General features: G+C 68.1%; 58 protein-coding genes (1 of these 58 cut by a window edge). 27 read left to right on the forward strand and 31 right to left on the reverse strand.

Annotated features, from left to right (window positions below):
- Window positions 1-423 precede the first annotated feature (423 nt).
- Both ABIB54_RS14675 and ABIB54_RS14680 read right to left on the reverse strand, forming a co-directional pair.
- Window positions 424-900, reverse strand: a complete 477-nt coding sequence (locus tag ABIB54_RS14675; protein ID WP_354576262.1) for a hypothetical protein — start codon at window positions 898-900, stop codon at window positions 424-426.
- Window positions 901-1032: 132 nt separating this feature from the next.
- Entirely contained in the window at window positions 1033-2574 is a 1542-nt protein-coding gene (locus ABIB54_RS14680; RefSeq protein WP_354576263.1) for an amino acid permease, read from the reverse strand.
- Window positions 2575-2766: 192 nt separating this feature from the next.
- Here ABIB54_RS14680 and ABIB54_RS14685 point away from each other — a divergent pair, with 192 nt between their 5' ends.
- The 5 genes from ABIB54_RS14685 to ABIB54_RS14705 all read left to right on the forward strand — a co-directional run bounded on the left by ABIB54_RS14685 (window position 2767) and on the right by ABIB54_RS14705 (window position 7978).
- Window positions 2767-4134: a glutamine synthetase family protein gene (locus ABIB54_RS14685; RefSeq protein WP_354576264.1), complete on the forward strand. Its 1368-nt coding sequence runs from the start codon at window positions 2767-2769 to the stop codon at window positions 4132-4134.
- 151 nt (window positions 4135-4285) lie between these two features.
- Complete coding sequence (locus tag ABIB54_RS14690) at window positions 4286-5005, forward strand: gamma-glutamyl-gamma-aminobutyrate hydrolase family protein (protein WP_502917140.1); 720 nt, start codon at window positions 4286-4288, stop codon at window positions 5003-5005.
- Window positions 5002-6363 (forward strand): aldehyde dehydrogenase family protein, encoded by a 1362-nt coding sequence (locus tag ABIB54_RS14695; protein WP_354576265.1) that lies wholly within the window; start codon window positions 5002-5004, stop codon window positions 6361-6363. Before ABIB54_RS14690 ends, ABIB54_RS14695 begins: the two co-directional genes overlap by 4 nt.
- A 68-nt stretch (window positions 6364-6431) precedes the next feature.
- A complete protein-coding gene (locus ABIB54_RS14700) occupies window positions 6432-7220 on the forward strand; it encodes a 3-oxoacyl-ACP reductase (RefSeq protein ID WP_354576266.1) in 789 nt (262 codons plus the stop codon).
- A 2-nt stretch (window positions 7221-7222) separates the two neighbouring features.
- Complete coding sequence (locus ABIB54_RS14705) at window positions 7223-7978, forward strand: FadR/GntR family transcriptional regulator (RefSeq protein ID WP_354576267.1); 756 nt, start codon at window positions 7223-7225, stop codon at window positions 7976-7978.
- Window positions 7979-8025: 47 nt separating this feature from the next.
- On the opposite strand, the gene ABIB54_RS14710 is transcribed toward ABIB54_RS14705, so the two are convergent.
- Complete coding sequence (locus ABIB54_RS14710) at window positions 8026-8655, reverse strand: hypothetical protein (protein ID WP_354576268.1); 630 nt, start codon at window positions 8653-8655, stop codon at window positions 8026-8028.
- A gap of 2 nt (window positions 8656-8657) precedes the next feature.
- A complete protein-coding gene (locus ABIB54_RS14715) occupies window positions 8658-8849 on the reverse strand; it encodes a hypothetical protein (RefSeq protein WP_354576269.1) in 192 nt (63 codons plus the stop codon).
- A 107-nt stretch (window positions 8850-8956) separates the two neighbouring features.
- Between ABIB54_RS14715 and ABIB54_RS14720 the strand changes: the two genes are divergently transcribed.
- Window positions 8957-10114 (forward strand): SLC13 family permease, encoded by a 1158-nt coding sequence (locus ABIB54_RS14720; protein ID WP_354576270.1) that lies wholly within the window; start codon window positions 8957-8959, stop codon window positions 10112-10114.
- 154 nt (window positions 10115-10268) lie between these two features.
- Here ABIB54_RS14720 and ABIB54_RS14725 read toward each other — a convergent pair whose 3' ends face one another.
- Window positions 10269-11237 (reverse strand): magnesium transporter CorA family protein, encoded by a 969-nt coding sequence (locus ABIB54_RS14725; protein ID WP_354576271.1) that lies wholly within the window; start codon window positions 11235-11237, stop codon window positions 10269-10271.
- A 44-nt stretch (window positions 11238-11281) separates the two neighbouring features.
- On the opposite strand from ABIB54_RS14725, the gene ABIB54_RS14730 reads away from it, so the two are divergent.
- The 7 genes from ABIB54_RS14730 to ABIB54_RS14760 all read left to right on the forward strand — a co-directional run bounded on the left by ABIB54_RS14730 (window position 11282) and on the right by ABIB54_RS14760 (window position 19816).
- Window positions 11282-12772: an alpha,alpha-trehalose-phosphate synthase (UDP-forming) gene (locus ABIB54_RS14730; protein WP_354576272.1), complete on the forward strand. Its 1491-nt coding sequence runs from the start codon at window positions 11282-11284 to the stop codon at window positions 12770-12772.
- Window positions 12772-13587, forward strand: a complete 816-nt coding sequence (gene otsB, locus ABIB54_RS14735; protein ID WP_354576273.1) for a trehalose-phosphatase — start codon at window positions 12772-12774, stop codon at window positions 13585-13587. The genes ABIB54_RS14730 and otsB overlap by 1 nt, the downstream gene beginning before the upstream one ends.
- A gap of 171 nt (window positions 13588-13758) precedes the next feature.
- Window positions 13759-15456, forward strand: a complete 1698-nt coding sequence (ilvD, locus tag ABIB54_RS14740; RefSeq protein WP_354576274.1) for a dihydroxy-acid dehydratase — start codon at window positions 13759-13761, stop codon at window positions 15454-15456.
- A 61-nt stretch (window positions 15457-15517) separates the two neighbouring features.
- A complete protein-coding gene (locus ABIB54_RS14745) occupies window positions 15518-17317 on the forward strand; it encodes an acetolactate synthase large subunit (RefSeq protein WP_502917138.1) in 1800 nt (599 codons plus the stop codon).
- A 4-nt stretch (window positions 17318-17321) separates the two neighbouring features.
- A complete protein-coding gene (gene ilvN, locus ABIB54_RS14750) occupies window positions 17322-17828 on the forward strand; it encodes an acetolactate synthase small subunit (protein ID WP_255461241.1) in 507 nt (168 codons plus the stop codon).
- A 165-nt stretch (window positions 17829-17993) separates the two neighbouring features.
- On the forward strand, window positions 17994-19019 hold the full coding sequence (ilvC, locus tag ABIB54_RS14755; protein ID WP_185202617.1) for a ketol-acid reductoisomerase: 1026 nt from the start codon (window positions 17994-17996) through the stop codon (window positions 19017-19019).
- Window positions 19020-19201: 182 nt separating this feature from the next.
- Entirely contained in the window at window positions 19202-19816 is a 615-nt protein-coding gene (locus ABIB54_RS14760; RefSeq protein ID WP_354576276.1) for a DUF998 domain-containing protein, read from the forward strand.
- Here the strand turns inward: ABIB54_RS14760 and ABIB54_RS14765 are convergent.
- Genes ABIB54_RS14765 through ABIB54_RS14780 form a run of 4 tightly spaced genes read right to left on the reverse strand, consistent with a single transcriptional unit; the run spans window position 19813 to window position 22236 of the window.
- Window positions 19813-20070, reverse strand: coding sequence for a DUF6510 family protein (locus ABIB54_RS14765; RefSeq protein ID WP_354576277.1), 258 nt, complete (start codon window positions 20068-20070; stop codon window positions 19813-19815). The two genes, ABIB54_RS14760 and ABIB54_RS14765, sit on opposite strands and share 4 nt — an antisense overlap.
- Complete coding sequence (locus ABIB54_RS14770; RefSeq protein WP_354576278.1) at window positions 20070-20822, reverse strand: ferredoxin reductase; 753 nt, start codon at window positions 20820-20822, stop codon at window positions 20070-20072. Before ABIB54_RS14770 ends, ABIB54_RS14765 begins: the two co-directional genes overlap by 1 nt.
- Before the next feature lie 10 nt (window positions 20823-20832).
- A complete protein-coding gene (locus ABIB54_RS14775) occupies window positions 20833-21426 on the reverse strand; it encodes a sulfite oxidase-like oxidoreductase (RefSeq protein ID WP_354576279.1) in 594 nt (197 codons plus the stop codon).
- A 36-nt stretch (window positions 21427-21462) separates the two neighbouring features.
- Entirely contained in the window at window positions 21463-22236 is a 774-nt protein-coding gene (locus tag ABIB54_RS14780; RefSeq protein WP_354576280.1) for a hypothetical protein, read from the reverse strand.
- 165 nt (window positions 22237-22401) lie between these two features.
- Here ABIB54_RS14780 and moaA point away from each other — a divergent pair, with 165 nt between their 5' ends.
- A complete protein-coding gene (moaA, locus tag ABIB54_RS14785; RefSeq protein WP_354576281.1) occupies window positions 22402-23484 on the forward strand; it encodes a GTP 3',8-cyclase MoaA in 1083 nt (360 codons plus the stop codon).
- The gene (locus ABIB54_RS14790) at window positions 23477-23728 is read left to right on the forward strand and encodes a MoaD/ThiS family protein (RefSeq protein ID WP_354576282.1); all 252 of its coding nucleotides are present in this window, start codon (window positions 23477-23479) and stop codon (window positions 23726-23728) included. The genes moaA and ABIB54_RS14790 overlap by 8 nt, the downstream gene beginning before the upstream one ends.
- An 18-nt stretch (window positions 23729-23746) precedes the next feature.
- On the opposite strand, the gene ABIB54_RS14795 is transcribed toward ABIB54_RS14790, so the two are convergent.
- The 9 genes from ABIB54_RS14795 to ABIB54_RS14835 all read right to left on the reverse strand — a co-directional run bounded on the left by ABIB54_RS14795 (window position 23747) and on the right by ABIB54_RS14835 (window position 32566).
- Window positions 23747-24286 carry a hypothetical protein gene (locus tag ABIB54_RS14795; RefSeq protein WP_354576283.1) on the reverse strand — a complete coding sequence of 180 codons (540 nt, stop codon included), beginning with the start codon at window positions 24284-24286 and terminating at the stop codon, window positions 23747-23749.
- A 71-nt stretch (window positions 24287-24357) separates the two neighbouring features.
- Window positions 24358-25875: an alkaline phosphatase gene (locus tag ABIB54_RS14800; RefSeq protein ID WP_354576284.1), complete on the reverse strand. Its 1518-nt coding sequence runs from the start codon at window positions 25873-25875 to the stop codon at window positions 24358-24360.
- Between the two features lie 121 nt (window positions 25876-25996).
- Window positions 25997-26533: a hypothetical protein gene (locus tag ABIB54_RS14805; RefSeq protein ID WP_354576285.1), complete on the reverse strand. Its 537-nt coding sequence runs from the start codon at window positions 26531-26533 to the stop codon at window positions 25997-25999.
- 32 nt (window positions 26534-26565) lie between these two features.
- Entirely contained in the window at window positions 26566-28056 is a 1491-nt protein-coding gene (locus tag ABIB54_RS14810; protein ID WP_354576286.1) for an alkaline phosphatase family protein, read from the reverse strand.
- 121 nt (window positions 28057-28177) lie between these two features.
- Window positions 28178-28594, reverse strand: a complete 417-nt coding sequence (locus ABIB54_RS14815) for a molybdenum cofactor biosynthesis protein MoaE (protein WP_354576287.1) — start codon at window positions 28592-28594, stop codon at window positions 28178-28180.
- Entirely contained in the window at window positions 28587-29555 is a 969-nt protein-coding gene (gene moaCB, locus ABIB54_RS14820; RefSeq protein ID WP_354576288.1) for a bifunctional molybdenum cofactor biosynthesis protein MoaC/MoaB, read from the reverse strand. The genes ABIB54_RS14815 and moaCB overlap by 8 nt, the downstream gene beginning before the upstream one ends.
- Entirely contained in the window at window positions 29552-30742 is a 1191-nt protein-coding gene (locus ABIB54_RS14825; RefSeq protein ID WP_354576289.1) for a molybdopterin molybdotransferase MoeA, read from the reverse strand. Before ABIB54_RS14825 ends, moaCB begins: the two co-directional genes overlap by 4 nt.
- Window positions 30742-31818, reverse strand: a complete 1077-nt coding sequence (locus ABIB54_RS14830; RefSeq protein WP_354576290.1) for a ThiF family adenylyltransferase — start codon at window positions 31816-31818, stop codon at window positions 30742-30744. Before ABIB54_RS14830 ends, ABIB54_RS14825 begins: the two co-directional genes overlap by 1 nt.
- A gap of 139 nt (window positions 31819-31957) precedes the next feature.
- On the reverse strand, window positions 31958-32566 hold the full coding sequence (locus ABIB54_RS14835; RefSeq protein ID WP_354576291.1) for a GNAT family N-acetyltransferase: 609 nt from the start codon (window positions 32564-32566) through the stop codon (window positions 31958-31960).
- Window positions 32567-32621: 55 nt separating this feature from the next.
- On the opposite strand from ABIB54_RS14835, the gene ABIB54_RS14840 reads away from it, so the two are divergent.
- From ABIB54_RS14840 to ABIB54_RS14865, 6 genes are all read left to right on the forward strand, one after another.
- Window positions 32622-33026, forward strand: coding sequence for a TOBE domain-containing protein (locus tag ABIB54_RS14840; protein ID WP_185202635.1), 405 nt, complete (start codon window positions 32622-32624; stop codon window positions 33024-33026).
- The gene (modA, locus tag ABIB54_RS14845; RefSeq protein WP_502917139.1) at window positions 33023-33790 is read left to right on the forward strand and encodes a molybdate ABC transporter substrate-binding protein; all 768 of its coding nucleotides are present in this window, start codon (window positions 33023-33025) and stop codon (window positions 33788-33790) included. Before ABIB54_RS14840 ends, modA begins: the two co-directional genes overlap by 4 nt.
- A 2-nt stretch (window positions 33791-33792) precedes the next feature.
- A complete protein-coding gene (locus ABIB54_RS14850; protein WP_354576292.1) occupies window positions 33793-34599 on the forward strand; it encodes an ABC transporter permease in 807 nt (268 codons plus the stop codon).
- Window positions 34596-35627, forward strand: coding sequence for a sulfate/molybdate ABC transporter ATP-binding protein (locus ABIB54_RS14855; protein ID WP_354576293.1), 1032 nt, complete (start codon window positions 34596-34598; stop codon window positions 35625-35627). The genes ABIB54_RS14850 and ABIB54_RS14855 overlap by 4 nt, the downstream gene beginning before the upstream one ends.
- 120 nt (window positions 35628-35747) lie before the next feature.
- Window positions 35748-36815 carry an acetamidase/formamidase family protein gene (locus ABIB54_RS14860; protein ID WP_354576294.1) on the forward strand — a complete coding sequence of 356 codons (1068 nt, stop codon included), beginning with the start codon at window positions 35748-35750 and terminating at the stop codon, window positions 36813-36815.
- Window positions 36808-38358, forward strand: coding sequence for an AtzH-like domain-containing protein (locus ABIB54_RS14865; protein WP_354576295.1), 1551 nt, complete (start codon window positions 36808-36810; stop codon window positions 38356-38358). The genes ABIB54_RS14860 and ABIB54_RS14865 overlap by 8 nt, the downstream gene beginning before the upstream one ends.
- A 1165-nt stretch (window positions 38359-39523) precedes the next feature.
- On the opposite strand, the gene ABIB54_RS14870 is transcribed toward ABIB54_RS14865, so the two are convergent.
- Window positions 39524-40288 (reverse strand): SGNH/GDSL hydrolase family protein, encoded by a 765-nt coding sequence (locus tag ABIB54_RS14870; RefSeq protein ID WP_354576296.1) that lies wholly within the window; start codon window positions 40286-40288, stop codon window positions 39524-39526.
- A gap of 98 nt (window positions 40289-40386) precedes the next feature.
- On the opposite strand from ABIB54_RS14870, the gene ABIB54_RS14875 reads away from it, so the two are divergent.
- Window positions 40387-41604 (forward strand): pyridoxal-phosphate-dependent aminotransferase family protein, encoded by a 1218-nt coding sequence (locus ABIB54_RS14875; protein ID WP_354576297.1) that lies wholly within the window; start codon window positions 40387-40389, stop codon window positions 41602-41604.
- Window positions 41601-42833 (forward strand): allantoate amidohydrolase, encoded by a 1233-nt coding sequence (locus tag ABIB54_RS14880; RefSeq protein WP_354576298.1) that lies wholly within the window; start codon window positions 41601-41603, stop codon window positions 42831-42833. Before ABIB54_RS14875 ends, ABIB54_RS14880 begins: the two co-directional genes overlap by 4 nt.
- 28 nt (window positions 42834-42861) lie before the next feature.
- Here the strand turns inward: ABIB54_RS14880 and ABIB54_RS14885 are convergent, their stop codons facing one another.
- Window positions 42862-43410, reverse strand: a complete 549-nt coding sequence (locus ABIB54_RS14885) for a nucleotidyltransferase family protein (protein ID WP_354576299.1) — start codon at window positions 43408-43410, stop codon at window positions 42862-42864.
- 16 nt (window positions 43411-43426) lie between these two features.
- Between ABIB54_RS14885 and uraD the strand changes: the two genes are divergently transcribed.
- Together uraD and uraH are read left to right on the forward strand one after the other, a co-directional pair.
- Entirely contained in the window at window positions 43427-43930 is a 504-nt protein-coding gene (uraD, locus tag ABIB54_RS14890; RefSeq protein WP_354576300.1) for a 2-oxo-4-hydroxy-4-carboxy-5-ureidoimidazoline decarboxylase, read from the forward strand.
- On the forward strand, window positions 43927-44244 hold the full coding sequence (gene uraH / locus ABIB54_RS14895; RefSeq protein WP_354576301.1) for a hydroxyisourate hydrolase: 318 nt from the start codon (window positions 43927-43929) through the stop codon (window positions 44242-44244). Before uraD ends, uraH begins: the two co-directional genes overlap by 4 nt.
- 201 nt (window positions 44245-44445) lie before the next feature.
- Here uraH and ABIB54_RS14900 read toward each other — a convergent pair whose 3' ends face one another.
- The 3 genes from ABIB54_RS14900 to allB form a co-directional block, all read right to left on the reverse strand.
- The gene (locus tag ABIB54_RS14900; protein WP_354576302.1) at window positions 44446-44928 is read right to left on the reverse strand and encodes a nucleoside deaminase; all 483 of its coding nucleotides are present in this window, start codon (window positions 44926-44928) and stop codon (window positions 44446-44448) included.
- On the reverse strand, window positions 44925-45818 hold the full coding sequence (pucL, locus tag ABIB54_RS14905; protein WP_354576303.1) for a factor-independent urate hydroxylase: 894 nt from the start codon (window positions 45816-45818) through the stop codon (window positions 44925-44927). Before pucL ends, ABIB54_RS14900 begins: the two co-directional genes overlap by 4 nt.
- Before the next feature lie 65 nt (window positions 45819-45883).
- On the reverse strand, window positions 45884-47221 hold the full coding sequence (gene allB, locus ABIB54_RS14910) for an allantoinase AllB (protein WP_354576304.1): 1338 nt from the start codon (window positions 47219-47221) through the stop codon (window positions 45884-45886).
- Window positions 47222-47351: 130 nt separating this feature from the next.
- On the opposite strand from allB, the gene ABIB54_RS14915 reads away from it, so the two are divergent.
- The gene (locus tag ABIB54_RS14915; protein ID WP_354576305.1) at window positions 47352-48404 is read left to right on the forward strand and encodes a methylenetetrahydrofolate reductase C-terminal domain-containing protein; all 1053 of its coding nucleotides are present in this window, start codon (window positions 47352-47354) and stop codon (window positions 48402-48404) included.
- Window positions 48401-49000 carry a class I SAM-dependent methyltransferase gene (locus ABIB54_RS14920; RefSeq protein ID WP_354576306.1) on the forward strand — a complete coding sequence of 200 codons (600 nt, stop codon included), beginning with the start codon at window positions 48401-48403 and terminating at the stop codon, window positions 48998-49000. The genes ABIB54_RS14915 and ABIB54_RS14920 overlap by 4 nt, the downstream gene beginning before the upstream one ends.
- Window position 49001: 1 nt before the next feature.
- Here the strand turns inward: ABIB54_RS14920 and ABIB54_RS14925 are convergent, their stop codons facing one another.
- From ABIB54_RS14925 to ABIB54_RS14960, 8 genes are all read right to left on the reverse strand, one after another.
- A complete protein-coding gene (locus ABIB54_RS14925) occupies window positions 49002-49394 on the reverse strand; it encodes a PPOX class F420-dependent oxidoreductase (protein ID WP_354576307.1) in 393 nt (130 codons plus the stop codon).
- Window positions 49395-49539: 145 nt separating this feature from the next.
- Complete coding sequence (locus tag ABIB54_RS14930) at window positions 49540-50127, reverse strand: pyridoxine/pyridoxamine 5'-phosphate oxidase (protein WP_354576308.1); 588 nt, start codon at window positions 50125-50127, stop codon at window positions 49540-49542.
- The gene (locus tag ABIB54_RS14935) at window positions 50124-50906 is read right to left on the reverse strand and encodes a creatininase family protein (RefSeq protein ID WP_354576309.1); all 783 of its coding nucleotides are present in this window, start codon (window positions 50904-50906) and stop codon (window positions 50124-50126) included. The genes ABIB54_RS14930 and ABIB54_RS14935 overlap by 4 nt, the downstream gene beginning before the upstream one ends.
- Complete coding sequence (locus ABIB54_RS14940) at window positions 50903-52222, reverse strand: FAD-binding oxidoreductase (RefSeq protein ID WP_354576310.1); 1320 nt, start codon at window positions 52220-52222, stop codon at window positions 50903-50905. Before ABIB54_RS14940 ends, ABIB54_RS14935 begins: the two co-directional genes overlap by 4 nt.
- 56 nt (window positions 52223-52278) lie before the next feature.
- Window positions 52279-53067, reverse strand: coding sequence for an SDR family NAD(P)-dependent oxidoreductase (locus ABIB54_RS14945; protein WP_354576311.1), 789 nt, complete (start codon window positions 53065-53067; stop codon window positions 52279-52281).
- Between the two features lie 7 nt (window positions 53068-53074).
- Window positions 53075-54250, reverse strand: coding sequence for an ABC transporter substrate-binding protein (locus tag ABIB54_RS14950; protein ID WP_354576312.1), 1176 nt, complete (start codon window positions 54248-54250; stop codon window positions 53075-53077).
- A 73-nt stretch (window positions 54251-54323) separates the two neighbouring features.
- Window positions 54324-55196, reverse strand: a complete 873-nt coding sequence (locus tag ABIB54_RS14955; RefSeq protein WP_354576313.1) for an ABC transporter permease — start codon at window positions 55194-55196, stop codon at window positions 54324-54326.
- A protein-coding gene (locus ABIB54_RS14960; RefSeq protein ID WP_354576314.1) for an ABC transporter ATP-binding protein crosses the window boundary here: on the reverse strand, window positions 55196-55717 show its 3' portion. The gene runs 258 nt beyond the window's last position; 522 of the gene's 780 nt are visible here — the last part of the coding sequence; its start codon lies beyond the right edge, outside the window — the gene reads right to left on this strand; the stop codon is at window positions 55196-55198. Before ABIB54_RS14960 ends, ABIB54_RS14955 begins: the two co-directional genes overlap by 1 nt.

The raw sequence follows: 55717 nt of genomic DNA on the forward strand, positions 1-55717 counted from the left end.
GGAATGAGTGTGGTAACCCACTTCGATACCGGAGGTCTTCGCTATCTCAGCTCACGCCACGCTGATCACAACGTCCTCGGGAACTACAGCTAGCGAGCGTTAACCACCCGTTCTGGGGTATTCCCCACTAGAGACAAGCTCGGCAGTGCGGCGGTACAGTTGAGCCAGATGCAGGGGGCAACACACACTCTGGGTCTCCTGAATATCGTGTGTCGAGCGCGGGGGCGCTTTTGGCACGAAGATTCAGGTTTGCCTCGGTTCGGGAATCGAGTCTAAACCCCGATCGCCGCCGCTCCTCGGAGCGGCGGCGATCAGTGTTTAACGGGGCAACGACTCGTGATTCCTGAGCGGCGGATGCCTCACGCCGAGATCGACTGACGCCCTGTGGTTAAAGCGCGGGTCCGCACTCGCCGAACCGACCGCTCAGGCGGCCTTGCGCGGCTTGAACATGCGGTGTTCGTCGTGCTGCTCTTCGACGAGAACGACGTCGGCTTCCGCCGGCGCGGGAGCGGTGGACCAGTCGAGGGCTTCGACGGTGATCTCTTGCTCGGCAGTGATCTGTTCGTCGACGGGGATCTGTTCGTCGACGGGGATCTCTTCGTCGACGGCGATCTGGACGTCGTCTTCGACGCGATCGAGGTCGGCCTCGCTCGAGGTCTCGGCGAGGTCTCCCGCGGCGCGGGGCGCGGCGATCTGGTCGGCGATGTCACGGGCGATGTATTCGGAGATCGTCTCGCCGAAGAGCGAGTCGGTGTCGGTGCTGGCGCGGAACTGCAGTGTCCACATGCCACCCGCCCCGACGGCCTTGAGCAATCGCTCGCGCACCAGTTCGAAGACGAGTTCTTCGAGCTCTGCCGACTCCTCGGGCGAGATCGTACGACTGTGCGTGCGTGATTCCATCACGACTCACCCTTCAAGTTCAGGTTGATAGTTTGCTCAGTATGCGCCCGACCCCTCGAACAGGGCAGATGACACGCCGACACGGAAAAGGCTCCGGATGCGACATCCGGAGCCTTTTCCGAGCGGTGCAGGTTACTTGGTGAACATCTCGTCTTCCATCGCGTCGTAGCCCTCGGTCTGGGGGTCGCCGTGGAGGCCGCCGCTGAGGGCGTATTCCTCCTCTGGTGAGAGCACGAGGCGGTTGCGCCCGACGAGGGCGAAGATGGCGAGTCCGACGACGAAGATGATGACGAAGGTGATCACCGCGAGATTGAACGTGGGGTTCGCCACGATGCCGATGAACGCCGCCACGGCGATGACGCCGGCGACGACGGCGCCGACGATGCCGGTCGGGCTCTTGTAGGGGCGCTTCGCCGAGGGGAACCTGCGGCGGAGCACGATGAACGAGATCATCTGCATCACGTAGGAGATGACCGCGCCGAACACGGCGATGAACAGGATGATTCCGGTGGCGGCACCCGCAGCATTCGGGTTGACAGCCGGGATGACCAGCGCAACGACGACGAGGATCACGAAGCCGATCACTCCTCCGACGAGAAGTGCCACCCAGGGAGTCTGGTGCTTCTTGCCGGTGAGGGAGAGGAACTTCGGGTAGTAGCCGGCCCGGGAGAGCGAGTACATGTTGCGGCCGTAGGCGAACATGATGCCCTGCAGCGACGCGAGCAGCCCGATGAGTGCGAAGAGTGCGAGCAGAGCGGCCACGCTGTCGGGCAGGAACGCCCGGAAGCCGGCGAGAAGCGGTTCGTCGCCGTCTCCCGGCGACACGGTGAGGGCCTTCGAGCCCGTCACCGCGGGGTTCAGGAACAGGATGAGAAGACCGAAGAAGGCCAGGGTGATGATGCCCCAGACTCCCGCGCGCGGGATGTCCTTCGCCGGATTCTTCGCCTCTTCCGCGGCCAGAGGCAACTCTTCGATGCCGAGAAAGAACCAGATGGCGAAGGGCAGGGAGAACAGGATGCCGATGCCGCCGAAGGGCAGGAAACTGGAATTGCCCGATGTGGGGGCGATGTCGAACAGTCGGGAGAAGTCGACCGCGCCATTCGCGATGGACAACACCGCGAAGAGCAGGATCACGGCCATCGAGATGATCGCGACGATCAGGGCGAATCGGAATCCGACCGAGGCTCCCAGCGAGTTCAGGCCGATGAAGACTGCGTAGAGGATGATCCACAGCAGCCAGGCCGGCACCTCCGCGCCGGTGAGGTCGGTGATGATCTGCCCGGCGTAGGCGGCCGAGAACAGCACGACCACGGCCGTGGTGACGACGTATTCGATGGACTCGGAGATCCCGGTGACGAATCCTCCCCACGGACCGAGGGCGGCCCGGGCGAACGAATACGCCCCGCCGGTGTGCGGCATCGCCGCGGACATCTCCCCGATGGAGAAGATCATGGTGAAGTACATGATCACGATGACGATGGTGGCGATGAGCAGGCCGCCCCAGCCCGTGGTCGCGAGGCCGACGTTCCATCCGGAGAAGTCGCCCGAGATGACGGCGGCGATTCCGATGCCCCAGAGGCCCCAGAATCCGGCCGTGCGCTTGAGGCTTCGTTTCTCGAAGTAGCCGTCCTCGGCTTTCGTGTAGGTGACGCCGGAGACCGTGTTCTTTGACATGTATTCCTCCAGGAGGGGATCGTCGGGAGCCGGGCGCGATGTGCCACCGCGTCACGCTTACCGGAGAGCATGGCGTTTATTGGTACTTCGTGTCTACCTTTGGACGTAAACAGTGCATTACACGCTCTAGGATCGGGGTCGTGCCACCGTGATGCAATGGTTGGCAAACGCTCGAGAAGACGAGGAACCCCCATGGCCGCTCGCACGGGAATGCTCAGCACAGAACAGCTCAACGAGCTCATCGATGACGGCGCAATCGACACCGTGATCGTGGCGTTCACCGACATGCAGGGGCGACTCGTGGGCAAACGGGCGTCCGCCCGCCTGTTCAAGGAGGAGATCAGCCGCCACGGCGCGGAGTGCTGCAACTACCTGCTGGCGGTGGATGTCGAGATGAACACCGTGGACGGGTACCGCATCTCCTCGTGGGAGAAGGGCTACGGCGACATGGCGATGATCCCCGACCTGTCGACGCTCCGACTCGTGCCGTGGCTTCCGGGAACAGCCCTCGTGATGGCCGACCTCACCTGGCTCGACGAGCGACCGGTCGACCCGGCTCCCCGCGAGATCCTGAAGAAGCAGATCGCCCGGCTCTCCGAGAAGGGCCTCGTGCCCTACGTCGGCACGGAACTCGAGTTCATCGTCTTCGACAACAGTTACCGGGATGCGTGGGGCAAGGGCTACGTCGGTCTCACCCCGGCGAGCGATTACAACATCGACTACGCGTTACTCGCCTCGACGCGCATGGAGCCGTTGCTGCGGGACATCCGCGTCTCCATGGAGGGAGCGGGGCTCTACTGCGAGGGCGTGAAGGGTGAGTGCAACCTCGGGCAGCAGGAGATCGCCTTCCGCTATGAAGACGCGCTCACGACCTGCGACAACCATTCGATCTACAAGAACGGCGCGAAAGAGATCGCCGACAAGCACGGCAAGGCTCTCACCTTCATGGCCAAGTTCAACGAGAGGGAGGGCAACTCCTGCCACATCCACATCTCGTTCCGTGGCGCCGACGGGAGTGCGGTCTTCGCCGATGACGCCGACACTCTCGGCATGTCGAAGATGTTCCGCCACTTCCTCGCGGGGCAGCTGAAGACCATGCGAGAGATGACGCTGTTCTTCGCGCCGAACATCAACTCCTACAAGCGTTATGTGGACGGAAGCTTCGCCCCGACGGCCGTCGCCTGGGGGCTCGACAACCGCACCTGCTCGCTTCGCGTCGTCGGGCACGGCCTCGGGATGCGCGTGGAGAACCGGGTGCCCGGCGGAGATGTGAACCAGTACCTGGCCACGGCGGCGCTGATCGCCGGCGGGCTGTACGGAATCGAACACGAGCTGGAGCTCGAGCCGATGTTCGAGGGCAATGCCTACGGCAGCGATGCCCCGCGCGTGCCGACGACGCTGCGGGAGGCGGCGGAACTCTTCGGCGAATCCGAGATCGCCCGTGAAGCCTTCGGGGCGGATGTCGTGGAGCACTACCTCAACAACGCGCGCATCGAGGTCCAGGCCTTCGATGCCGCCATTACGGACTGGGAGCGGGTGCGCGGCTTTGAGCGTTTCTGAGAATACGGCGGGTCTCGACCCTTCGACACGGTCGCGGAGCGACCTACTCAGGGGAGCCACGGGTGCTGGGCGCCCTACTCGACCAACAGATACTTCTGCTGGTCGAGTAGCGAGTACCAGCGAGCGTGTCGAGACCTCGGCCGGCCCGATCATCGGGCTCACCACCTACCTCGAGCAGGCGCAGACAGGGGTGTGGGACGTGCAGGCCGCCTTCCTGCCGAAGGTCTACTTCGAGGCGATCACCCGCGCGGGGGGGATCGCGGTGCTCCTGCCACCGCAGCCCGTCTCCGAGGAGATCGCCAATCGGGTGCTCGATGGCCTCGACGGCCTGCTGATCACCGGCGGTAAAGACGTCGACCCGGCGCGGTACGGCCAGGAACCGCATCCCACCACGGATACCCCGCGCACCGACCGGGACGCCTGGGAGGATGCGCTCCTCACCGCGGCGATCTCGCGCGAACTGCCATTCCTCGGCATCTGCCGTGGCGCCCAGGTGCTCAACATCGCGCGCGGCGGAACCCTGCACCAGCACCTCCCCGAGATCATCGGCACCGACAAGTACCAGCTCGGCGGCGGCACCTTCAGCCGGGTTGACGTTGAGGCGGATGCGGACAGCTCGGTCGGCCGACTCGTCGGCACCGATCCGCTCGAGGTGGCGGTCTACCACCACCAGGCGATCGACCGCGTTGGAGAGGGACTTCGAGTGACCGCGCGCACCGACGACGGCGTGATCCAGGCGGTGGAGCTCGAGGGCGTGCCATTCGGGGTGGCCGTGCAGTGGCATCCGGAGCAGACCGGCGATGACCTCCGGCTCTTCGCCGGCCTCGTGGATGCCGCCCGGGACTACCATCGCGCGGAGGCGGCCCGATGACGGGGATCACCCTCATCAACCCGGCAACCGAGGTATCGCTGCAGACCGTCGAGCACAGCAGCCTCGAGCAGGTGGATGACGCGGTCGCCGCTGCGACATCCGCCCAGCGCGCCTGGGCGGCACTCCCGCCTGCCGAGCGGGCCGCGGCCCTTCGCCGATTCGCGCGGGCCGTCGACGCCGACCTGGAGAATCTCGCCGGGCTGGAAGTGGCGAACTCCGGGCATCCCATCTCGCAGGCGCGCTGGGAGGCCGGGCATGTTCGCGACGTGCTCGACTACTACGCCGCCGCCCCGGAGCGGATGATCGGCAAGACCATCCCCGTGGCCGGTGGCATCGACGCGACCTTCCTCGAGCCGCTCGGCGTCGTCGGGGTGATCGTGCCGTGGAACTTCCCCATGACGATCGCGGCCTGGGGCTTCGCTCCCGCGCTCGCCGCCGGCAACGCGGTGCTGCTCAAGCCCGCGGAGTGGACGCCGCTCACCGCGATCCGCCTCGGTGCGCTGGCCCTCGAGGCCGGCCTGCCGCCCGGGCTGTTCCAGGTGCTGCCGGGCAAGGGCTCCGTGATCGGGGAGCGGTTCGTGACCCATCCGGATGTGCGCAAAGTGGTGTTCACCGGCTCGACCGCCGTCGGCAAGGGTGTGATGGCCGGCTGCGCCGACCAGGTGAAGGCGGTGACCCTCGAGCTCGGTGGCAAGTCGGCGAACGTGGTCTTCGCCGACTCCGACCTGGAGAAGGCCGCGGCGACCGCCCCCTACGCGGTGTTCGAGAACGCCGGCCAGGACTGCTGCGCGCGCAGCCGCATTCTGGTGCAGCGCAGCGTCTACGACCGCTTTCTCGAGCTGTTGGAGCCCGCGGTGAAGGGCGTGCGGGTGGGATCACCGCTCGCAGAGGACACCGAGATGGGTCCGCTGGTCTCCGCGGCTCACCTGGCCAAGGTGCGGTCGTACGTCCCCGATGACTCGCAGGTCGCCTTCCGCGGAAGCGCTCCGGAGGGGGCGGGCTACTGGTTCGCTCCCACGGTGCTGCTGCCCGACTCACGCACCGACCGGGTGGTGGTGGACGAGATCTTCGGTCCGGTTGTCAGTGTGCTGCCATTCGACGACGAGGCAGACGCCATCGCCCTGGCCAACGACAGCATCTACGGCCTGAGCGGCTCGATCTGGACGAGGGACGTCGGCCGCGCCATCCGCGTCTCCCGCGCGATCGACAGCGGCAACCTCTCGGTCAACTCGCACTCCTCTGTGCGGTACTCGACTCCCTTCGGCGGTTTCAAGCAGAGCGGTCTCGGGCGCGAGCTCGGACCGGATGCCGCCACCGCGTTCACCGAGACCAAGAACGTCTTTATCAGCACCGATTGACCGATCCGCGGGTCTCCATGCGGCCGCGCGCGGCCCACTCGACCAGCACCAGTTAGGAGAACCATCACATGGCAGTAGCGAAGATCGACCTCACGCAGCGGCTCGCGGGAAAGGTCGCTGTCGTCACCGGGGGAGCGAGCGGCATCGGTCTCGCCACGGCCCGGCGGTTCGCGGCGGAGGGAGCGGCCGTCGTGATCGCCGACTTCAACCCGGCGGCGGGCGGGGCGGCGGCCATGGAGGTGGAGGGGCTCTTCGTGCAGGTCGACGTGAGTGACGAGGCCCAGGTGAACGCCCTCTTCGCGACCGTCAACGAGACCTACGGATCGGTGGACATCGTTTTCAACAACGCCGGCATCTCTCCGCCGGACGACGACTCGATCGAGACCACCGAGCTGCCTGCCTGGCAGCACGTGCAGGATGTCAACCTCAAGTCGGTCTACCTGTGCTGCCGCGCGGCGCTCCGCTACATGGTGGCCCAGCAGTCCGGTTCGATCATCAACACGGCCTCGTTCGTGGCGGTGCTCGGATCGGCGACCAGCCAGATCTCCTACACGGCGTCCAAAGGCGGCGTACTCGCGATGAGCCGCGAACTCGGCGTGCAGTTCGCGCGCCAGGGCATCCGGGTGAACGCCCTGTGCCCCGGTCCGGTCAACACTCCTTTGCTGCAGGAGCTTTTCGCCAAGGATGAGGAACGCGCCCAGCGTCGTCTCGTGCACATTCCCAAGGGACGCTTTGCGGAGCCGGAAGAGCTCGCCGCGGCGGTCGCGTTCCTCGCGAGCGATGATTCCTCCTTCATCACCGGCTCGACGTTCCTCGTCGATGGAGGCATCAGCGCCGCCTACGTGACACCCCTGTAATCGTGAGCGACGGGGGAGGGCTGTTGCGGGCGGATGTCGCCGGCGATGCCCTCTTCCGACCCGTTCGCGCGGGCAACGCCTTCGAGGAGACGGTGAGCCGCCTGCTGCAGGCCATCCGCCTCGGGATCGTGCCGCCGGGGGAGGCGCTGCCTTCCGAGCGTGATCTCGCCACCCGATTCTCGGTGAGCCGTGACACCGTCCGCGATGCCATCCGCTCGCTGTCCGATGCGGGATTCCTCGTCTCGCGTCGTGGTCGCTACGGCGGCACCTTCGTCGTGGACGCGCCGCCGCCGCGCGTCGCGGTCTCGGGAATCGACGGCTTTGCGACATCCGCCCCTCCCACAGCCGAGGAGATCGAGGACGTGCTCGCGCTGCGCGACATCCTCGAGGTCGGAGCGGCGCGATCCGCTGCGACCCGCAGTCTCACAGCCGGCGACCGCGAACTGCTCTGGACCCGACTGCGCGAGACGGCGGCGGCGACCATCGCCGACTATCGGCGGCTCGACTCCCGCCTGCACCTCACCATCGGGGAGCTCGTGGGAGCGCCATCCCTTGTGCCGCTGCTGGCGGAGAACCGGATGCTGGTGAACGGACTGCTCGACGATATCCCGCTGCTGCAGCCCAACATCGAACACTCGAACCAGCAGCACGAGGCGATCGTCATCGCCATTCTCACCGGGGATGCCGAACGGGCGGCATCCGCCATGCAGGAACACCTCGAGGGCTCTGCCGCGCTGCTGCGCGCGTTCCTCGCCTGAAGCCGGGTTCGTGGCGTGCGGTACCGTGGCGCTGGACGCGCTTGGAGCTAGACGGTCGGCGGTGTCTTCGGGGTGCGCGGCTTGGTCGGTGCCTTGACGACAGGTGCCTTGACGACCGGTGGCTTGACGACCGGTGCCTTGACGACCGGTGGCTTAGCAGGGGCGACCCTCGCTTCCCGAGTATCCGGAGCGGGGGGAGTCGCCGACACCGGGGGAGTCGCCGGGGTGATGGTGCGGGTGGGAGTCGGAGGGGCGGCCTTCGGCACCACGGGCGCGACCTTGGTCGTGGCCGTCTTCTGCGGGGATGCCACGGTCGGGGATGCCACGGTCGGGGATGCGGTCGGGGACGTCACCGTCGGGGATGCCGTCGTGGACGCGGCGGATGGTGCCGCAGACTTCGGGGCGGCAGGCGAGGTCGATGAGGGGGCGGGAGCGGCGGGGGCGCTGGGGGCCGCGGGAGTCGGAAGCGGCGCGGCCGGAGGCTTCGGCGGCTCGTTCTTCGCGACGTACAACTGCGCTGCCCGGGTTGCCACGAGGAGGAAGCGCACGAGGAGGAAGACGAGTCCGACGACGATCGCGAGGGCGAGCAGCGAGAAGAAGGCCCAGACCACCAATCCGAGGAACCCGAGGGCCCCCGCACCCATGTCGTACATTCCCGGAATCAGTGGGTTGTGCATGGTTACTCCTCTAGCTCGTCGACCTTGCGCGACTGCTCCAATACCGTGTCCACCGCCACGACGACGGTGATGACCCAGCTGATCCACATGAGGGCGAGTCGCCAGTCGCGCGGACCTTTTCTTGTCGTCTGGAGGGTACCCCACCCGCCGAGGACGGCGCTGACGAAGGTGCCACTGAAGATGTATTTGCGCAACGGATGCCTTTCAAGTCGATATTTCCACGGTACTCCGCTGTGAGAAGGGCGCACAGCCCGGGATAGTGTTGAGCGCCGGAACGGCGCCGAGCAATAGAGGATGTGACGTGCGAACTGCGATTCTCGGGGCCGCCCTCCTCCTCCTCGGGTTCGTGGCCATCGCCACCGGCATCCTCCCCGCCGCCGACGCGCTGGCGATCGGGGAGCGTGTCTGGCCGATCCTGCTGTTCGTGGTCGCGATCACCGTGGTCACCGAGCTCGCGGCCGAAGCCGGACTGTTCCGCCTCGTCGCAGAGCAGACCGCCCGCTGGGGTCGCGGCCGGGCGTGGCTGCTCTGGCTGCTGGTGCTCGCCCTCGCGGTGGTCGGCACGATCTTCCTCTCACTCGACACCACGGCCGTGCTCCTGACGCCGGTCGTCGTGATCCTGGCCCGCCATGCCGGGCTGTCCCCGCTGCCTTTTGCCCTCACGACGGTCTGGATGGCGAACACGGCGTCGCTGCTGCTCCCGGTCTCGAATCTCACCAACCTGCTCGCCGAACACGAGCTCGCAGGCATCGGTCCCCTCAAGTTCGCGGCCCTCACCGCTGTGCCAGCGCTCATCTCCGTGGTGGTGCCCGCGCTCATCCTGTTCCTCGTCTTCCGGCGGGACCTCCTGGTGCGCTATCGCACCGAGCCGGCCGAGGGGCTCGACGATCGCGTGCTGCTGATCGCGAGCGGTGTGGTCGTGGCACTGCTCATCCCCTCCCTCGTCTCGGGGCTGGAGGTCTGGATCCCCACGGTCATCGCTGCCACGGTTCTCGGGGCGTTCTTTCTCGTGAGGCGCCGTTCGGTGCTGCGGTTCGGACTGCTTCCGTGGCAACTCGTGCTGCTGGCCTCCGGCCTCTTCCTCGTGGTGGAAGCCGCCCACTCGCTCGGTCTCGGAATGCTGCTCGCCACCGTTTCGGGCACCGGCAACGACCCGCTGAGCTTGCTGCGGCTGGCGGGGGTCGCGACCCTCGGCGCCAACACCATTGACAACCTGCCGGCGTATCTGGCTCTCGAGCCCGTGGCCGGCGACCCCGTTCGGCTCGTCGCGCTGCTGATCGGCGTGAACGTCGGTTCGTTGATCACCCCCTGGGCGTCGCTGGCCACACTCCTCTGGCATGAACGGCTGAAGGCACTGGACGTCGAGATCTCGTGGGGTCGCTACGCCCTGCTCGGGCTCATCGCGGCGCCGATCACGGTGACTCTCGCGACGCTCGGGCTCGCTCTCTCGCAGGGCTGATTTCTCCGGTGTCGCCGCGCTCTCAACGGTTTCGGCACTGGTGGCGCCTGTGCAGCGGAAGGCCCACTCATCGCCGGAAACGGCCGGGGCGAGGCCTTCGTGCCCGTGCGGTCGATCGCCGCTGTCGTCGGGCTCTTCCGTTCGCCCCGCAGCGTCAGAGCCAGTCGCGCTTCTTGAACTGCAGGTAGAGCCCGAGGGACGCCGCGACGATCAGCCCGATCGAGAGCCAGACACCCCAGGTCGTGCCGAACCCGGCGAACTTGAGATTCTGGCCGAAGAATCCGGTGATCGCCGTCGGCACGGCGATGATGGCCGCCCAACTCGTCACCTTCTTCATGATCAGGTTCATGCGGTTGCTCTGGATGCTGAGATTCGTTTCGAGAATGGTCGAGATCAGATCGCGAAGCGACTCCGTCCACTCGGTAGCGCGCAGCACGTGGTCGTAGACATCCTGGAAGTACGGGGTCATCTCCGTGTCGAAGGCCTCGAGATCGCGGCGGAGCACTGTGTTCACGACTTCACGCATCGGCAGGACCACCCGCCGCAAGAGCACGAGAGACTTGCGGAACTCGAAGGATCGCCGCTGCACCTCCTTGTCGCGGGGGCGGTCGTCGAACAGGGCATCCTCGAGCTCGTCCGACGCCGTGTCGAGCTGTTGCACAGTCTCGAAGTGACCGTCGACGATTTCGTCGAGAAGCCCCCAGAGTAGGTAGGCGACGCCGTGTTTCGCGAGGTCCTTGTCGCTGTCCCACCGCTGGACGACCTTCGACATGTCGAAATCCGGGCCATGGACGGTGACCAGCGCGTGCGGCGTGATGAAGGCCTTGATCTCATGGGTCTCGAGCTCCCCGGTCACGGTGTCGAGAGAGACGGCGTAGGCGGCGAGAAACAGGTGGGTGTCATAGCGGTCGAGCTTCGGCCGCTGGGAGGAATGCACGGCATCCTCGACCGCCAGCGGATGCAGCCCCAGCTCCTCGGTGATGGTCGCGAGGTCCGACTCACCGGGGGAGAGGAAGTCCGCCCAGACCGTGCAGCCCTCCTCGAGGATGTGGTCGGAGATGTCTTCGACCGGGAACCCTTCGGTCTTCAGTACGCCGTGGTTGTAGAGCCGGGTAGTTGCCATCGGGCAATGCTAGTTCCGTGCTGTGCAGTAACCTTGGTGGCACAGTGACTTCAACGACAAGCGGCACCTACGACTTCATCGTCGTGTCCAATCGCCTCCCTGTCGACCGCGTTGTCGGTGCCGATGGCTCCGCCAGCTGGACCCGGTCTCCCGGCGGCCTCGTTACCGCCCTCGAGCCGGTCATGAAGCAGAACGAGGGTGCCTGGATCGGCTGGGGTGGCCAGCCGGACCTCGAACTCGACCCCTTCGACAGCGACGGAATCCGCATCATCCCCGTGGCCCTCACCGCGCTCGAGATCGAGCAGTACTACGAGGGCTTCTCCAACGACACGCTCTGGCCGCTGTATCACGACGTGATCGCCCCGCCCAGCTACCACCGCGAGTGGTGGGACAGCTACGTCGAGGTCAACCAGCGATTCGCGGATGCCGCGGCCGTGGCAGCAGCACCCGGCGCGGTGGTCTGGATTCAGGACTACCAACTCCAGCTCGTGCCGAAACTGCTGCGCGGGATCCGCCCGGACCTCACCATCGGGTTCTTCAACCACATCCCCTTCCCGCCCTACGGCATCTACTCCCAGCTGCCGTGGCGCACCCAGATCATCGAGGGACTCCTCGGAGCCGACGTGATCGGATTCCAGCGGGTCGCGGATGCGAGCAACTTCCAGCGGGCGGTGCGTCGCCTCAAGGGCTATGCCACCAAGGGCTACCAGGTCGAGGTGCCCATCGTCGATGCGTCTCCGGGTGTTCGCGTCTACGGAGAGATCAAACGCCAGGGAAGCTTCCGAACCGTTGTCGCCCGCGCGTTCCCCATCTCGATCGACAGTGCCAGCTTCGAAGAACTCGCCCGCACTCCTGAGGTGCAGGAGCGAGCGAAGCAGATCCGCGCAGAGCTCGGCAATCCGAGAACGGTGATGCTCGGGGTCGATCGCCTCGACTACACCAAGGGCATCACCCACCGGTTGAAGGCCTACGGCGAACTGCTCGCCGAGGGCAAGCTGAGCTCCGAGGACGTCACGCTCGTGCAGGTCGCCAACCCCAGTCGCGAGCGGGTGCAGGCCTACATGGCGCTGCGCGATGACATCGAGCTCACGGTCGGCCGCATCAACGGCGACTACGGCACGATCGCCCACGTGCCGATCAGCTACCAGCACCACGGCTTCCCCCGGGATGAGATGGTGGCGCTGTACCTCGCCGCCGACGTGATGCTCGTCACGGCACTGAGGGACGGCATGAACCTCGTGGCCAAGGAATATGTGGCCTGCCGCTTCGACGACGGTGGTGTGCTCATCCTCAGCGAATTCGCCGGGGCATCCGACGAGCTGAAACGGGCGCTCCTCGTCAACCCGCACGACATCGACGGCGTGAAGGAGGCGATCCTGCAGGCCATCGCGATGCCGAAGAGTGAACGATCCGCGCGCATGCGATCGCTTCGCAAGCGGGTGCTCGAGCACGACGTCTCCCGCTGGTCGCGCGACTTCCTGGATGTGCTCGAGAGCCGGGCGCACCACGGATCCGAGGGGCACAGACTTTCCTGATGGTCGACGTAGACACCCCTCCCAACTTCTCTCGACTGCCCGAGCCGTTCATCGGAGCGCTGCGGGAACTCGCGCGCACCCGACGGCTGCTCGTGGCGCTCGACTTCGACGGCACTCTCGCGCCGGAGGTGGATGCGCCGGAGCATGCCCGTGCGCTGCCCGAGGCGCGCGCCGCCGTGCTTCGCCTCAACGACATGCCCAACACGCGGGTGGCACTGGTCTCCGGTCGCGCCCTCGACAGCCTCATCGAGGTGTCGGACCTGCCGGACAGCGTGCTGCTCGTCGGGTCCCACGGCATCGAGCTCCGACTCGACAACCCCGGTGACAGCGTCACCCTCAACACGACGGAGTTCGAGCGCATCGACGTTCTCGGCGAGGTGCTCAACGAGGTGGCCAATTCCTTCGACGAGGTCTGGCTGGAGGAGAAGCCGGCAGGATTCGCTCTCCACACCCGGCTCGCGTCAGAGCGCAACAGCCGGATCGCGCACCTGGTCGCTCGCAGCGAGACCGCCGCCGAGCTCGATGACCTCACCATCCGCAGCGGCAAGAATGTGCTCGAGTTCTCGGTGCGGTCCACCACCAAGGGCGAGGCCGTCGAGCATCTGCGCACCTACACGAAGGCCACGGCGGTCTTCTATGCGGGCGACGACGTGACGGACGAGGATGCCTTCGCGGCTCTCGGTGCGGATGACGTTGGCCTCAAGAGCGGGCACGGTTCGACTCTCGCGAACTTCCGGGTCGCCGGCCCCATCGATGTGGCCCGCGCGATCAACCTGCTCGCCGACCTCCGCGAGGGTGACGTACACGAGCAGTAGCTCTGTCGCATCCGCTGAGTCTCCGCTCCCTCCTTCCTCCCAAAATGCAGGAGATTCGCCATCGATCGGCCCCTGTTGCGGCGGAACAGCCCCACTGGTGGCGGATCTCCTGCGTTTTGGGTCACACGGGCGGCGATCGTGCATGCGTGAGGGCGTTCTAGACTCTGTTACATGCCCGAAACAGTCGACTGGAAGCCCCGTTCACGCACCGTAACCGACGGTATCGAAGCCATGACCTCCCGCGGCATGCTGCGCGCGGTCGGCATGGGCGACTCCGACTGGGAAAAGCCGCAAGTCGGCATCGCGAGTTCGTGGAACGAGATCACCCCCTGCAACCTCAGCCTGGACCGCCTGGCGCAGGCCGCAAAGGAGGGCGTGCACTCCGGCGGCGGCTACCCACTGCAGTTCGGCACCATCTCCGTGTCCGACGGCATCAGCATGGGGCACGAGGGCATGCACTTCTCGCTGGTGAGCCGCGAGGTGATCGCCGATTCCGTCGAGGTCGTCATGCAGGCCGAGCGACTCGACGGCTCCGTTCTGCTCGCCGGCTGCGACAAGTCCCTTCCCGGCATGCTCATGGCTGCCGCCCGCCTCGACCTCTCCTCCGTGTTCCTCTACGCCGGTTCGATCGCTCCCGGATGGGTGCGTCTCAGCGACGGCACCGAGAAGGAGGTCACCATCATCGACTCCTTCGAGGCGGTCGGAGGCGTCAAGGCCGGCACGATGAGCGACGAGGATGCCTACGCCATCGAATGCGCGATCGCTCCGGGCGAGGGTGCCTGCGGCGGCATGTACACGGCCAACACCATGGCGAGCGTCGCAGAGGCGCTCGGGATGGCGCTGCCGGGCTCGACGAGTCCGGCCGCGGCCGACCGGCGCCGCGACTACTTCGCCCACAAGAGTGGCGAGGCTGTCGTCAACCTGTTGCGCCTCGGAATCACCACCCGGGACATCCTCACCAAGGATGCCTTCGAGAATGCGATCGCCGTGGCGATGGCCCTCGGCGGATCCACCAACGTCGTGCTCCACCTCCTCGCCATCGCGTGGGAAGCGGATGTCGACCTCTCGCTCGACGACTTCAACCGCATCGGCGACACCATTCCCCACCTCGCCGACATGAAGCCCTTCGGCCAGTTCGTGATGAACGACCTGGATCGTCGCGGAGGCATCCCCGTTCTGATGAAGGCACTGCTGAATGCCGGACTGCTGCACGGCGACGCGCTCACCGTCACCGGCAAGACCCTGGCCGAGAATCTCGCCGAGCTGAACATCCCGCCGCTGGACGGCATGGTGCTGCGCACCCTGGACAACCCGATCCATGCGACCGGAGGACTCACCATCCTTCGCGGATCCCTCGCACCGGAGGGCGCCGTCGTCAAGACCGCCGGGTTCGACGCCAAGGTCTTCGAGGGCCCCGCGCGGGTCTTCGAGCGCGAGCGCGCGGCAATGGACGCCCTCACCGAGGGCAGGATCGGAAAGGGCGACATCGTCGTCATCCGCTATGAGGGACCCAAGGGCGGACCGGGGATGCGCGAGATGCTCGCCATCACCGCCGCCATCAAGGGAGCCGGGCTCGGCAAGGATGTACTACTCTTGACGGACGGACGATTCTCAGGCGGCACAACCGGACTGTGTATCGGCCACATAGCACCCGAAGCGGTGGACGCAGGTCCCATCGCCTTCGTGCGCGATGGTGATCTAATACGGGTCGATATCGCCGCTCGTTCTCTCGATCTACTTGTCGATGAGGCCGAGCTAGCTGCTCGCCGCTCTGGCTGGGCTCCGCTTCCCCCGCGCTATACCCGTGGCGTTCTCGCAAAGTACTCGAAGCTCGTGCACTCCGCCGCAGAGGGCGCGATCACGGGCTAACCCGGGGTCGGGACGTCTCGCCCCCCACCATTCGCACTCTATGTCTCGCAAGGAATATTCCATGTCCACGGAAACCGCTCCCGTGCCAGCAGCACCGACCAAGAAGGCCACCGAGCCCGAGATCCTCACCGGCTCGGGCGCGATCCTGCGCTCGCTCGAGAACCTCGGCGTCACCGACGTCTTCGGGCTTCCCGGCGGGGCCATCATGCCGTTCTACGACGAGCTGATGTCGTCGACGGGAATCCGCCACATCCTGGTGCGCCACGAGCAGGGTGCTGGCCACGCTGCCGAGGGCTACGCGTCATCCACCGGCCGACTCGGGGTCTGCATCGCGACCTCCGGCCCCGGTGCCACCAACCTCGTGACCGCGATCGCGGATGCCTACATGGATTCCGTTCCGCTGCTCGCGATCACCGGCCAGGTGTTCTCGACCCTGATGGGAAGCGACGCATTCCAGGAGGTCGACATCTCCGGGATCACGATGCCGATCACCAAGCACTCCTTCCTGGTCACCCGGCCGGAAGACGTGCCGGCGACCATCGCCGCGGCGTACCACATCGCCACGACCGGCCGCCCCGGACCGGTGCTGGTGGATGTCACGAAGGACTGCCAGCAGAACAGCGCGCCGTTCATCTGGCCGCCGAAGGTCGACCTGCCCGGGTACCGACCGGTGCTCAAGGCCCACGGCAAGCAGATCCTCGCGGCGGCCCAGATGCTCGCCGAGGCCAAGCGTCCGGTCTTCTACGTCGGTGGCGGTGTAATCCGCGCCAAGGCATCCGTCGAACTGCTGGAGCTCGCCGAGCTGGTGGGAGCACCGGTCGTCACCACTCTCATGGCGCGCGGCGCGTTCCCGGACTCCAACCGGCTGAACCTCGGCATGCCCGGGATGCACGGCACGGTGCCCGCGGTTCTCGCCATCCAGGAATCCGACCTGCTCATATCCCTCGGAGCCCGCTTCGACGACCGGGTCACCGGCAAGCCCAGCGAATTCGCGCCGGACGCGAAGGTCGTCCACGTCGACATCGACCCGGCCGAGATCTCCAAGATCAGGCTCGCCGATGTGCCGATCGTCGGCGATGCCAAGGAGGTCATCGCCGACCTCACGACCGCCTTCCGCGATGCGGTGGCGACCACGCCATCCGACCTCACGGCCTGGTGGGAGCGTCTCGACCTGCTCCGCGCCCGCTACCCCCTCGGCTACGACGAGCCGGAAGACGGATTGCTCTCCCCCCAGTACGTGATCGAGCGCATCGGCCAGATCACCGGGCCGGAGGCGATCTACGCCTCAGGCGTCGGCCAGCACCAGATGTGGGCGGCGCAGTTCATCAAGTACGAGCGCCCCAACGCCTGGCTCAACTCCGGCGGTGCTGGCACCATGGGCTACGGGGTTCCCGCGGCCATGGGTGCGAAGGTCGCCGAGCCGGAGCGCACGGTCTGGGCGATCGACGGGGACGGATGCTTCCAGATGACCAACCAGGAGCTCGCCACCTGCACGATCAACAAGATCCCGATCAAGGTCGCGATCATCAACAACTCCTCCCTCGGCATGGTGCGACAGTGGCAGACGCTGTTCTACGACGGCCGCCACTCCTTCACCGACCTCAACACGGGTCACGACACGGTGATGATTCCGGACTTCGTGAAGATGGCCGACGCGTACGGCGCTCTCGGCATCCGCGTGCGCAACAAGGAAGACGTGGATGCGGCGATCAAGCTGGCGAACGAGACGAACGACCGTCCGGTGGTGATCGACTTCATCGTGAGTCCGCACTCGATGGTCTGGCCGATGGTGCCCCAGGGCGTCGGCAACTCGAACGTGCAATACGCGAAAGACCACGCGCCGTCGTGGGACGAGGAGTAGGCCCGTGACGCACGTACTCTCGCTTCTCGTCGAGGACAAACCCGGACTGCTCACGCGCGTCGCCGGTCTGTTCGCGCGCCGTGGGTTCAACATCGAGAGCCTCGCTGTCGGTGCGAGCGAGATCCCCGGACTCTCCCGCATCACCGTCGTCGTGGATGTCGAGGAGCTGCCGCTCGAGCAGGTGACGAAGCAGCTCAACAAGCTCATCAACGTGATCAAGATCGTCGAGCTGGATCCGCTTCAGACCGTCGAGCGCGAGCACATGCTGATCAAAGTGCGGGTGGACAACACCACGCGCAGCCAGATCCTCGAGGCGGCAACGCTGTTCCGTGCGCGGATCGTGGATGTCGCGACCGACGCCCTGGTGATCGAGGTCACCGGCGATACGGCGAAGGTGGATGCGCTGCTCAAGGTGCTCGAGCCCTACGGAATCAAGGAGATCGCCCAGTCGGGCCTTCTCGCGATCGGGCGCGGGTCCAAGAGCATCACCGAACGAGTCTTCAAGAGCTAGGCGGTGGTCGAGCGGCGCGCTCTGCCGCGCGGAGCGAGACCTCGAATAACAGAACACAGAACCTCGAAACCGCAGGTTTCGATACGGCCATTGCGGCCTACTCGACCAGCAGAAATGCGGCCCTGGCGGGCGCACTCAACCAGCAGAAACGGAAAAGGAAACCAAGTGACCGAGATCTTCTATGACAAAGACGCCGACCTCAGCCTCATCCAGGGCAAGAAGGTGGCCGTCATCGGCTACGGCTCGCAGGGCCACGCGCACGCGCAGAACCTCCGCGATTCCGGCGTCGAGGTAGTCGTCGGCCTCAAGCCCGATTCGAAGTCCGTCGTCAAGGCGCAGGAGGCCGGATTCACCGTGCTGCCGTCCGCAGAGGCCGCAGAGTGGGCCGACGTGATCGTCATCCTCGCGCCAGACCAGCACCAGCGCGGACTCTATGCCGCCGACATCCAGCCGCACCTCGTGCCCGGCAACGCGATCCTCTTCGGCCACGGCTTCAACATCCGCTTCGGCTACATCACCGCGCCTGAGGGCGTCGACGTGATCATGGTCGCCCCGAAGGGACCCGGTCACACCGTGCGTCGCGAGTTCGAGGCCGGCCGTGGCGTTCCCGTCATCGTCGCCGTCGAGCAGGATGCCTCAGGCCAGGCCTGGCAGCTGGCCTGGTCCTACGCCAAGGCGATCGGCGGACTCCGCGCCGGCGGCATCAAGACCACCTTCACCGAAGAGACCGAGACCGACCTGTTCGGTGAGCAGGCCGTGCTCTGCGGTGGCGTCTCGCAGCTCGTGCAGTACGGATTCGAGACCCTCACCGAGGCCGGCTACCAGCCGCAGATCGCCTACTTCGAGGTGCTTCACGAGCTGAAGCTCATCGTCGACCTCATGTGGGAGGGCGGCATCGCGAAGCAGCGTTGGAGCGTCTCCGACACCGCCGAGTACGGCGACTACGTCTCCGGCCCGCGCGTCATCGACCCGCACGTGAAGGAGAACATGCAGGCCGTTCTCGCCGACATCCAGTCCGGTGCCTTCGCGGAGCGTTTCATCGCCGACCAGGATGCCGGAGCGCCCGAGTTCCTCGAGCTGCGCGCCAAGGGTGCTGCTCACCCGATCGAGGCCACCGGCAAGGAGCTTCGCGCTCTCTTCGCCTGGAAGCAGGTCGACGAGGACTACACCGACGGCTCCGCCGCCCGCTAGTCGTTCCCCGCGAAAGGGCCCCGGTTGTTGTCGAACCGGGGCCTCTTCGCTGTCCCCGTCACCATCACTCCCTCGTGCGTAACTCCTGCAATTTGCGGCGGGGCCGGCGGGTGCGCCCGGATTTCCGGGGGGCCAGGGCCGGCGCGGCAAAATCTGCAGGAGTTATGCACGAGGCTGGGGGGATGACTCCGCCGCTGGCAACCCGGGTGCGCCGGGCATTCGCCACCGCGGCGATGGTCCTCGTGCTGTTCTACGTGACGGTAGACGCGGTGTTGCAGTTGCTGCCGCCCCACTACTCGGTGCTGACCGATGCTGAGAGTGACCTCGCCGTCGGTCAGTTCGGCTGGGCCATGAACCTCAACTTCCTGGCCCGGGCGGTGATGAGCGGATGCCTCGTCATAGCGATTTCAGTCACGGCTCCGCCCTCGCCGCGGCGGAGAGCCGGCTCGGCCCTCCTGGCGCTGGCGGGGCTCTGCTCGGCGGCCCTCGTGTTCTTCCCCACTGACGTCAACCGTCCCGGCGAATTCGGCATGACCCCGCGCACGAGCCTCGGGGTCGTGCACGTGGTCTTCGCGACATCCGGATTCCTCGCCGTGCTGGTGGCCATGGCGCTGCTCACCTGGTGGTTCGGGCGCACGCGCAGCATCATGGTCTTCTTCGTGGTCGCGTTGGTCGGGCTGGTGTCACTCGGCCTGAGCCTCGCGCTGTTGCCGCAGATCGTCGGCCTCACCGAGCGGATCTGCCTGCTGGGGATCCTCGGCTGGGCTTTCGCGGTCGGCGCGCGCCTGATTCGCTAGCGCGGCACCCGCAGCCACGACATCCCGCGCAGCTCGAGGCAGATGCTGTCCGGCTCCTCGACGACCACCATGAGCACGTCATCGCACTGGCCGCAGCGCACCACGTAGCCGGTCGGATCCGGGTATACCGTCGCGCGAGCGAGTTCGGAGACGTCGCCACAGCCGATGCAGCGCGCCACCGCCAGGGTGATATCCGCGGAGAACAGCTCGGAGAGGGGCCCCGCAAGGGAGTTGCCGTCCACGGGTTCCGGCATCAGGCGCCTCCGAATCGTTCGGTCTTCACACGCTGCGGGTCGTGCCCGAGCGCGACGAGGTCGTTCGCGACGGTCTCAACGAATCCGGTCGGCCCACAGACGAACACTGCCGGGCCCTGCGACGCGGCGAAGGTGGATGCCTCGAGGTCGGCGAGCGCGATGCGGGAGGCCGGCCGCGGCCATCCGTCCGGCGTTCGGCGGGTGTACAGCCAGGTGACGTCGAGGTGGGGAGTCGGAGTCTCGAGCTCGGAACGGAAGAACGCGTCATCCGGGGTGCGCACCGAATAGAGCAGCCGGAACGGAGCGGTGCTGCCCGATGCGGTGTGGGAACGGATCATCGCCATCAGCGGCACGATTCCCGAGCCCCCGCCGATCAGCTGCACCGACTCGGTCTGCACGGGACGCCAGACGAACCACCCGCCGAGCGGACCGCGCAGCTCCAGCTCGTCCCCGGGCAGGAGTTCATCGACGAGGTAGGGCGACACCTCTCCGGTGGGGAAGCGGTCGACGGCGAGCTGGACACGGTCCCCGTCCCCCGCAGAGGCGATGGAGTAGGAGCGCACTGCCTGGTAGCCGTCCGGCGCGGTGAGTCGGACATCCGCGTGCTGGCCGGCGATGTTGCCGCCCCAGCCGGGAACGTCGACCACGATGCTGCGCCCGGTGGGAGTCTCGGTGTTGGTCGAGACGACCACACCGACATGCCAGAGCCCGACCCGGTGTGGCGGCGCATCCCGGGTCTCGCGTTCGGTCACCAACTGCCTCTCACCAATAGCGCTGCTCGAGCCACGGGTCGCCGTACATGTTGTAGCCGTTCTGCTCCCAGAACCCGGGCTCGTCCGACGGCATCATCTCGAGTGACCGGATCCACTTGGCGCTCTTCCAGAAATACAGGTGCGGGATGAGCAGCCGCGCCGGTCCGCCATGCTCGGGATCGAGCGGCTCACCGTCGAACTCGACAGCGATCCACGCCTTGCCGCCCAGCAGATCCTCGAGGGGCACATTGGTCGTGTAGCCCCCGTAGGAGTGAGCCATCACGTATTCGTCGCTCGTCTCCACCCCGGCGAACAGGGTGTCGAGGGAGACGCCCCGCCAGCTGGTACCGAACTTCGACCAGCGGGTGACGCAGTGGATGTCGGTGTCGATGTCTTCGATCGGCAGGGCGTGCAACTCGTCCCACGTCCAGGTGTGGAGGGTCGCGTCATCCGTGCGGATACCGAATTGCCAGTCCGCGGTGTCGATGTCGGGGGTGGGCCCAGCCGAGAGCACCGGGAAGTCCGCGGTGAGGTACTGGCCGGGGGGAAGCTCCGGATTGTGTTCGCGACCGCGGCCGGTGAAACCGCGAGAGATGACAGCCATGAGAAGCTCCTTCGGTCGATCCCAGAATAGCGAGGCCTACTGCTCGCGGTCGAGTCCTCCCATGCGTTCGAGCACCGCGTGCACCAGCTCGATCTCGGCATCCGGGGTGATGTGGTGGTTGAGGTAGATGCCCTCCAGCCAGGAAAGCACCTCGTCGCGTTCGAGGCCGACCGCAGACCAGTCGACGCCCCGTTCGGTGGAGGTCACGGGCTCACCCGAGACCGGATCGAGCCAGGCGCGGGCGATCGTGCGATCGGGAGTGGCGCCATCCACCGGGTTCCAGAGCAGGGCGATCGGATGGTTCTCTCCGTCGACGTGGTCCTGGCTGACGCCCCCGGAGCCGAGCCACGGCAGAGTGAGGATCTCCCCCTCGATCTCCACCTCGATCAGGTCGAGCTGGGTGGGCTCCGTCTCGCACACATAGAGGGGATAGCCCTCCTCATGCCAGGCCGCCGCCTCCTCGATGTCTTCCATGAGCTCTGGCATCCGCTCGAAGAAGTTGGCGGCGAGAGCGCTGGACCAGGCAAGCAACACCGCAGTGTCGGCAGCGTTCCAGGGGCTGTTCTCGCTCGCGTCGCCATTCGCACCGTGAAAGTGGTGCTCGCCTCCGTTGCTTCCGAGGTCGAGGTGGAGCTGCCCGTCGTCGTAGCCGACATAGAGGGAGACGACGTTCTCGTCGTCCTGCCACTCGGCGAAGATCTCCGGCTCGCGCAATGTCGGCGGCAGGGTGATCTTCGCCGCACGCTTGTCGCCGAGGTCGAAGACCGCCTGGAAGATCGTGTTCGGCAGTCGCAGAGTTTCGTCGGGCATGGAGTCAACTCTTTCACGTCGGGCGGTGCACCGCGCGCCCGGCTGAAGGCCCGGGGCATCGGGCCCGCAGTCCCGTCGAGGCGGCTGTTCCCCCGTCGGCCCGTCCGGTGTTTCGTGGGGGGCCGGGGAGGCATTCGCCCCGACCCCGTCACGTAGGCTGATTCCATGACCTCCCTCGCGCTCGGCATCCCGGGGATCCGGCGTGATCCGGCACGTCTGCCGCCGACGGTCGGGCGCCCGGACGAGACCGGCCTGCTCGACACCTTCGGCCGCACGGCCCGCGACCTCCGAATCTCGATCACCGAGAAGTGCTCCCTTCGCTGCACCTACTGCATGCCGGAGGAGGGGCTCCCCGCGATCGCCCGCGACGACCTGCTCACGGCGACGGAGATCGCCCGGCTCGTCGAGATCGCGGTTCGTGACCTCGGCGTGCACGACGTCCGCTTCACCGGGGGAGAGCCGCTCATGCGAGCGGACCTGGCCGAGATCATCCGTCGCTCCTCCGCCGTCGCGGGGCTGCCCGGGGGTGGCAGGGCGTCGATCTCGATGACGACGAACGCCATCGGGCTCGATCACCGCATCCACGAGTTGGTGGAGGCCGGGCTCACCCGCATCAACATCTCCCTCGACACCGTCGACCGCGACCACTTCGCCCGGCTCACCCGCCGCGACCGGCTTCCGTCGGTCTTCGCCGGCATCCAGGCCGCGAAGGATGCCGGACTCACCCCGCTCAAGATCAACGCCGTGCTCATGCGCGACACCCTCGCCGGTGCGGCAGACCTGCTCGAGTGGTCCCTCGCGAATGGCGTGAGACTGCGCTTCATCGAGCAGATGCCCCTCGACGCCGATGAGGCCTGGGCGCGCGACAACATGGTGGATGCCGCGGAGCTGCTCGATGTGCTCGGCGAACGCTTCAGGCTGAGCCAGCCGCACCGCGAAGACCCCTCGGCCCCCGCCGAAGAGTGGACCGTCGATGGCGGTCCAGCCACGGTGGGCATCATCGCCTCCGTGACCCGCTCGTTCTGCGAGGCCTGCGATCGCACCCGCGTCACTGCGGAGGGAACCGTGCGCTCCTGCCTGTTCGGTGACGACGAAACAGACCTCCGCGCCCTGCTGCGCAACGGTTCCGACGATGCGACGATCGCGCAGTGGTGGCGGGCCGCCCAGTGGGGCAAGCAGGCCGGGCATGGCATGGACCGGGCCGACTTCGTGCGCCCGCAGCGCAGCATGGGCGCCATCGGTGGCTGAGCCGGCCGGCATCCTCGTGCGCTACTTCGCCTCCGCCGCGGAGGCGTCCGGGCGCGAGGAGGAAGTTCTGCCTTCCGTCGCCACAGTGGGCCAGCTGCGAGCGCTGCTCGTGGAGCGCTACGGCGACGCGATGACCCGGGTGTTGGCATCCGGTTCGTTCCTCGTCGACGGCGTGGTCAGTCGGGACGACTCCCGTGCGCTCGGTGCCCGGGTCGACGTGCTTCCGCCGTTCGCCGGGGGCTGAGCCCGGTCGACGGCTCCGCTACTCGTTGACGAGAACGGGCACGCCGATCGACGTCGACACCGCACGCCCGGCGAGTTCCGTCGGCACGGCCACCCGGAACGGGATGGATTCGACGGGGGTGCCCGTGACCGGGTCGACCGGGCCGTCATCGGTCGCGTGATAGACGAAGCGGGCGCTGCCGATTACTGATCCGCCGGCATCGTAGAACCCGGCGATGATCTCCAGGTCGAGCACCGCGCTCACATCGCTCGTCACCCGGAGGGCGCCGCTCACAGCCTTCCCGTCGAACGCGAGATCGTCGACCGTGAATCGCTCGTCGAACGGACCGGCCGCCTGGCCCACTTCTCCGGGCTTCGGGCGAAGAAGACGGATGCTCGCGAGTTCCGGTGCGCCGCTGGCGGCCGCCAGTCCGGGGAGCGTGGTCGTCACGGCATCCGTCGGCGGCGGGGCCGCGGCGTCGGTGCGCGCCATCACGGCAACTCCGACCGCGATCGAGCCCGCGACCAAGACGGCTGCTGCGGCCAGGGCGATGGCGACGATCGGGCGTGTTCTCTTCATGGGGATGTCCTTGCAGATCGACGGCCAGGGCCGGGGATGCGCTCCCCGGCCCGGACCGTGATGGGTGCTACCTACCTGATGACGCGGAGCGCCTTGCCGACGATGCCGAACAGCGCGGTGTTGTCGATGGTGCCGTCCAGCTGTTCGGAGCCGGGCCCGTAGGCGTACACCGGAACATCGGCACCGGTGTGGTTGCCCGAGAGGTAGGTGAGCCAGAGGCCGGCCTCCGGGGATCCGTCGACCACGCCGGCCGGGTCGCTCGGGATGCGGAACGTCGCCGGGGCGAAGTTCTTCGGGTCGGCGGAGCCCGCACCATTGATGATCCCGGTCGAGCGGGTGGCGTCCTTGGCGTTGTTCGGCCGGCTCGGCGAGGAGTTGTTCGCCGTGTTGCCCGAGTCGACATTCGCGGGAGGGGCGGTGGCTTCGGCGTTCGTGAAGGTGCCCTTCTCGATGATGTTGAAGCCGGCGCACTCGTGGTCGGCCGTGACGATGACGAGGGTGTTGCCGTCCTTGGCGGCGAAGTCCTTCGCGATCTTCACCGAGTCGTCGAAGGCCTTCATCTCACCGAGGGTCTGCGCCGCATCGTTGGCATGCGACCGCTTGTCGATGAGGGCGCCCTCGACCTGCAGGTAGAAGCCCTTGCTGGCGCTCTTGTCCTTGGAGTTCGACTTGCTGGTCAGAAGCGCGATCGCCTTGCTCGTCATCTCGGGAAGGGTCGGCTCCTTGGCCTGCACTGAGGTCGGGTTGTCCTGCTTGGACTTCTCGATGGTGAGGTTGCCCCGGTTGAAGAGACCGAAGACCTTCTGGCCGGATGCTGCGGCGAGATCGGACTTCGTCGCGACGGTCTGGCTGGTGGGAGATCCGAGCACGGAGTAGCCCTGGTCCTTCAGCGCCTTCTCGTCGGCGGCGTCGAAGCGGCTGAGTCCTCCGCCGAGGATGACGTCTGCGGTCCCGTTGCGGGCGATCTGGTCGGCGATCGGGGTCACCCGGATGTCACTGGTCGGAAGCGCGGTGCCGGTGATCGAGAGATCCTGGCACGCGGCGTCCGAGTAGACCGGGCCCTGGCATCCGCGCGCGAGAGCGTGGCTCATCTGGCCGGCGGGGGTGGCATCCGTGATCTCCGCGGTGGAGACGTTGCCGGTGCGCAGACCCGCCTTCTTCGCGAGCTCCATGACCGTGGGCTTGACCGTGCCGGTGGCGTCGATGCCGAGGGCCGCGTTGTAGGTCTTGACTCCGGACGACCAGGCGGTCGCGGCGGAGGCCGAGTCGGTGACGGGGTTGGGGTGGAAGTCCTTCGAGCCGGGCTGGCCCGACAGCTTCTCGACGGCGTAGGTGCTGACGTAGCCCTGCGCGGGGAGCGTCTCCATGGTGAGTTTGCCGTCGGAGCCGTAGAAGCGCTCGCGGGCCGCGGTGACGTGGGTGCGTCCCATGCCGTCGCCGAGCAGGTAGATCACGTTCTTGGCGCGCCCCCGGTCGTCGCCGGAGTCGCCGTGTGCGGAGGCCACGCCGGCGGTTCCGGCCACAACGGCGGTGGCCACGAGCGCGGTGATGAGGGTTGCGGAGGTGAGAACAGGGATTCGTCGTCGCATGAGTATTCTCCTGAGGTCTGCTGGAGTGTGACGGCGCAGGAGTGCGCCGTCACGACTGCACAGTAGAAGACCCGGATGACCCCCGAATGGCCGGAAGGTTAACGACGACGGGCGAGCGAGGCTAGTCGAGTTCGATGTTGAAGTCCCAGAGAGCGATCGGATGCCCGGAGGGCTGCCAGGTCACCTGCGCCGCACCGCTGGCGAAGGTGCCCGAAACCACGAGGTGGGCCGTGCCTCCCGCCTGGGCGGTCGCGCTCGCCGGACCGACAGCGGTGAGCGGAATCACGTCGCCGGTCTCGTCTCGGCAGACGAGATCCGCGGTGGAGAGCGCGATGGATCCGCTCGCCGATGTCACCGTGAGGGTGATCGTGGCCGCAGTGCTGATGGCGACCCCACCCACGAGGGTGGATGTCCCGGGCTGGGTGATCGTCTGGTCCGGGCCGGTGGCCGTGGCCGTGCCGCGCGTCGAGGCGTCGAGGACCACGAGGGTCGGCGCTCCCATTGCGAGCACCTGCGGCTTGCCGATCGTAGCGGTCGGCACCGGATCCACCGCCGGAGCCGTCGGGATCGGTACGGCCCCGAGCGAGTCCGTCACCGCTGCCGCGGTGGGTGCCGTGGTGCATCCGCTCAGCATCCCGACCAGCAGGGCGGATGTCACCACAACACCGGCCAGACCCCTCAGCGTCGACCTCACTTGCCGTCGACCGGCACGGGCTGCTTCAGGATCTTCGCCTGTGGCAGCTCGTTGACACTCGCCGTCGCGGGGTAGAGGGAGCTGCCAGACGGAGCGGGCTTCAGGGCGCGCCCCGCCGCGTTGTTGTAGACATCCGGTCCGAACGGTCGAAGTCCATCGGTGCCGGCGTAGGCGAGGTGGCCGTCACCGTCGATTCCTCCCCGGTGGATGTTGAAGGTGTCTTCGATGGTGCGCAGCCAGCTGTAGTGGTTGTAGGGCTGGGCGCTCACCGAACCGGGCGTGATGAAGCGACTGATGAGCACGGCTCCGGTCACGCCACCGCCGGGGGTCGTGTCCTGGTTGAAGGCCTGGAAGCCGGGCTGGGTGGTGTTCGGCCCCGGAAGTTCGCCACAGCAGGCGACTACCGACTGGGCGGTGTCGGCCTCGGCCTGCGCGGATGCCCCGGTGCCGGTGTCGGTGCCGAATTTACTGTCTGCCGCGTACTGCTGGTCCGCGATCGAGTTGCCGTACATCTTGTAGGGCGGGAAGGCCTCGTCGAAGAGGATCTGGATCTCGCCATCCTTCTGGAAGGCCGCAGAGCTCATGATCGCCGGGATCCACTTCTTGAGGAACAGGTCCGCGGCGTACAGGCCACCCTGGTGATTGTTCGGGTCGCCGGAGAGGTTGTCGCCCTTGCAGGTGGCGTCGTGGGCATCAGAGCAGTTGTTCGGGGTGATCCAGGAGAAGGCCGGCGTGGTCTTCTCCGACTTGAGGTCATCGGCGAGGCTCGGGATGGCGGCGTGGCCGGCGGTTGCCGCGTAGCCGTCGAGCGGAACGACACGTGCACAGTCCGCGGGGTTGTCGAAGACCGAATGGAACCAGGCGGTCGGGTTGTGCTTCGCCACGTACTGGTCGGTCGCGGTGGCACCGCCCGGGTCGACGACGCCGGCTCCAGAGGGATCACCGGGGATGCCGCACTTGTAGACGTTCTCGCGGGTGGGATCGTTGCCCATGTCCTGGTTGTAGACCTTCCAGGAGACCTTCTTCGTGTCGAGCTGGTTGAAGATCGTCTGGACGGATGCCGGATAGACGCAGCCGGTGGATGCGTAGACCTGGCCATCGGGGGCCGGCAGTCCCGGCGCGACATTGCTGTACTGCGGGCAATCGGCCTGGTTGCCGGGAGTGGGTGCCTGGCCGGAGACGGCGCTCACGTAGTTGTCGAGCGAGTAGTGGCCGGTGCCGTAGTACTGGGTGAGCAGCTCGCCGTAGGAGGGGAGCGTCTTCCAGAGGTAGTCGTTCTGGTTGAGACCGGTGAAGGTGGACTCGTAGGACTTGTTCTCGAGCATGATGGTCCACACGTGGCCCACCCGGGGAGCGTGGAACTCGCTCCGGTGATTGTCGTCAGAACCGGACGCGAATCCGGGGGCCGCGGCGAAGCCGACACCGGCCATGGTTGCGAGCGCCGCGATGCTCGCGATGATCGTCTTCTTAGTTCGAGTGAGTGTCATTCTGTAGTGCCTCCACTGGCCGGAATCGTGATTCCATCGTGGCCCCGCGCGAGGTCGTGGTGAAGTGCGCGAAGATGAACGTCAGGTAACTACTTGACGTCAAGTAAGTGATTCGACCGGGCTACAGCCCGACCCACTCGGTGACGCCGTCGGCGAGGTGCTGGCGCTTCCAGATCGGCACCGTCAGCTTGATGAGGTCGACCAGTCGCTCACAGGCAGCGAAGGCCTCACCGCGGTGGGCGGCGGCCACGGCGGCGACGAGGGCGACATCACCTACGACGAGCGGGCCGACGCGGTGGGCTGCGGCCACGCGGAGGCCGGTCTCGGCAGCGATCGTCTCGCAGCACTCCGTCAGGAACCGGGCGGCATCCGGATGGGCGGAGTACTCGAGCGACGTGACCGCGAGCCCGTGATCGTGATTGCGCACGACCCCGCGGAAGGTCACGAGAGCGCCCTGTTGCGCATCCATCACGAAGTCCTCGATGGCCGTTTCGTCGATCGGCTCGGCGGAGATGAGGGCATGCACGGTGTCACCCATGGGCGCCACCGCCGGCGATCTGGGCCACGAGGTGTTCCAGCAGCCCGTCGAGAACCGCGAGGCCGTCGCGTACGCCTCCGGCGGATCCCGGCAGGTTCACGATCACGGTGCCGTTGGCCGTGCCGGCGACAGCGCGGCTGAGGGCCGCGGTCGGTGTCGCAGCGAGCCCCCGGGCGCGGATCGCCTCGGCCACCCCGGGTAGTTCGCGGTCGAGCAGGGCGATGGTGGCCTCGGGGGTGCGATCGGTGGGGCTGAGGCCCGTTCCGCCCGTCGTGATGATCACCGCGGGGGCGGATGCCACCACCCGCGACAACTCGGAGGCGATATCGGCGTCGGCCACGACCGTGACCGCGTCGACCGCGAAGGCGTGCTCGGCGAGCCAGGCGGAGATGACCGGCCCGGTCGTGTCCTCCCGCGTTCCGGCGGCTCCGGCGGTGGAGGCCACGACGACGGCCGCAGTGCCGGGGCGCACCGCCGGTGGCGCCAGCACTCCGTGCCGGGTCCAGTGCCCGCGCTTGCCGCCGGTCTTCGATTCGAGCCGAATCTCGCCGAGCACCGCCGCCGGATCCACAGCCTTCACCATGTCGTGCAGCGTGAGGCCGGCGATCGCCACCGCGGTGAGCGCTTCCATCTCCACCCCGGTCTGGCCGACTGTCTTGGCCGTCGCCGACACCAGGATCGCGTCATCCGTGAATTGGAAGTCGATGCTGACCGACGAGAGTGGCACCTGGTGGCAGAGCGGGATGAGCTCGCTCGTCTTCTTGGCGCCCGAGATTCCGGCGATGCGGGCGGTGGCGAGAACATCGGCCTTCGGCAGGTCATCGGCGCGCACCAGGGCGACGACATCCGGGGTGGTCACAAGCCGCCCGGTGGCGGTGGCGGTGCGGGCCGTGATCGCCTTGTCGCCGACATCCACCATGCGGGCGCGACCGTCTTCATCGAGATGGCTCAGATTGCTCACAGGTCGATCGTCTCCACGGGGTCGCCCTCTTTCAGTTCGATGGTGTCTTCGGGGATGTCGATGAGCAGGTCGGATGCCGCGAGCCCGGCCACCAGGTGGGAGCTCGGGCCTCCCACGACCTCGACGCGTCCGTCGGGCAGGGCGCGGCCGCGCAAGAACTGTCGCTTACCGGGTGCGGAACGCAGGTCTGAGGCGAGCGTGCGCAACTCGCGGCGGGCGGCCGGGAGCCCGGCGGCCTCCCGCAGGATCGGCGCCACGAATACCTCGAAGGAGATCTGGGTGCTGACCGGGTTGCCGGGGAAGCTGATCACCGGCACGCCGTTGAAGACCCCCGTCGCCTGCGGTCCGCCGGGCTGCATGGCGATGTGCCCGACCTCGCCGCCGTTGGCCAGGAGGAACTCGCGCACGACCTCGTAGTTGCCCATCGAGATCCCGCCGGAGGTGAGGATGAGGTCGGCATTGGACACAGCGAACAGGAGCGTCTCACGAAGCTGGGAAACCTCGTCGTGCGCGGGATGGATCGCGTAGGTCACGCTCGCTCCGCACGCGGTCGCGGCTGCCGTGAGCGCGGTGCTGTTCGAGTCGTAGATCTCACCGGGGCCCGCTTCCCGACCCAGCGGCGCGAGTTCCGCGCCCGTGCTGATGACGACGACCCGCACGCGGGTTCGCACCTCGACCTCGATGATGCCGGCCGCGGCAAGAGCGGCGAGGTGACGGGATGCGAGGCGGAGCCCCGCGGGCAGCAGCGGGTCCCCGGCGTGGAGGTCGCTGCCGCGGTCGCGCACGTATTCCCCGCTGATGCGGCCGCGGAGGATCGTCACAGAATCGCCGGCCGCGGTCGTGTCCTCGACCGGGACGACGGCATCCGCGCCCTCCGGCACGACGGCGCCGGTCATGATGCGCACCGTGGTTCCGGCGACGAGCGGGGGCGGAGTCCCGGGCTGCGCGGCGACCTCGCCGACCACGGGGAGCGTCGCCGGCAGCGTCGCGAGGTCGGCCGCCACGACGGCGAATCCGTCCATCTGGGAGTTGCGGAAGAGGGGCAGATCCACGGGCGAGGGGATCGCTCCCGCCGTCACGCGCCCGAGGGCGTCCGCCAGGTGGACGGTCTCGACGCCGGTGGGCAGTGCGGGAGTGAGGAGAGCGCGCACGTGCGCGGCGTGTTCCTCGACGCTGCGGTGGGCCATCAGTACCTCACGACGGTCGGGTCGATGCGGCGGGACCAGGCGTCGATGCCGCCGTCCAGGCTGCGGGCGGGGATGCCGTGCGCGGCGAGGAGAGAAACCGCGGTGGCCGAGCGGATTCCCGCGTGGCAGTAGACGACCACCGGCTTCGAGCTGTCGATCTGCGCCATCGTCGATTCGAGGGACCCGAGGGGCAGCAGCGTCGCGCCGGGAAGGCTGGCGATCTCCGCCTCCCAGGGCTCGCGCACATCGATGAGCGTCACTCCCTCGAGAGAGGCCGCCAGTTCGTCGACGTCGATGGTGTCGCGGATGCCGCAGAACAGCTCGTAGTCGATGAGGGCGGTGATGGGGGCGGCATCCGGATCCGGGGCATAGGCGAGCTCGCGGAACCCACCGCCGAGGGCGTCGTAGGTGGTGACTCGTCCGATGAGGGGGGTCCCGATTCCGGTGAGGATCTTCAGTGCCTCTCCGGCCATGATCGACCCGATCACGGCCACCACCGTCGGAAGCACCCCGCCGGCCTCGCAGGAGAGCACGGACCCGGGGGGCGGGGGAGCGGGGAACAGGTCGCGGTACTGCGGGCCCCGCGATGCCCATGCGACGCCGGCCTGACCGGCGAACTGGGAGACCGCGCCCCAGACCAGGGGGATGTCGGTGAGCGCAGCGGCGTCATTGGCGAGGTACCGGGTAGGGAAGTTGTCGCTGCCGTCGACGACGAGGTCGTACCCGGCGAACAGGTCGAGCGCGTTGGCGGCGGTGAGGCGAGCTTCCACGGTGTGAACCGTGGTCGCGGGGTCGATGGCGGCCACCGTCTCCGCTGCCGAGCGAGCCTTGGTGCGGCCGACATCCGCCAGTGAATGCGCGAGCTGCCGGTGCAGGTTGCTGAGCTCCACGGTGTCGTCGTCGACGATGCCGATCGTGCCGACACCCGCCGCGGCCAGTGCCGGAATCACGCTGCTGCCGAGTCCACCGGCCCCGATCACGAGCACGCGGGCATCCGCCAGCCGCTGCTGCGCCTCCGGCCCGAAGCCGGGGAGGGCGAGCTGGCGGGAATATCGCGCGCTCGGGGATGCCTGCATCCTTCGATTCTCGCAGGTGTGCTCGAGCGGGGGCGCAGGTCGACGAACGGGACGCTCGAGCGGTCCACTCCCACCCGTCGCATTCTGTGGTCAGGAAGAGCTTTCCGAGCTGATTGTGACGGGTGGCAGCGGTCGCGCCCTAGCGCGCTGGCCTCCACATCGTGGTGACGACGTGCCCGGTCGCCGTGGTGAACGCGCCCCTCGGCTCGAATCCGACGCCCCGGTAACGGGCGTTGTTCGCCGGGTTCGTCGACTCGAGGTAGGCGGCCGCTCCGAGGGCGTCGACGCGGTCCAGGTTGTGCTGCAGGAGGGTCATGCCGAGGCCGTGCCCACGGTGCTCGTCGTGGGTGGCGAGGAAGTTGAGGTAGTAGTGGGGCTCCGTCGGGCGCAGCTCCTCGAACTGGCCAGAGACGACCGCGATCCGGCGGGCGGCCTCGGCGCCGACCAGGTCGACGAGGAAGGCGTCATACCCGCGCGCCTCGTCATCGGTGAGGTCCTCGCCGCCCGGTGGCAGCCAGATCGAGAGGGATGCACAGCCCTCGGTGACGAAACTCCAGGGATAGCGCAGCGCCGAGGTGGCGAAGAGCCGCCAGAAGGCCGACATCTGCTCCACCCGGTGGGAGTCATCCGGAAACGAGGGTCCCCAGAGCGGATCGCTGAGGAAGGCGGAGGTGAGTGTGCGCACCATGCCGTCGAGGTCTGCCGCCGTGGCGATCCGGGCTGTCGAGGGTTCGCCGCTCTGCTCCATAGGGCAAGCGTAGACGGGTCCTCAGTTCCGTGAAAGCGGACATAGAATGCTATCTATGCCGCAGATACGGATAAAGGATGCCGCCCTCTACCTGGGAGTGAGCGACGACACGGTGCGCCGCTGGGTCGACAACGGCACCCTGGTCGCCGAAAAGGACGAGTCGGGGCGTGCGGTCGTCGACGGCCTCGCCCTCGCGACGCTGGCGCGGGACCACGCGGTGCTGCCGGATGACCCCTCCGGCGTCTCCCGGTCGGCCCGCAACAGCTTCGTCGGCCTGGTCACGAACATCGTGATGGACACCGTCATGGCGCAGGTCGAACTGCAGTGCGGGCCGCACCGCGTCGTCTCCCTCATGAGCAGTGAGGCCGTTCGGGACCTCGGACTCGAGCCGGGATCCGTCGCCATTGCGGTCGTGAAAGCCACGACGGTGATCATCGAGACCCCCGGGGGGAAGCAGTGAGGAGACCGCTCCTCGCCGTCTTTACTCTCGGCATCCTTCTCGCCACAGCCGGATGCGCCGCCTCGGCGCCATCGGCGACGCCGAAGAATGACAGCCTCAGCGGGTCGATCACGGTCTTCGCCGCGGCATCCCTCACCCAGACCTTCGGAGAACTCGCCACCAGGTTCGAGGCAGCGCACCCCGGCGTGACCGTCGCGACGAGCTTTGCGGGGTCTGCCGACCTGGTCTCGCAGATCACCGCGGGTGCGCCCGCCGACGTGTTCGCCTCGGCCGACACGACGAACATGACGAAGGTCTCGAGCCTGGTGGCGACTCCGGTGAACTTCGCCACCAATGTGCTGGAGATCGCGGTGCCACCGGGCAACCCGGCGAAGATCGCGACTCTCGCGGACCTTGCGCGGCCCGGTGTCAAGACGGTGGTCTGCGCCCCGGCCGTGCCGTGCGGTGCGGCGACGGCGGCCGTCGAAACCGCCGGTGGGGTGAACATCAGCCCGGTGAGCGAGGAGAATGCGGTCACGGATGTGCTCGGAAAGGTCTCGTCCGGTGAGGCGGATGCCGGCCTCGTCTACGTGACAGACGTGAAGGGTGCCGGCTCGAGCGTGACGGGAATCACGTTCCCGGAATCGAGCGCGGCCGTCAACACCTACCCGATCGCCACGGTGAAGGCGGGAACGAACCAGGCGGTCGCCACAGCCTTCGTTGCCTTCGTCACCGGCTCGGTCGGCCGGTCCGTGCTTGCCGCGGCGGGCTTCGGCGCCCCCTGAGCATGGACCGCACAGCCTTTTCCGGACTGCCTCGCTGGGTGATCGCGGTCGCGATCGTCGGCGCGGCCTTCGTGCTGCTGCCGTTGGTCGCCATGGTGACCCGGGTGAACTGGGGCGGATTCGTCGCTCTGGTCACGAGTGCGTCTTCCGTCGATGCCCTGCTGTTGAGTCTGCGCACCTCGCTCGCCGCGACCGCGCTCTGCGTGCTGTTCGGTGTGCCGATGGCACTCCTGCTGGCGCGCACCACCTTTCCCGGCCAGCGGGTCGTGCGCACGATCGTTCTGCTTCCCCTGGTGCTGCCGCCGGTGATCGGCGGCATCGCGCTCCTCGCGGCCTTCGGAAGACAGGGGCTGATCGGCCGCCCGCTCGAGGCGCTCGGGCTGAGCATCGCATTCTCCACGGTGGCCGTCGTGATCGCCCAGACCTTCGTCGCCCTGCCGTTCCTCGTCCTGAGTCTCGAGGGAGCCATCCGCCTGGCCGGCACGCGATACGAAGCGGTTGCGGCGACGCTGGGAGCGCGGCCGAGCACAGTGCTGAGGCGCATCACGCTGCCCCTCGTGCTGCCCGCGCTGCTCTCCGGCGCCGTGCTGTCCTTCGCACGCGCCCTCGGTGAATTCGGGGCCACCCTCACCTTCGCCGGCAGCCTCCAGGGGGTCACGCGCACCTTGCCCCTGGAGATCTACCTGCAGCGGGAGACGGATCCGGATGCCGCCGTGGCCCTCTCGCTCGTGCTGGTCGTCGTGTCCCTCGTGGTGGTCGGCCTCACGCTGCGCACCGCCCCCGCCACCCGGGCGAGGTTCACCGCATGACACTGCACCTGCAGGCGACGGTCGCCGAGCGCGGCTTCGACGTCTCCCTCGACGTGGCCGAGGGGCAGACCCTCGCCGTGCTCGGGCCGAATGGGGCGGGCAAATCGACCCTTCTCTCGATCCTCGCCGGGCTGCTGCGGCCCGACTCCGGCCGGGCGGATCTCGGCGGCGACTCCCTGTTCGACCTGACCAGCGGGCACTGGTCGCCACCCCATCGGCGGGGCATCTCGTTGCTCGCCCAGGAAGCACTGCTCTTCCCGCACCTCACCGCTCTGGAGAACGTGGCCTTCGGGCCGCGGAGCGCGGGCCGGTCGCGTGCGGAAGCACGGGCATCCGCGCACCGGTGGCTCGCCGCGGTCGAGGCCGCGGAACTCGGCGCCAGCCGCCCGGCCCAGCTCTCGGGCGGACAGGCGCAGCGGGTGGCGATCGCGCGCGCCCTTGCACCGGAGCCTCGACTGTTACTGCTCGATGAGCCGCTCGCCGCCCTCGACGTTGCGGTCGCACCCACCCTTCGGCGCATGTTCCGCACGGTGCTCGCCGGCCGCACCGCAATCGTGGTCACCCACGAGGTGCTCGACGCCCTCACCCTCGCCGACCGTGTGGTGGTGCTCGGCGAGGGGAAGATCGTGGAGCAGGGGGCGACGGCCGAGGTGCTGCAACGGCCGCGGCATCCGTTCACCGCCGGTCTCGCCGGACTCAATCTGCTCACCGGGGTGCGTACCGCCACCGGGCTCCGGATGTCGGACGGCACGGTGGTCACCGGTGCGGGCACCGGCACCCTCGGCGCGCCCGCCGCCGCCGCGGCGCGCCCCTCCGCGATCTCCGTGCAGCTCGATCGTCCCGCCGGCGCCAACGCGTTCCCGGTGACGGTGCAGGACCTCGAGCCCCGGGGGGACAGCGTGCGCGTGCGCTCGGCGTCGATGTCAGCCGACATCTCGCCGGGTCGCGCGGCGGTGCTCGGGCTCGGTCCCGGACTGCCGGTATGGTTCAGCCTGCCGGAGGACGAAGTCGCGGTGTACCCGCGCTGAGTGCCGCAGGGCGGATCTGCGCCCCCACCGCATGGCGTCGCCGCCCCCGTTGGAGCTCTCTGTAGGGTTCAGAAAGCACGGATCGCCCGTGCCGCCCACCGAGCCGAAAGCGAGCGCGCGATGTCCGACGCCGTACTCCAGCCCGGTGTCGGCCCGATCCGCGCACCCCACTACCTGCCGGCCGATCCCTCCGCAGTGGTGTGGGGGCGGCTTCCGTGCGCCACCGACAGTCCCGTGCTCACGATCGATGCGGGCGATGAGGTCACGATCGACACGATCAGCCACGAGGGCATCCACGAAGACCAGGGCCGCGATCCGCTCGCCTTCTTCGCCGGATTCGGGGTGGACGCCGACAGCGTGCTGACGGATGCCGTTGCGCTCGCCTCCTCCGACTACCGGCGCGACCCGGCGGTCGACGGCCCCCACGTGGTCACCGGCCCGGTACGCATCCGCGGCGCCCGGCCCGGGGACCTGCTCAAGATCACCGTGCTCGAGACCCTGCAGCGGGTGCCCTACGGAATCGTGTCGAACCGACACGGCCGCGGGGCTCTCCCCGGCGAGTATCCGGTCGACGGGGAGCGCGTGAGCGTCTTCGCGGGCGTCTCCGACGGCTTCGGCACGATGCCGCGCGTGCTCGGCGGTGAGCACAGCATCCGCTTTCCGCTCGCACCGTTTCTCGGAATCATGGGGGTGGCCGTCGCGGGAGACGTGCGCCCGCACTCCGTGCCGCCCGGGCCACACGGCGGCAACATCGATATCAACCTGCTGACAGTCGGAAGCAGTCTCTACCTGCCGATCCAGGCGGAGGGCGCGCTCGCCTACGTCGGAGACCCGCACTTCGCGCAGGGCGACGGCGAAGTCGCCCTCACCGCGATGGAGGCCTCCCTGCGGGCGACCCTGCGCTTCGAGGTGCTCACCCAGCAGGACGCACTCGACGCCTTCGGCGCCCTGGTCGGCCCGCTGGTGGAGACCACCGATTACCTCGTGCCGACCGGCATGGACGAAGACCTGGATGAGGCGGTCAAGGCGTGCGTGCGCGCCGCGATCGCCCTGTTGCAGGCCCGATTCTCACTCGACGCCGCACACGCGTACGCGTACCTCAGTGCGGCGACGGACTTCAACATCTCGCAGGTCGTGGATATCGTGAAAGGCGTTCACGCAAAGATTAGGGTGGCAGATTTTGACTGACAGCACGGTAGAAGGGGATGCTCCAGACGGCCTCCTCGACGCATTCTGGGAATATGAGCGGGCCCTCATGGCCAATGACCTCGGCGCGCTCGACCGTCTCTTCGCTCCCGGCGACGGGACGCTGCGCAGTGACGCCGGTGGCGTCCTCGTGGGTCACGATGCGATCAGTGCCTTCCGGCAGGGTCGCGGAGGAGCTCCAGCCCGCAGCATCGGCGACATCCACGTGCGCGACCTCGGCAACGATCGTGCGCTCGTCGTTGCCGTGACCCTTCCCGCTACCGGCGGCCGCGGGCAGCAGACCCAGCTCTGGCACCGCAGTTCCACGAACGACGGAGACGTCGACTGGCTCGTCGAGGCCGCCCACGTGAGCGTTCCGGCGCCCGCGATCGCGGCATCCGTCTGGCGGGTCGTCGGCAGCCCGCTGGTCACCGGTGCCACGGAGGGTCCGCTGGTCGGTGAGACCGTCGCGGTCAAGGACCTCTTCGACGTGGCGGGATTCGCCGTGGGTGCCGGAGTGCCGGCGTATCTCGCCGAAGCGCCTCGCACCGTGGCACATGCCTCGGCGGTCACCGCGCTCCTCGCGGCAGGCGCGACGGTGCAGGGGATCGCCCAGACCGACGAATTCGCCTACAGCGTCGCCGGCAAGAACTCGCACTACGGCACTCCGCCGAACGCCGCCGTCGCCGGCGCGATCCCCGGCGGCTCCTCGAGCGGTGCGGCCACGGCTGTCGCCTCCGGGCAGGTCTCGATCGGGCTCGGCACGGACACCGGCGGATCGATCCGGGTTCCCGCGTCCTACCAGGGCCTCTGGGGGCTCCGCACGACGCACGACGCCGTGGCGCGCGCCGGCCTGCTCGGGCTCGCGCCCTCGTTCGACACCGTGGGATGGATGACGCGCGACGCGGCAACGCTGCGCGCCGCGGCATCCGCGTCCCTCGGCAGCGCCGGCCGTGCCGAGGTCTCCGGGAGGTTCGCCGTCGCTCCGGCGCTCCTCGCGCTCGCGTCGCCGGAGCTGCAGGATGCCTTCGCCGCGACGCTCGCCCGACTCGCCGAAGCCGGCCTCACCGACGATCTGGTCGAGGTGACCCTGCCCGATATCGACGACCTGCACGAGATCTTCCGCACGGTGCAGTCCGCCGAGGCGTGGGCGACCCATGGGGAATGGATCACCGCGCATCCCGACGCCCTCGGCTCGGAGATCGCCGGCCGGTTCGCGTTCGGCGCGACGATCGACCCGGAGACCGAGTCCTTCGCGCGGCAGGCGCTCGAGCTCGCCCGCGAGCGCATCGAATCGATCGTCGGCGAGCGGGTACTGCTGCTACCGTCCGCGTCATCCGTCGCCCCGTCGACGACAGCGGATGCCGAGACGATCGAGCAGGTGCGTCAGAGCACTCTGCGCCTCACCTGTGTCGCCGGGATCGCGGGCAGGCCGGCGTTGAGCGTGCCGCTGTTGACCGTGGAAGGTGCACCGGTCGGATTCGGCCTCGTCGGACCGCCGAACACCGACGTGGCACTGATCGCGCTGGGGGAGTCGCTGGCGTAGCGGCGTAGCGCGGGGTGCCGGTGTGCCGGTGTCGCGGGGTGCCGGTGTCGCGGGGTGCCGGGGTGCCGGTGTCGCGGTGTTCCGCCGGCTCTGCCTTTCCGGCTTTGTCCACCCGTCAGAAACTGCTCTTTCGGCGGGCCGGGGCGACCGTTTGTGACGGTTGGCGCGGGGCGGCCGGGGGAGGGTGAGTGCCCGTCCGGCAGAAACTGCTGTCTCGGCGAGCCGGGGCGACCGGTTGTGACGGTTAGCGCGGGGTGGGCGACGGCGGGGACTGGTCGCGCGCGGGGGAGGTTGCCGAGGCGCGGTCGAGCGCGGGGAAGCATCCCCATCCCCGATAAGGGCTGCCCCTTGGTTGGGGCCCACCCGGCAGAAACTGCTGTCTCGGCCAGCCGGGGCGACCGGTTGTGACGGTTGACGCGGGGCGGCCCGCGGAAGGCGGGGCCCACCCGTCAGAAACTGTTCTTTCGGCCAGCCGGGGCGACCGTTTGTGACGGTTGGCGCGGGGTGGGCGGCGGCGGGGACTGGTCGCGCGCTGGGGAGGCTGCCCAAGGCGCGGTCGAGCGCGGGGAAGCATCCCCGGTGAGGGCTGCCCCTTGGTTGGGGCCCACCCGTCAGAAACTGTTCTTTCGGCCAGCCGGGGCGACCGGTTGTGACGGTTGGCGCGGGGCGGCTGGGGGAGGGTGAGTGCCCACCCGTCAGAAACTGCTGTCTCGGCCAGCCGGGGCGACCGTTTGTGACGGTTGACGCGGGGTGGGCGGCGGCGGGGACTGGTCGCGCGCGGGGGAGGTTGCCCCGGGCGCGGTCGAGCGTGGGGAAGCATCCCCGGTGAGAGCTGCCCCTTGGTTGGGGCCCACCCGGCAGAAACTGCTGTCTCGGCCAGCCGGGGCGACTGGTTGTGACGGTTGACGCGGGGCGGCTCGAGCAAGATGGGGCCCACCCGTCAGAAACTGCTGTCTCGGCCGGCCGGGGCGACCGTTTGTGACGGTTGGCACGGGGTGGGCGGCGGCGGGGACTGGTCGCGCGCGGGCGGGCCGGGGAGGGACGAGAGTCACCGGCAGAAACTGTCCTCTCGGCGGGCCAAGGCGACCGGGTGTGACGGGTGGCGCCCGGGGTGACCGCGGGAGAGCGCCGCCCGTTGCGGGGACCTCGCACCGCAACGCGCCGATCAGTCGTGGGTCGGCAGCTCCACCGGCTGAAGGCTCGCGATCTTCGGCGCACGGTTGTCGCCGGAGGAGCGGCCGGTGAGGCGACGTCCGATCCACGGCAGCACGTAACGCCGCCAGTAGGCGGAGGTGCGCTCATGCGCTTCGGCGGGGGTGCCGGGGTCCGAAGCATCCGCGATCGGAACTCCGAGCGCCGCGAGCACGTTTCCGGCGACCCGAGCGTGACCCACCGGATTGAGGTGCAGTTTGTCGCGAGACCAGTACGGCAGCTGCCCGAGCTCGGCATCGGCCCAGTTGTCGACGAAGGTCACGTGCTCCTTGGGCAGTCGGCCGCGAACGGATGCCGCGAGCAGCTCTCCCCTCGCGCGCACGAAGGATCCGAGGGGGATGTGCCGGGTGGGGTCCGCGCCGCTGACCAGGATCACGTGCACTCCGCTCGCGACCGCCCTGTCGACCGCGGCCTCCAGCTGGTCGGCGATCGAGCCGATCGAGACCCGCGGCCGCAGGATGTCGTTGCCTCCCCCGTTGATGCTCATCAGAGCGGGGGAGAGCGCGATGGCGGCATCGAGCTGTTCGGTCACTATCGGCGCGAGCAGCCGCCCCCGGATGGCGAGGTTCGCGTAGCTGACCCGCTCCGGGGATGCCGCGGCGAGACCGAGGGCGACCAGGTCGGCCCACCCTCGCACGCGTCCGTCGGGCAGATCGTCCCCGACACCCTCGGTGAAGCTGTCGCCGATGGCCACATAACTGGAGAAATTGATCGTCACGCTCCCGAGTCCATCACACTTCGCGAAACCCGTCTGAAACGCCCGTTCCGTAGGCTGGACTTCTCGAACAGCAGATTCATCCACCCCGCGAGGACACCATGCAGAGCTACCCGATCGATCCTCCGCAGCGGCTGTTGATGGGCCCCGGCCCCATCAACGCCGATCCGCGCGTGCTGCGGGCGATGTCCGCCCAGCTGGTTGGTCAGTACGACCCCGCGATGACGGCCTATATGACCGAGACCATGGAGCTCTATCGGGGCGTCTTCCGCACGGCGAACGAGGCCACCCTGCTGGTCGACGGCACCTCGCGCGCCGGAATCGAGGCCGCGCTCGTCTCTCTCATCGAGCCGGGCGATCGCGTGCTGGTGCCGATCTTCGGACGATTCGGCCACCTCCTTCGCGAGATCGCGGAGCGTTGCGGCGCAGAGGTGCACGTGATCGAACGCGAGTGGGGCACGGTCTTCACCCCGGCCGAGATCGAGGCGGCGATCCTCACCTCGAAGCCGAAGATCCTCGCCATCGTGCACGGCGACACCTCCACGACCCTCGCCCAACCCCTCGACGAGCTCGGCGCGATCTGCGCGAAACACGGCGTGCTCCTCTACACCGACACCACGGCATCCCTCGGAGGCAATGAGTTCGAGACCGATGCCTGGGGAGTGGATGTCGCGACCGCCGGCCTGCAGAAGTGCCTCGCCGGCCCTTCCGGCAGTGCACCGATCACGCTCTCGGCGGCGGCAGTGGACGTGATCAACCGCCGCAAGAGCATCGAGGCTGGCATCCGTTCCGAGGGGGATGCCGTGCTGGCGAGCCCGATCCGCTCCAACTATCTCGACCTCGCGATGATCATGGACTACTGGGGCCCCAAGAGGCTCAACCATCACACGGAGGCCACGACGATGCTCTACGGCGCCCGGGAGTGCGCGCGAATCCTCATCGAGGAGGGCATCCCCGAGGCGATCGAACGTCACCGGCTGCATGGCTCGGCGATGGTCGCGGGTCTCCTGGGGCTCGGATTCGACCTCTTCGGTGACCAGTCGGTGCGCATGAACAACGTGGTCGGGGTCGAGATCCCCTCCGGGATCGACGGAGACGGCGCGCGCGCGACGATGCTCAGCGACTACGGCATCGAGATCGGCACCTCCTTCGGCCCCTTGCACGGCCGCGTCTGGCGCATCGGCACCATGGGCTACAACGCGCGGCGAGACACCGTGCTCACCACCCTCGCGGCTCTCGAGCAGGTGCTCCGCCGCGGTGGTGTCGCGGTGACGGCGGGCAGTGGGGTCGGCTCCGCGCTCGACTTCTACGGTTCATGAGCGCTCCGGAGGCCGCCCTCATCCTCGAGCGGTGCAACGACCTCGCGGGGCTGTCGAGCCAGCCGGACCGGCTCGAGCGGGTGCACCTCTCGCCGGAGCATCGCGCCGCCAACGACCTCGTCGCCCGCTGGATGACCGAGGCCGGCCTCTCGACCTGGCAGGATGCCGCCGGCAACCAGTGTGGCCGCCTGGAGGGCTCGACGCCGGGGCTGCCAGCCCTGCTGCTCGGTTCGCACATCGACACGGTTCCGGATGCCGGTCGTTACGACGGCATGCTCGGCGTGCTTCTCGCGATCGCCGTCGTCGACCGCCTGCGCCGATCCGGCATCACCCTGCCCTTCGCGCTCGAGGTGGTGGCCTTCAGCGACGAGGAGGGCACCCGCTTCGGCACAGCGCTGCTCGGCAGCCGGGCCCTGGCCGGCACCTGGAACGAGGAGTGGTGGCAGCTCACTGACAGGGACGGCATCACGCTCGCCGAGGCCTTCCAGGACTTCGGGCTCGACCCCGCGCGTCTGCCGGGGGCCTTTCGCCGCGCGGAGTCGCTCGTCGGCTACCTCGAAGCGCATATCGAGCAGGGCATGCAACTCGAGGACGCCGATCGGCGGCTGGCCGTCGTCACCTCGATCGCCGGTGCACGCCGCTTCGCACTCACGGTGACCGGCACGGCGGGGCACGCGGGTGGTACGCCGTTCGACCGTCGCCGGGACGCCCTCGTCGGCGCGAGCGAACTGGTCGTCGCCATCGAGCGACTCTCGAAGGAGACGGGAACGATCGGCACCGTCGGGCGCCTGCAGGCGTTCCCGGGCGGGGTGAACGTGATTCCCGGCAGGGTGGAGCTGAGCCTCGACCTCCGCGCCGAATTCGACGCCGACCGCGATGACTGTCTCGAACGCATCCGCGCCGCCGCCGACGAGATCTGCACCCGGCGCGGGCTCGGTTTCGCCGCGACGGAGACGTACCGGGCCGACGCCGTCAGCTGCGATCCCGGCCTGCAGGCGGCGATCGGTGCGGGAATCCGCTCCACCGGTGATGCCGATCCGATGGCCTTCTGGAGCCGTGCGGGCCACGACGGGGTCGCCGTCTCGGCGCTCACCCGATTCGCCATGCTGTTCCTGCGCTGTCGCGGGGGCGTGAGTCACCATCCGGATGAGCATGTGACGGCGGCGGATGTCGCGGCAGCGCTCGACGCGTATGAGGCTGCGGTTCGCCACCTGGTGTCAGAGTACTGACATCGGATGACGACGGGCCGGTCGGGGGCTACAGCCGATCGACATCGTGCCCGTCGAAGAGGTCCCCGCATTCCACTTCCCGCACGCCGTTGGCCGCGAGGTAGTCGCGCGCACCCCGGTCACCGACGAGGGTCGAGGCGACAGCGTCCCAGTGCGCATTGCCGATCAGCACCGGATGCCCCGGTCGACCGTCGAACACCGCCTGCCTCAGTGTGTGGCTGGTCACCGGCTGCTCGAGCATCCGCTCCGCGACCGCGACCGGCAGACCGGGAATGTCGACGAGGGTGATGAGTGCCGCATCCCCGCTGGCCGCGTCGAGTCCCACCCGCAGGGACTCGCCCATGCCATCGGCCCAGTTCTCCGCGACCAGGGTCTCGCAGCCCACCGGCACGAGGCCTCCCGCTTCCTCGGCGGCCGCTCCGAGCACCACGAGCACGCGGGTGCAGCCGGCCTCGCGAAGCAGGCCAGCGGCTCGGGCGATCCAGGGCTCGCCCTCCGCGGTGAGCAGCAGCGCCTTCGGTCGCCCGAGGCGGGAGCCTTTGCCCGCCGCGAGCACGATTCCGGTGAGCGTGGCCATGGGTAATGTTAGGCAGATGATCGAGCTGCCCCTCACCGAACTCCGAGCCGGACTGATGGCGAGCCTCGCGGTGCCCCGTTGGGTCGACGATGTGGTGCGGGTTGCTCCGTTCGAGTCCGTCGCGGAGCTGCTGGAGGTGGCGAGCGCGGCCGCGACCCCGCTCAGTGCGAGCGAGATCGACGAGGCGATCGGGCATCACCCGCGCATCGGTGAGCAGCCGGTGGGGGATGGCGCGGCGCAGGCCTTCAGCCGCAACGAGCAGGCTGGCCTCGGCTCGGACGAGGAAGATCTCGCCGCCGAGATCGCGGCCGGGAATGTCGCCTATGAGCAGCGGTTCGGACGCGTGTTCATCATCCGTGCCGCCGGACGGTCCCGGGCAGAGATCCTCGCCGAACTCGAGAGGCGCCTCGAGCTGCCGAACAGCTCGGAGCTCGAGATCGTCGGCGAGCAACTGCGCGACATCGCCCTGCTGCGCATCGAGAAGCTGTGGGCCGCTCCCGTCGAGGGCGAGCTGCCGTGAGCCACGTCACCACCCATGTGCTCGACACCGCGACGGGACGACCCGCGGTCGGTGTGCCGGTCACTCTGTTCACCGCCGAGGGATCTGCCCTCGCGACGGGGTCGACCGACGCCGACGGCCGTATCGCCTCCCTCGGACCGGATGCCCTCCCCCCGGGTCGCTACCGATTGTGCTTCGATACCGGCACCTGGTTCGGCGAAGCTCCGCACTTCTTCCCGCTCGTGACGATCGACTTCGTTCTCGGAGGGACCGCCCACCACCACGTTCCGCTGCTGCTGAGCCCCTTCGCGTTTTCGACCTATCGCGGCAGCTGAGCTCCGTGCGGGGTGTCGCCCGCCGCCTGCGCGCTGCACAACGCCGTCGTGCATAACTCCTGCAATCCGGGTCTTTCGCGGCAATGGTCCCCGCAATCTCGGGGTCGACCCGAGAGCCGGCGTCGAGCCGCAGGAGTTATGCATGCGGGGGTCAGGGAGGGCAGGAGGATCAGGGCGGGCACAGCGGCGCCGGCCGACACCTCAGTAGTCCGTGCGAGCCTCATTCGCCAGCCAGTCGTCGAACGGCGCAGGGGACTGCGGGATGCGCACGGACTCCACCGGGATGTGCCAGGTGCTTCGGTCGCGCGCGAACAACTCGTAGAACTCGAGATCGTCGAAACCCCCGCGGGCGGCATCGTGCCGGTCGGCGGCGAAGACCACCCGATCGACCCGCGCCCAGAGGGCAGCGGAGAGACAGAGCGGGCACGGTTCGCAGGAGGTGTAGAGGGTCGCCCCGGCCAGCGAGAACGACCGCTCCACCTGGCAGGCCGCACGGATCGCCACCACCTCGGCGTGGGCGGTGGGATCCAGATCGGCGGTCACCCGGTTCTGCCCCTCGGCGACCAGCGCGCCGTCGCGCACGATGACCGCGCCGAAGGGTCCGCCACCGTTGGCGATATTCCGGGTGGCGAGTTCGACGGTGCGTTCGAGCCAGCGGGTGTCATCCGCGTCGAAGGCGGTCATGCGAGCCCCGCCGATGCTCGCCAGGCCTGGCCGGCATCCGGGGCGTCGTCGCGCAGGATGGTGGCCTCGATCAGTCCGTAGGGCCGGTCGGCGGCGATGAAGACCTCGTTGCTGTTGTCCAAGCCGAACTGGCCGATGTCGTAGCTGAAGTGGTGCCGATTGGGCGCTTTGAGTCGCACCTCCGCGATGCACGGGTAGGTCTCGAGCAGTGCCTTTCCCATGTGCCACAGCGTCTGCTGCAGGGCGAGGGACTGCAGCGTCGCGAACTCCCGCACGAGGATGCTCTTGATGCCGCGGTAGACCTCGTCCCACGCGACATCCGTCGTCGTGAAGCGCCACTTGGCATCGAGGGCCGTGGCCATGACGCGGTCGTGGGTCTCGCTGAGGGTCGTGTAGTCGTCGGTGAGGAATCCGGAGAACTCCGAGCCCGTTGACTTGAGAATGACGAGATCCTTGAATCCGCCGATGACGTGTTCGCCAGAGGCATCCACCGTCACCGCGGCGGTGCGGACCTCCTGGCCCTTGCGCAACCAGGTGTGGTCGTGCTCGGCGCCGTCGACGATGGCGCGTTCCCAGGCATATTCCTCGATCTCGATGCGGGCCCCCTCCACCGGGTCGACGTCGCGAACGAAGTGGCGGGCCAGCTCGAGGCCGAAGCTCTCGATCGAGTCGATGCCCTTCGACTTGGCGAAGGCGAAAGCCGTGTTCTTCTGGGTGTCGGTGGGGAGCACGTTGGACTGGTCTCCCACCAGATAGGCCGGCTCGAACGGGCCGCGGAGCGCGGTGGACACATTGAGGTCGCGGATCTCGTGCCGCTTCGAATCGCGATAGATGCGCACGAGCCGACACTCGGCTTTGCCGTACTGGTTGTCGCCAAGGATGATTGCCATTGTGGGATCCTCGCAAACTCGTGTGACCGCGATGTTTCCGTGGTCAACATTCTTTGTAACGGCGTTCACGGCCGACTGAGCAGCGTGCCGCCGCTCGCTGCATCCGCGGAGACGGATACCGGATGCCCCGCCAGCCAGGTTCGCCGCACGAGCCCGCGCAGTTCGCGCCCGTCGTAGGCGCTCACGGGGTTCTTGTGCAGGAGCTCGGAGGCGCGCACCGTGAAGGTCGCCTGTGGCGCGAAGGCGATCAGATCCGCGGCCGCACCGACCGCGATGCGGCCCTTTGCCCAGAGTCCCGCGAAGTCTGCCGGGCCCGTCGCCATCCAGCCGATCACCCGTTCGAGAGGGATTCCGCGGCGCGATGCCTCCGTCCAGACAGCGGCGAGTCCCGTCTGCAGCCCGGCGATGCCGCCCCAGGCCAGGCCGAAGTCTCCGTCGTGGGCGAACTTGAGCGCGGCGGTGCTCGGACTGTGGTCGGTGACCACGATGTCGATGTCGCCGTCGAGAAGGGCCTGCCACAGGGCATCCCGGTTTGCATCCCCGCGGATGGGCGGGCAGCACTTGAACTGGGTGCCACCCTCGGGCACCTGCTCCTCGCTGATCGCGAGGTAGTGCGGACAGGTCTCCACGGTGATCGGCAGCCCCTCCGCCCGTGCCTCGCGCAGCGCCGGGAGGGCCGCGGCGGACGACAGGTGGAGGATGTGCGCTCTCGCTCCCGTGCGGCGTACTGCCGCAATGACCCGCTCGATCGCCGTCACCTCCGCCTCATCCGGCCGGGACTCGACGAAGCGGTGGTAGTCGGTGCCGCCGGCGTTGGCATGGGCGTCGAGTACGCCAGGGTCCTCGGCGTGCACGATGAGCAGTCCGCCGAACCCGGCGATCTCCGCGAGGGCCCGTTCCAGCTGGGCCGAATCGAGGTGATCGAATTCGTCCACCCCGGATGGCGCGAGAAAGGCCTTGAACCCGAAGACGCCGGCGTCGTGCAGTTCACGAAGCCGACCGAGGTTCTGCGGCACGGCGCCGCCCCAGAATCCGACATCGACGATCGCCGTGTCGGCCGCGCTGCGTCTCTTGATCTCGAGCGCGTCGACGGTCGTGGTGGCGGGGATGCTGTTGAGGGGCATGTCGATCAGCGTGGTCACGCCGCCGGCGGCCGCGGCGCGGGTGGCACTGGCGAAGCCCTCCCACTCGGTGCGGCCGGGCTCGTTGATGTGCACATGGGTGTCGACCAGTCCGGGAAGGAGCACCTCGTCCTCCGCGAGGGTGACTTCGGTCGCGCCCTCGAGCGGTCGGTCGGAGAGCGCGGCGACCAGGCCCCCGGTGATGCCGACCCACGCGGGGCGGAACACCCCGTCGACGAGTGCGGATGCTGCCCCCACGACCAACTCGAACCGTGCGGTCATCCGCTCCCCCTCGTCTGCTCCTCTTCATTATTCAGGAACCTGTGGGGCGGGAGGGACGACTGTTTACCAGAGGGACCTCGGTGGGTGACATCCGCCCGATCCGTCCCACAGGTTCCTGAATAATGAGGGGATGACGATCGCAGCGCTCGACGCGTGCCCCAAGCGCATGGAGTATGGTCCGTGCGGCGGGGTCGAGCTCGACGGCAGCTGCGAGGTGTCACCGGCTCCGTGCGTGTTCCTCGCGCTGCCGACGGTTCGCTGGCACGGCATCGAACGCGCGGTGGAGCCCGGTGCGGCCGACCCGCTGCCCCAGCCCGTGACATCCGCCGGAGCGGAGCGGATGCGAGCCCTCCTGCACACTCGCGCGATCGTCGTCGCCGATTTCCCGGCGCGTGCCCTCGATGCCGCCTCGATCGCCGAGTGCGCCGACATCCTCTCCGGCAGGGTGGATGCCGTGCTCGCCGGGGACGCGGGTGCCGCCCGCGTGCAGTTCCCACCCTCCTATCGTGCGCACCTGATCCAATCCGCCGGCCTTCCGGTGTGGACCGGATTCAACTGCCGCGATCGCAACCGGGTCGCGCTGGAGGGCGAGCTCGCCGGCCTGGCGCACGTCGGAGTCGCGGGCGTGCACTGCGTCACCGGAGACCACACCCTCACCGGCAGCCGACCGGATGCCGCGCCCGTCTTCGACCTCGACTCGACCGAGACCGCCGCACTCGCCCGTGCCGCCGGTCACCTGGTGTCCGTGGGAGAGTCCCCGGCCACGCCTCCCGTCGACCGGCGCCCGGCCCGACTGCTGGAGAAGATGCACGCGGGCGCGGAGGTCTGTTTCGTCAATCACGCCGGCGGCGCGGCGCCTGTCGCGGCGTTCGTCGATTCGGCCCGGCAGCTCGGCGCCACGATGATCTTCGTTCCGTGCGTGCCGATAGTGGTGGACCGCGAGAGCGCGGAACTGCTTCGCAGCTTCACGACCCTCGTGCTGCCCGAGGGCTATCTCGACCGCATCCTCGCCGCGCGCGATCCGTTCGCCGAGGGCATCGCCGCCGCGGTCGAACTCGCGCGAGAACTGCTGCAGATCGACGGCGTCCGTGGCATCAACCTCTCTGGCGGCACCGGTCCCGGGCGTGAAGCCTGGTTCGCCGAGGCCCTCGCCCGCATCTCCGACGAATTGGATGTCTCATGAGTGACGTTTTCTGGAATGACCGCTACGCCGCCGCCGCGGCATCCGGCGAACCGGTGTGGTCGATAGAACCGAACGCCTGGATCGAGCGGGTCACCGGCACTCTCCCTCCCGGATCAGCGATCGACCTTGCCGCCGGGGAGGGGCGGAACGCCCTGTGGCTGGCCTCGCGCGGCTGGAGGGTCACGGCTGTCGACTTCGCCTCGGAGGGCCTCGCGATCGGGCGGCAGCGCGCCGCCTCCGCGGGTCTCGAACTGGACTGGGTGACGGCGGATGCCACCACCTGGGTGTCGCCGACCCCCGCCGACCTCGTGGTCGTCGCCTACCTCCAGCTGCCCGCGGCAGAGCTCACCGCGGCGATCTCGAATGCGATAGCCTCCCTCGCGCCCGGAGGCACGCTGGCCCTGATCGGCCACGACAGCGAGAACCTCGAGCACGGGACCGGCGGCCCGAAGGATCCAGCGATGCTCTGGGGCCTCGAGGCGGTGCGTTCGGCCGCAGCCGGTCTCGACATCATCGAGTGCCGCCGCTACGACCGCACGACGGCGGACGGCTCCGTGGCGATCGACACGATCCTGCTCGCGACGAAGCCCGCGTGATCTAGCGTTCGACGAACCCGGAGGATCCGAGCATCCGCTCCACACGCACGGCGATGGCGACCCGCTCGGGATTCACCCGCGGCTGCCGGTAGCGCTCGGCATAGCGGGCAACGGCGAGGGCGATGCTCTCGGGATCTTCGAGCACCTCAGCCTGGCCGATGAGGGTGATCCAGCCGGCACCCTCCACCTGGCAGATGGTGGCATGGCCGGAACGACGCGCGTTCAGAACCTTCTGCGAGGAGCGCGAGGTGATGACGAACGCGGTGCCGTCATGAAGCGTGAATCCGACCGGCACCGTGTGGATGGATCCGTTGCGGGAGAGAGTCGAGAGCGTGGCGAGGTGCCGCTCGGTCACGAAGCGGACGCCGTCGTCGGTGAGCTGGGGAGCGGACATGACCCGATTCTCTCATCCCGGCAGACCCAGTCTCCTGCTGCACAACTCCTGCAGTGTGCCCCGGGCGGCGAGAGGAACCCCGTGTTTGTGGGCACCCCAGGCTGGCGGCCGCCAGACTGCAGGAGTTATGCAGAAGAGGGGTGGCTCAGCCTGGCAGGTAGGCGACAGTCCAGCCGCCGGAGGTCGCGCGGTATTCGACCCGGCGACTCGGGGCATCCGATCCACTCGACCAGAAGGTCATGCGGGTGGGGCGCACCAGGAAGCCGATCCAGGTCTCGGGCTGGGAGAAGATGGGCTCGGATGCCCCGTCGCTGTGCTCCTCGGTGAAGCTCGCCCAGCGGTCGCGGCGCTCGTCATCCGGCAACTGGGCGAACTCGAAGGTGTTCTGCCAGGCCAACTGTTGGAGAAAGGGCGAGCGGGCCCTGTAGGCGGCAGCGATCTCGTGCGCGGGGGCGACCTCGGCGCGCCCCTGCACTACGAGTTGCTTGGTGAATCCGGGCCAGAGGAAGGTGAGGGCGACGGCGGGGTTCGCGACGATCGCGGCGGCTTTGCGCGACAGTGCGTCGGTGTGGAAGTAGAACCCCTCGGAGTCGTATTCGCTCAGCAGCACGGTGCGGGCATCCGGTTCCCCGGTGATGCTCACGGTCGAGAGGTTCATCTGCGGGCGCTCGGGCTCGTCGTTGCCGGGCAGCCACTCTTCGACCACCGGCCAGGGGCTCTGCGGTTCACTCATGGTCGGTGCCGGAATCGGGCGATCTCGTCGAGCGCCGAGACACCGTTTGCCACGGCACGGTCGAAGATCACGCGACCGTGCTCCGCGGTGGCACCGGTCGCGTCGCCGATGACGCCCACTGGCCCGAAGTCGTTCGACAGCCAGCCGAAGCTCACCGGGCCGCCGTTGAACTTGATGTGCTTCAGGTCGGCCATGTGGTCGGGAACCCACCGGTCGGCCTGTGTCATGTCCACGAGATCTGGCCGCAGGTGCAGGATCATCGATGTCTCCTCGTGACCACCGTGGATGCCGAAGCCGCGTTCATCCGGGCCGACGTCGCCGTCACCGGCGATGATGCCGGTGCCCATGAGGAAGGTGCGCAGGCCGAAGCGCCGCCGCAGTTCTCTGAGGGCCACCTGCAGGAGGGCGATGTTTCCGCCGTGCCCGTTGTAGAACACGAGAGTCTTCGCCGGGGTCGCGGCCACCGAGCGTCCGATGTCGACCACCGTCTGCATGAGGGTGTCCCAGGTGAGCCACACGGTGCCGGGTGCCCAGTGGTGTTCGTCCGACTTCGTGTAGGCGAGCGGCGGAAGCAACCAGACATCCTGGCCGGCGGATGCCGCGGACTCGACGACCGCCCGCCCGATCATGTCGGCCATCAGGAAGTCGGTCGAGAGGGGCAGGTGCGGGCCGTGGTGCTCGATCGCTCCGGTCGGCAGCACGAGGATGGAGTCCTCGGTGAGCGCGGCGGTGGCGGCCGGCCCTGAGAGGTTGACCAGGTCACGGGACGTGATGCTCATGAGACCTTGGCTCCGGTGGACACCGACGGGGCGACGAGCTTGCCCGGGTTCAGCAGGCGCTGCGGGTCTGTCGTCGCCGCGAGGGCGGCGGTGCGCTCCGGCTCGAAGTCCACGAACCACTGGTGCGGATTGTGGTAACCGACGCCCAGCTCGGTGAGCTTCTCGAAGCCCGCGAAGACCTCTTCCGCGCTGGAGTAGACACCGGCGAGCATGCCGATCGGGCGCTCGTGCTGCGCCTCGATGTGCAGCATGCCGCCGGGGTACACCGCGTGCACCTCGTCGATGCGATCCACCAGCGCGTCGCCGCTGACTTCCACGTGGAAGTAGCGGTCGGGGTAGACCTTCTGCAGAAACTCGATGGGGTGGTTGTAGGACATCATGCTGATCCTCATCGTGGCCTGCGCGCCCTCGCGCACGTCCTCGACGCGGCCCCCGGCCGATTCGACCAGGGCCGTCGCCGCGGCGACAGTCGAGAGATCGAGGATCGCCCGCAGGCTCGCCCGGTCGGCGGGAATGGCCGGATCCGGCGGAAGGGCATTGGCAAGGGTCGCCAGGTCCGCCGAGACCAGGCGGGGAGTGGGCTCCAGGGCGCCGATCTCCCTGATCACGGAGATCGCCTGCTCGAAGGTGTCGAAGCTCGCGAAGAATCCGCGCCAGTCCTGCAGCGGCTCGGTGACGACAGTGGCCCGGGCGATGATCCCGGCGGTGCCGTAGTTGTGCACGTAGGGCTGTGCAGCCTCACCGGCGACGTGCACGAGCGAGGCATCCGCCACAGCGTGCACCACGTCGAGCGCGGCGACGAAGCCCTGGCTGTTGGAGCCGTGCTTGATCGATCCGGTGCCACCGGAGCCCCCGGAGAGGAAGCCACCGAGCGAGGAGTTGGCCGTGGAGGGATACATGAGAATCTGCTGGCCGGCCTTGTTGGCTGCCTGCTCGAGAGCCGCCATCGAGGCACCGGCCTCCGCGGTGATGAACCCGTCGCCGACCTCGGTGATCGCCCGGGCGCGGGACATGTCGAGCACGAGGCCTCCGGCCATCGGGATGGCTTGGCCGTAGTTTCCGGTGCCCTTGCCCCGGGGAGTGATCGGGATGCCGTGGCGAACGGCAGCGGCGACCGTCGCGGCGATCAGCTCCGCGCTCGCCGGATAAGCCACGAGCTCCGCGAGCCCGAGCGGCAGTTGCTCCTTGATCACGGGGGAGAGGTGCGCCCCGTCGGTGGAGGCCCGCTGTCGTGCGGCCAGTTCTACGCTGACGCCGCGGTCACCGAGCAGTTCGCGCAACTCGGCCTCGAGTGCGGCGATGGGGGAGTCGTTCATCAATGGTCCTTCGAATCGAATATCAGTGCAGGTTCAACAACAGTGCGGGTTCAACATCAGTGCATGACCATCCCGCCGGTGACGTTGATCGCCTGTCCGGTGAGATAGTCGGCGTCGGGAGACGCGAGGAACAGGGCGACGCCCGCGACATCCGCGGGTTCGCCGAGTCGGCCGAGGGGGGAGTATCCGCACCAGGTCGCGATGTCCTCGTCGGTGCGGGTGGCCGCGCCCATGTCGGTGAGTACATAGCCGGGGCAGAGGGAGTTGACCGTGATGCCGTGAGTTCCCCACTCGAGTGCGGCGACGCGGGTGAGGGCGACGACCGCGGCCTTCGAGGCGGCGTAGTGTCCCTCACCGGCTCCGCCCGTCTTCGCGGCCATACTCGCGAGGTTGATGATCTTGCCCCCGCAACCGGCGGCGATCATCGCCCGGGTGGCCACCTGCATGGTGGTGAGCATGGCGCGGGCGTTGACCGAGAACATCTCGTTCCAGTCGGTCACGGTCACCTCGAGCAGCGGGGAGAAGCGCAGGATGCCGGCGCTGTTGACGAGGATGTCGACGCCACCGAGGTGGTCGATCGCGCGTGCGGTGGCATCTGCCGTGTCCAGGGGGTCGACCAGATCGACGGGGATGAAGGTGCCGCCGACCTCGGAGGCCAGCCGGGTGCCCTCCTCGACCAGCCTGTCGAGAACGGCGATCCGCGCACCCTCCGAGGCGAAGCGGCGCGCGATCTCGCCGCCGATTCCCCGAGCGCCACCGGTGACGACGACACGCTTCGTGAGAAGTCGCTGTCCGGCGAGCCGCGCGGGGCGGGCCAGGGTCGTCGTCACCAGTGGATCACTCATGGGTGGTTCAGAATCCGATCGATGTGTCGAGGAATTCGTTGGTGAAGAGGTCGGCCGCCTTGAGGCCGGTCTTCGGCGCGGAACCCGAGGCGGTGAACAGCGGGGTGTCGATGTCGATGACCTTCTGCACGCGGGCCTCATCCATGTCGCCGACATAGGCGTTGGATCCGTTCGAGGCGATCTTGAGCTTCTTCATCTGGCTGACGCCGAAGTCCGCGATCTTCTCGGAGTAGACCCAGCCGTTGTTGAACGCCGTCACGAGGTCGGTGACCAGCTTGTTGGTGGCGGCAGGCTTGGAGATGTAGTCCACATCGGCCTGCTGCAGCACCGGCACGAGCTTCTTGAGGCACGGGCTGAGGGTGGAGAGCTCCGACGAACGCACCGACATCGCCTCGGGATAGATGGGGTATCCGGTGTCATTGATCAACTGGAAGTTGACGGGCTTGCCCCAGGCCGAGACCTCGTTCTGGTAGATGTACGGCTCGGCGGTGGCGAAGCCCTGCTGGCCGTCCTTGCCCTTGGCGGTGACGAACTTCGCCGGGGTGCCGTCGTAGGCACCATCGGTCTGGGCCTCCGGGAGGATGCCGGATCCCTGCAGGTAGCCCATGTACGCGGCGCCCTGGAAGTAACGCACGACTCCGCCGTCGGACTTCAGCGCGGTAGCGAGTTCCTTGATGGTCTTGACCTTGGGGTAGGTCGCCGGGTCCCACATGATCATCTGCGGGGAGATGTCGTTCTCGGCGAATACCGCGGTCGTCGGCAGGCTCGCCGACAGCTGGACGGCCTCGTCGGTCGAGACGTAGCCGAGGGTGATGTCCTTGTCCTTGTACATCTCCGAGCTCACCGTCGAGAATCCGATCGCCGGTCCGCCGGAGCGGATCTCCACCTTGACGCCGGTGGACTTGCCACTGGAGTACAGGTCACCGCTCACGGACTTCTTGTCGGCGTTGATCACCGGGTTCGGTCCGAGCAGCTGGTAGAGGTGACCGTGGTCGGCCTCGGGGTTCCAGTCGGTCTGGATGATGACGGTGGCCGGGCAGACGCCGGAGAGGTCGACGGCGCCTGCTGCGGCGGTCGGGGCTGAACTGCTGCTCGGCGACGCGCTGGCACAGCCGGCCAGGGCGATTCCTGCAGCGAACACCATGCCGACGGCGATGGTGGAGCGGACTGCTGTTTTGTGCATTGGTACTCCTCGTGTGCTGTGTGATTCTGCGGGTGATTGCGGAGGGTGGTGCGGGTGGAAATCTGTGGGCGGATCAGCCGAAGTCGTACCACTTGCCGATGGCGACCCGGCTGAGCCATCCGAAGAGCAGGAAGACGGCGACGCCGAGCAGGGAAGCGGTGAGGATGGCCGCGTAGGTGCCCGCGCCGTTGAGCCGCGAGGTCGAGACCTGGATCAGCACGCCGAGGCCGGGGGTGCCCCGCTGAAAGAACTGGTCTCCGACGATCGCGCCGATCACCGAGAGCCCTGCGGCGTTGCGCAGTCCGACGAAGATCGACGGGAGGGCCGCCGGAAACTGCAGTTTGGTGAGGGTGGTCCACTTGCTCGCGCCCTGGAGCGCGAACAGTTCGCGCTGGGCCAGATCCGTCGACTGCAGTCCGAAGAGCGTGTTCGACACCATCGGGAAGATCGAGATCATCACCGTCACGATCACGCGAGAGAGGAATTCGTAGCCGAAGAGTGCGCCGATCAGCGGAACCAGCGCGAGGATCGGGATGCACTGCAGGATCACCGCGTAGGGGAACAGGGATCGCTCGACCCACTTGGCCTGCGCCATCAGCGTCGCCCAGGCCACCCCGATCACGATCGCGATGACGAGACCGGTGAGGGCGACCTGGGTGGAGTTGCCGAGGTCGGCCACGAGCTGCGGGGTGAACAGCGGATCCGCGAACGCGGCTTTCACCACGAGGTGCGGGTAGGGCACGAGGAAGGCGAGCTGCTGGCTGGCGTAGTAGTTCGCCACGAGATACCAGAGCCCGATCAGCACGGCGAGAACGGCGAGCGGGGGCCACCATTGATTGGCCCGCCGGGCGTAGACGCGGTTGATGCGCGCCTGCCGGAGCGCGCGCGGGGACAGCGAATCGCCGGCGCCCGCGCCGGACACGAATTCCGAACCTGCGACAGACATCAGCGGTGCCCCTCTCGCAGCGCGTGGGACACTTCGCCGACGAGTTCCGCGAACTCCGCGGTGAAGCGGATGTCCGGATCCCGCGGCATCGGGAACGGCACGTCGAATGTGCCGACGATCGATCCGGGGCGGCCGGACATCACGATGACCTTGGTGGAGAGGTAGACGGCTTCTGAGACCGAGTGGGTGATGAAGAGGCCGGCGAACTGCTTCTCGACGAAGAGCTTGAGAAGCTCGTCGTTCAGTCGCTCGCGGGTGATCTCATCCAGGGCGCCGAATGGCTCGTCGAAGAGGAACAGCTCCGGCTCGAGGGTGAGGGAGCGGGCGAGCGAGGTGCGCATCTTCATGCCGCCGGAGAGCTGCTTGGGCAGGTTCTTCTCGAAGCCGCCGAGGCCGACGAGTTCGATCGCCTCCTTCGCCTTCGCCTGGCGTTCCCTCGGCTTGACGCCATTGAGTTCGGCGAGAAGCTCGACGTTGTCCTGCACCGTGCGCCAGGGAAGCAGCGTCGCGTCCTGGAAGAC

The sequence above is a fragment of the Frigoribacterium sp. UYMn621 genome (assembly GCF_040549525.1).
Classification (GTDB): Bacteria; Actinomycetota; Actinomycetes; order Actinomycetales; family Microbacteriaceae; genus Lacisediminihabitans.

Coding starts and splice junctions, on each gene's coding strand:
- ABIB54_RS14675 (WP_354576262.1), bottom strand. CDS start 900: ATGGAATCACGCACGCACAGTCGTACGATCTCGCCCGAGGAGTCGGCA.
- ABIB54_RS14680 (WP_354576263.1), bottom strand. CDS start 2,574: ATGTCAAAGAACACGGTCTCCGGCGTCACCTACACGAAAGCCGAGGAC.
- ABIB54_RS14685 (WP_354576264.1), top strand. CDS start 2,767: ATGGCCGCTCGCACGGGAATGCTCAGCACAGAACAGCTCAACGAGCTC.
- ABIB54_RS14695 (WP_354576265.1), top strand. CDS start 5,002: ATGACGGGGATCACCCTCATCAACCCGGCAACCGAGGTATCGCTGCAG.
- ABIB54_RS14700 (WP_354576266.1), top strand. CDS start 6,432: ATGGCAGTAGCGAAGATCGACCTCACGCAGCGGCTCGCGGGAAAGGTC.
- ABIB54_RS14710 (WP_354576268.1), bottom strand. CDS start 8,655: ATGCACAACCCACTGATTCCGGGAATGTACGACATGGGTGCGGGGGCC.
- ABIB54_RS14725 (WP_354576271.1), bottom strand. CDS start 11,237: ATGGCAACTACCCGGCTCTACAACCACGGCGTACTGAAGACCGAAGGG.
- otsB (WP_354576273.1), top strand. CDS start 12,772: ATGGTCGACGTAGACACCCCTCCCAACTTCTCTCGACTGCCCGAGCCG.
- ilvD (WP_354576274.1), top strand. CDS start 13,759: ATGCCCGAAACAGTCGACTGGAAGCCCCGTTCACGCACCGTAACCGAC.
- ABIB54_RS14745 (WP_502917138.1), top strand. CDS start 15,518: ATGTCCACGGAAACCGCTCCCGTGCCAGCAGCACCGACCAAGAAGGCC.
- ABIB54_RS14760 (WP_354576276.1), top strand. CDS start 19,202: ATGACTCCGCCGCTGGCAACCCGGGTGCGCCGGGCATTCGCCACCGCG.
- ABIB54_RS14765 (WP_354576277.1), bottom strand. CDS start 20,070: ATGCCGGAACCCGTGGACGGCAACTCCCTTGCGGGGCCCCTCTCCGAG.
- ABIB54_RS14775 (WP_354576279.1), bottom strand. CDS start 21,426: ATGGCTGTCATCTCTCGCGGTTTCACCGGCCGCGGTCGCGAACACAAT.
- ABIB54_RS14780 (WP_354576280.1), bottom strand. CDS start 22,236: ATGCCCGACGAAACTCTGCGACTGCCGAACACGATCTTCCAGGCGGTC.
- moaA (WP_354576281.1), top strand. CDS start 22,402: ATGACCTCCCTCGCGCTCGGCATCCCGGGGATCCGGCGTGATCCGGCA.
- ABIB54_RS14795 (WP_354576283.1), bottom strand. CDS start 24,286: ATGAAGAGAACACGCCCGATCGTCGCCATCGCCCTGGCCGCAGCAGCC.
- ABIB54_RS14800 (WP_354576284.1), bottom strand. CDS start 25,875: ATGCGACGACGAATCCCTGTTCTCACCTCCGCAACCCTCATCACCGCG.
- ABIB54_RS14810 (WP_354576286.1), bottom strand. CDS start 28,056: ATGACACTCACTCGAACTAAGAAGACGATCATCGCGAGCATCGCGGCG.
- ABIB54_RS14815 (WP_354576287.1), bottom strand. CDS start 28,594: ATGGGTGACACCGTGCATGCCCTCATCTCCGCCGAGCCGATCGACGAA.
- ABIB54_RS14825 (WP_354576289.1), bottom strand. CDS start 30,742: ATGGCCCACCGCAGCGTCGAGGAACACGCCGCGCACGTGCGCGCTCTC.
- ABIB54_RS14830 (WP_354576290.1), bottom strand. CDS start 31,818: ATGCAGGCATCCCCGAGCGCGCGATATTCCCGCCAGCTCGCCCTCCCC.
- ABIB54_RS14835 (WP_354576291.1), bottom strand. CDS start 32,566: ATGGAGCAGAGCGGCGAACCCTCGACAGCCCGGATCGCCACGGCGGCA.
- ABIB54_RS14840 (WP_185202635.1), top strand. CDS start 32,622: ATGCCGCAGATACGGATAAAGGATGCCGCCCTCTACCTGGGAGTGAGC.
- ABIB54_RS14850 (WP_354576292.1), top strand. CDS start 33,793: ATGGACCGCACAGCCTTTTCCGGACTGCCTCGCTGGGTGATCGCGGTC.
- ABIB54_RS14855 (WP_354576293.1), top strand. CDS start 34,596: ATGACACTGCACCTGCAGGCGACGGTCGCCGAGCGCGGCTTCGACGTC.
- ABIB54_RS14860 (WP_354576294.1), top strand. CDS start 35,748: ATGTCCGACGCCGTACTCCAGCCCGGTGTCGGCCCGATCCGCGCACCC.
- ABIB54_RS14875 (WP_354576297.1), top strand. CDS start 40,387: ATGCAGAGCTACCCGATCGATCCTCCGCAGCGGCTGTTGATGGGCCCC.
- ABIB54_RS14880 (WP_354576298.1), top strand. CDS start 41,601: ATGAGCGCTCCGGAGGCCGCCCTCATCCTCGAGCGGTGCAACGACCTC.
- ABIB54_RS14885 (WP_354576299.1), bottom strand. CDS start 43,410: ATGGCCACGCTCACCGGAATCGTGCTCGCGGCGGGCAAAGGCTCCCGC.
- uraD (WP_354576300.1), top strand. CDS start 43,427: ATGATCGAGCTGCCCCTCACCGAACTCCGAGCCGGACTGATGGCGAGC.
- ABIB54_RS14900 (WP_354576302.1), bottom strand. CDS start 44,928: ATGACCGCCTTCGACGCGGATGACACCCGCTGGCTCGAACGCACCGTC.
- pucL (WP_354576303.1), bottom strand. CDS start 45,818: ATGGCAATCATCCTTGGCGACAACCAGTACGGCAAAGCCGAGTGTCGG.
- allB (WP_354576304.1), bottom strand. CDS start 47,221: ATGACCGCACGGTTCGAGTTGGTCGTGGGGGCAGCATCCGCACTCGTC.
- ABIB54_RS14915 (WP_354576305.1), top strand. CDS start 47,352: ATGACGATCGCAGCGCTCGACGCGTGCCCCAAGCGCATGGAGTATGGT.
- ABIB54_RS14920 (WP_354576306.1), top strand. CDS start 48,401: ATGAGTGACGTTTTCTGGAATGACCGCTACGCCGCCGCCGCGGCATCC.
- ABIB54_RS14925 (WP_354576307.1), bottom strand. CDS start 49,394: ATGTCCGCTCCCCAGCTCACCGACGACGGCGTCCGCTTCGTGACCGAG.
- ABIB54_RS14930 (WP_354576308.1), bottom strand. CDS start 50,127: ATGAGTGAACCGCAGAGCCCCTGGCCGGTGGTCGAAGAGTGGCTGCCC.
- ABIB54_RS14935 (WP_354576309.1), bottom strand. CDS start 50,906: ATGAGCATCACGTCCCGTGACCTGGTCAACCTCTCAGGGCCGGCCGCC.
- ABIB54_RS14940 (WP_354576310.1), bottom strand. CDS start 52,222: ATGAACGACTCCCCCATCGCCGCACTCGAGGCCGAGTTGCGCGAACTG.
- ABIB54_RS14945 (WP_354576311.1), bottom strand. CDS start 53,067: ATGAGTGATCCACTGGTGACGACGACCCTGGCCCGCCCCGCGCGGCTC.
- ABIB54_RS14950 (WP_354576312.1), bottom strand. CDS start 54,250: ATGCACAAAACAGCAGTCCGCTCCACCATCGCCGTCGGCATGGTGTTC.
- ABIB54_RS14955 (WP_354576313.1), bottom strand. CDS start 55,196: ATGTCTGTCGCAGGTTCGGAATTCGTGTCCGGCGCGGGCGCCGGCGAT.